Annotated in this window: 49 protein-coding genes (2 of these 49 only partly in view); 36 read left to right on the forward strand and 13 right to left on the reverse strand. The window is 44.3% G+C overall.

Annotated features, from left to right (window positions below; genetic code table 11):
• On the reverse strand, positions 1–726 hold the 5' end (the start) of the coding sequence (locus PN836_RS13550) for an alpha-galactosidase (protein WP_395339122.1). Its footprint begins 1,407 nt before the window's first position; the window shows 726 of its 2,133 coding nt (coding positions 1–726); it begins with the start codon at positions 724–726; the stop codon falls past the left edge of the window.
• A 166-nt stretch (positions 727–892) separates the two neighbouring features.
• Here PN836_RS13550 and PN836_RS13555 point away from each other — a divergent pair, with 166 nt between their 5' ends.
• From PN836_RS13555 to galK, 7 genes are all read left to right on the forward strand, one after another.
• On the forward strand, positions 893–2,869 hold the full coding sequence (locus tag PN836_RS13555; RefSeq protein WP_395339124.1) for a beta-galactosidase: 1,977 nt from the start codon (positions 893–895) through the stop codon (positions 2,867–2,869).
• 444 nt (positions 2,870–3,313) lie between these two features.
• Entirely contained in the window at positions 3,314–6,115 is a 2,802-nt protein-coding gene (locus PN836_RS13560) for a TonB-dependent receptor (protein ID WP_395339126.1), read from the forward strand.
• Positions 6,116–6,159: 44 nt separating this feature from the next.
• Positions 6,160–7,689: a tryptophan halogenase family protein gene (locus PN836_RS13565; RefSeq protein ID WP_395339128.1), complete on the forward strand. Its 1,530-nt coding sequence runs from the start codon at positions 6,160–6,162 to the stop codon at positions 7,687–7,689.
• Between the two features lie 36 nt (positions 7,690–7,725).
• Positions 7,726–8,514 (forward strand): SapC family protein, encoded by a 789-nt coding sequence (locus PN836_RS13570; RefSeq protein ID WP_395339130.1) that lies wholly within the window; start codon positions 7,726–7,728, stop codon positions 8,512–8,514.
• On the forward strand, positions 8,511–9,974 hold the full coding sequence (locus PN836_RS13575) for an SLC5 family protein (protein WP_395339132.1): 1,464 nt from the start codon (positions 8,511–8,513) through the stop codon (positions 9,972–9,974). The genes PN836_RS13570 and PN836_RS13575 overlap by 4 nt, the downstream gene beginning before the upstream one ends.
• Complete coding sequence (locus tag PN836_RS13580; RefSeq protein WP_395339134.1) at positions 9,975–11,027, forward strand: UDP-glucose--hexose-1-phosphate uridylyltransferase; 1,053 nt, start codon at positions 9,975–9,977, stop codon at positions 11,025–11,027. It abuts the gene before it with no gap.
• 9 nt (positions 11,028–11,036) lie between these two features.
• Positions 11,037–12,203 (forward strand): galactokinase, encoded by a 1,167-nt coding sequence (gene galK, locus PN836_RS13585; protein WP_395339135.1) that lies wholly within the window; start codon positions 11,037–11,039, stop codon positions 12,201–12,203.
• Here galK and PN836_RS13590 read toward each other — a convergent pair whose 3' ends face one another.
• From PN836_RS13590 to PN836_RS13600, 3 genes are all read right to left on the reverse strand, one after another.
• Positions 12,204–13,511, reverse strand: a complete 1,308-nt coding sequence (locus tag PN836_RS13590; protein ID WP_395339137.1) for an alpha/beta hydrolase family protein — start codon at positions 13,509–13,511, stop codon at positions 12,204–12,206.
• A 74-nt stretch (positions 13,512–13,585) separates the two neighbouring features.
• A complete protein-coding gene (locus PN836_RS13595; RefSeq protein WP_395339139.1) occupies positions 13,586–14,275 on the reverse strand; it encodes a FadR/GntR family transcriptional regulator in 690 nt (229 codons plus the stop codon).
• A gap of 71 nt (positions 14,276–14,346) precedes the next feature.
• Positions 14,347–14,985, reverse strand: a complete 639-nt coding sequence (locus tag PN836_RS13600; RefSeq protein WP_395339141.1) for a hypothetical protein — start codon at positions 14,983–14,985, stop codon at positions 14,347–14,349.
• Between the two features lie 374 nt (positions 14,986–15,359).
• On the opposite strand from PN836_RS13600, the gene PN836_RS13605 reads away from it, so the two are divergent.
• From PN836_RS13605 to PN836_RS13625, 5 genes are all read left to right on the forward strand, one after another.
• Positions 15,360–16,361, forward strand: coding sequence for a LacI family DNA-binding transcriptional regulator (locus PN836_RS13605; RefSeq protein WP_395339142.1), 1,002 nt, complete (start codon positions 15,360–15,362; stop codon positions 16,359–16,361).
• Positions 16,362–16,463: 102 nt separating this feature from the next.
• Positions 16,464–17,102, forward strand: a complete 639-nt coding sequence (locus PN836_RS13610) for an OmpA family protein (RefSeq protein ID WP_395339143.1) — start codon at positions 16,464–16,466, stop codon at positions 17,100–17,102.
• Positions 17,103–17,374: 272 nt separating this feature from the next.
• Positions 17,375–18,130, forward strand: coding sequence for a hypothetical protein (locus PN836_RS13615; protein ID WP_395339145.1), 756 nt, complete (start codon positions 17,375–17,377; stop codon positions 18,128–18,130).
• A gap of 130 nt (positions 18,131–18,260) precedes the next feature.
• Positions 18,261–20,585: a hypothetical protein gene (locus PN836_RS13620; RefSeq protein ID WP_395339147.1), complete on the forward strand. Its 2,325-nt coding sequence runs from the start codon at positions 18,261–18,263 to the stop codon at positions 20,583–20,585.
• A gap of 243 nt (positions 20,586–20,828) precedes the next feature.
• A complete protein-coding gene (locus tag PN836_RS13625; RefSeq protein WP_395339149.1) occupies positions 20,829–22,073 on the forward strand; it encodes a hypothetical protein in 1,245 nt (414 codons plus the stop codon).
• Between the two features lie 4 nt (positions 22,074–22,077).
• Here the strand turns inward: PN836_RS13625 and PN836_RS13630 are convergent, their stop codons facing one another.
• The 3 genes from PN836_RS13630 to PN836_RS13640 all read right to left on the reverse strand — a co-directional run bounded on the left by PN836_RS13630 (position 22,078) and on the right by PN836_RS13640 (position 29,936).
• Positions 22,078–23,820: a sulfatase gene (locus PN836_RS13630; protein ID WP_395339151.1), complete on the reverse strand. Its 1,743-nt coding sequence runs from the start codon at positions 23,818–23,820 to the stop codon at positions 22,078–22,080.
• Between the two features lie 97 nt (positions 23,821–23,917).
• Entirely contained in the window at positions 23,918–26,875 is a 2,958-nt protein-coding gene (locus tag PN836_RS13635) for a GH92 family glycosyl hydrolase (RefSeq protein WP_395339153.1), read from the reverse strand.
• A gap of 121 nt (positions 26,876–26,996) precedes the next feature.
• Positions 26,997–29,936: a TonB-dependent receptor gene (locus PN836_RS13640; protein ID WP_395339154.1), complete on the reverse strand. Its 2,940-nt coding sequence runs from the start codon at positions 29,934–29,936 to the stop codon at positions 26,997–26,999.
• Between the two features lie 496 nt (positions 29,937–30,432).
• Between PN836_RS13640 and PN836_RS13645 the strand changes: the two genes are divergently transcribed.
• From PN836_RS13645 to PN836_RS13685, 9 genes are all read left to right on the forward strand, one after another.
• A complete protein-coding gene (locus PN836_RS13645; RefSeq protein WP_395339156.1) occupies positions 30,433–31,437 on the forward strand; it encodes a LacI family DNA-binding transcriptional regulator in 1,005 nt (334 codons plus the stop codon).
• 189 nt (positions 31,438–31,626) lie between these two features.
• The gene (locus tag PN836_RS13650) at positions 31,627–32,790 is read left to right on the forward strand and encodes an MFS transporter (protein WP_395339158.1); all 1,164 of its coding nucleotides are present in this window, start codon (positions 31,627–31,629) and stop codon (positions 32,788–32,790) included.
• Positions 32,787–33,878 carry an ROK family protein gene (locus PN836_RS13655; protein ID WP_395339160.1) on the forward strand — a complete coding sequence of 364 codons (1,092 nt, stop codon included), beginning with the start codon at positions 32,787–32,789 and terminating at the stop codon, positions 33,876–33,878. The genes PN836_RS13650 and PN836_RS13655 overlap by 4 nt, the downstream gene beginning before the upstream one ends.
• A 2-nt stretch (positions 33,879–33,880) precedes the next feature.
• Positions 33,881–34,864, forward strand: coding sequence for a type I phosphomannose isomerase catalytic subunit (locus PN836_RS13660; protein ID WP_395339162.1), 984 nt, complete (start codon positions 33,881–33,883; stop codon positions 34,862–34,864).
• 253 nt (positions 34,865–35,117) lie between these two features.
• The gene (locus PN836_RS13665) at positions 35,118–35,294 is read left to right on the forward strand and encodes a DUF1328 family protein (protein ID WP_395339163.1); all 177 of its coding nucleotides are present in this window, start codon (positions 35,118–35,120) and stop codon (positions 35,292–35,294) included.
• 47 nt (positions 35,295–35,341) lie between these two features.
• On the forward strand, positions 35,342–35,539 hold the full coding sequence (locus tag PN836_RS13670; RefSeq protein WP_395339165.1) for a hypothetical protein: 198 nt from the start codon (positions 35,342–35,344) through the stop codon (positions 35,537–35,539).
• 69 nt (positions 35,540–35,608) lie between these two features.
• The gene (locus PN836_RS13675) at positions 35,609–36,589 is read left to right on the forward strand and encodes a mechanosensitive ion channel family protein (protein ID WP_395339167.1); all 981 of its coding nucleotides are present in this window, start codon (positions 35,609–35,611) and stop codon (positions 36,587–36,589) included.
• Positions 36,590–36,656: 67 nt separating this feature from the next.
• Positions 36,657–37,034: a hypothetical protein gene (locus PN836_RS13680; protein ID WP_395339168.1), complete on the forward strand. Its 378-nt coding sequence runs from the start codon at positions 36,657–36,659 to the stop codon at positions 37,032–37,034.
• Between the two features lie 2 nt (positions 37,035–37,036).
• Positions 37,037–38,410: a DUF2254 domain-containing protein gene (locus PN836_RS13685; protein WP_395339170.1), complete on the forward strand. Its 1,374-nt coding sequence runs from the start codon at positions 37,037–37,039 to the stop codon at positions 38,408–38,410.
• Here PN836_RS13685 and PN836_RS13690 read toward each other — a convergent pair.
• Complete coding sequence (locus PN836_RS13690) at positions 38,374–38,805, reverse strand: DUF2177 family protein (protein WP_395339172.1); 432 nt, start codon at positions 38,803–38,805, stop codon at positions 38,374–38,376. The genes PN836_RS13685 and PN836_RS13690 overlap by 37 nt on opposite strands.
• Before the next feature lie 250 nt (positions 38,806–39,055).
• Between PN836_RS13690 and PN836_RS13695 the strand changes: the two genes are divergently transcribed.
• From PN836_RS13695 to PN836_RS13725, 7 genes are all read left to right on the forward strand, one after another.
• Positions 39,056–40,444, forward strand: coding sequence for a sigma-54-dependent transcriptional regulator (locus tag PN836_RS13695; RefSeq protein ID WP_395339174.1), 1,389 nt, complete (start codon positions 39,056–39,058; stop codon positions 40,442–40,444).
• A gap of 82 nt (positions 40,445–40,526) precedes the next feature.
• Positions 40,527–40,727, forward strand: coding sequence for a histidine kinase (locus PN836_RS13700; protein ID WP_395339176.1), 201 nt, complete (start codon positions 40,527–40,529; stop codon positions 40,725–40,727).
• 12 nt (positions 40,728–40,739) lie between these two features.
• Positions 40,740–42,233: a sensor histidine kinase gene (locus PN836_RS13705; protein ID WP_395339178.1), complete on the forward strand. Its 1,494-nt coding sequence runs from the start codon at positions 40,740–40,742 to the stop codon at positions 42,231–42,233.
• A gap of 51 nt (positions 42,234–42,284) precedes the next feature.
• The gene (locus tag PN836_RS13710; protein ID WP_395339180.1) at positions 42,285–44,243 is read left to right on the forward strand and encodes a response regulator; all 1,959 of its coding nucleotides are present in this window, start codon (positions 42,285–42,287) and stop codon (positions 44,241–44,243) included.
• A 255-nt stretch (positions 44,244–44,498) separates the two neighbouring features.
• Positions 44,499–45,836 carry a Glu/Leu/Phe/Val dehydrogenase dimerization domain-containing protein gene (locus PN836_RS13715; protein WP_395339182.1) on the forward strand — a complete coding sequence of 446 codons (1,338 nt, stop codon included), beginning with the start codon at positions 44,499–44,501 and terminating at the stop codon, positions 45,834–45,836.
• Between the two features lie 28 nt (positions 45,837–45,864).
• On the forward strand, positions 45,865–46,293 hold the full coding sequence (locus PN836_RS13720; protein WP_395339184.1) for a hemerythrin domain-containing protein: 429 nt from the start codon (positions 45,865–45,867) through the stop codon (positions 46,291–46,293).
• A gap of 17 nt (positions 46,294–46,310) precedes the next feature.
• Positions 46,311–46,469 (forward strand): YqaE/Pmp3 family membrane protein, encoded by a 159-nt coding sequence (locus PN836_RS13725; protein ID WP_395339185.1) that lies wholly within the window; start codon positions 46,311–46,313, stop codon positions 46,467–46,469.
• A gap of 110 nt (positions 46,470–46,579) precedes the next feature.
• On the opposite strand, the gene PN836_RS13730 is transcribed toward PN836_RS13725, so the two are convergent.
• On the reverse strand, positions 46,580–48,370 hold the full coding sequence (locus tag PN836_RS13730; protein WP_395339187.1) for a cation:proton antiporter: 1,791 nt from the start codon (positions 48,368–48,370) through the stop codon (positions 46,580–46,582).
• A 334-nt stretch (positions 48,371–48,704) separates the two neighbouring features.
• Here PN836_RS13730 and PN836_RS13735 point away from each other — a divergent pair, with 334 nt between their 5' ends.
• From PN836_RS13735 to PN836_RS13750, 4 genes are all read left to right on the forward strand, one after another.
• Positions 48,705–49,226 (forward strand): hypothetical protein, encoded by a 522-nt coding sequence (locus PN836_RS13735; RefSeq protein ID WP_395339189.1) that lies wholly within the window; start codon positions 48,705–48,707, stop codon positions 49,224–49,226.
• 132 nt (positions 49,227–49,358) lie between these two features.
• Positions 49,359–50,144, forward strand: coding sequence for an XRE family transcriptional regulator (locus tag PN836_RS13740; RefSeq protein WP_395339190.1), 786 nt, complete (start codon positions 49,359–49,361; stop codon positions 50,142–50,144).
• Positions 50,145–50,249: 105 nt separating this feature from the next.
• Complete coding sequence (locus PN836_RS13745) at positions 50,250–50,465, forward strand: DUF2945 domain-containing protein (RefSeq protein WP_395339192.1); 216 nt, start codon at positions 50,250–50,252, stop codon at positions 50,463–50,465.
• A gap of 9 nt (positions 50,466–50,474) precedes the next feature.
• Positions 50,475–50,720: a DUF6482 family protein gene (locus PN836_RS13750; protein ID WP_395339194.1), complete on the forward strand. Its 246-nt coding sequence runs from the start codon at positions 50,475–50,477 to the stop codon at positions 50,718–50,720.
• Between the two features lie 46 nt (positions 50,721–50,766).
• Here PN836_RS13750 and PN836_RS13755 read toward each other — a convergent pair whose 3' ends face one another.
• Positions 50,767–51,213 carry a response regulator gene (locus PN836_RS13755; RefSeq protein WP_395339196.1) on the reverse strand — a complete coding sequence of 149 codons (447 nt, stop codon included), beginning with the start codon at positions 51,211–51,213 and terminating at the stop codon, positions 50,767–50,769.
• 279 nt (positions 51,214–51,492) lie between these two features.
• Between PN836_RS13755 and PN836_RS13760 the strand changes: the two genes are divergently transcribed.
• A complete protein-coding gene (locus PN836_RS13760) occupies positions 51,493–52,377 on the forward strand; it encodes a mechanosensitive ion channel family protein (RefSeq protein WP_395339198.1) in 885 nt (294 codons plus the stop codon).
• 97 nt (positions 52,378–52,474) lie between these two features.
• Here the strand turns inward: PN836_RS13760 and PN836_RS13765 are convergent, their stop codons facing one another.
• The 3 genes from PN836_RS13765 to PN836_RS13775 all read right to left on the reverse strand — a co-directional run bounded on the left by PN836_RS13765 (position 52,475) and on the right by PN836_RS13775 (position 55,468).
• Complete coding sequence (locus PN836_RS13765; protein WP_395339200.1) at positions 52,475–53,020, reverse strand: BON domain-containing protein; 546 nt, start codon at positions 53,018–53,020, stop codon at positions 52,475–52,477.
• Positions 53,021–53,176: 156 nt separating this feature from the next.
• Positions 53,177–54,829, reverse strand: coding sequence for a diacylglycerol kinase family protein (locus PN836_RS13770; protein ID WP_395339202.1), 1,653 nt, complete (start codon positions 54,827–54,829; stop codon positions 53,177–53,179).
• Positions 54,830–55,009: 180 nt separating this feature from the next.
• Complete coding sequence (locus PN836_RS13775) at positions 55,010–55,468, reverse strand: pyridoxamine 5'-phosphate oxidase family protein (protein WP_395339204.1); 459 nt, start codon at positions 55,466–55,468, stop codon at positions 55,010–55,012.
• 466 nt (positions 55,469–55,934) lie between these two features.
• Between PN836_RS13775 and PN836_RS13780 the strand changes: the two genes are divergently transcribed.
• From PN836_RS13780 to PN836_RS13790, 3 genes are all read left to right on the forward strand, one after another.
• A complete protein-coding gene (locus PN836_RS13780) occupies positions 55,935–56,450 on the forward strand; it encodes a hypothetical protein (protein ID WP_395339206.1) in 516 nt (171 codons plus the stop codon).
• A 2-nt stretch (positions 56,451–56,452) separates the two neighbouring features.
• Complete coding sequence (locus tag PN836_RS13785; protein WP_395339207.1) at positions 56,453–57,523, forward strand: mechanosensitive ion channel family protein; 1,071 nt, start codon at positions 56,453–56,455, stop codon at positions 57,521–57,523.
• A gap of 135 nt (positions 57,524–57,658) precedes the next feature.
• Positions 57,659–57,671, forward strand: the start of a protein-coding gene (locus PN836_RS13790) for a DNA topoisomerase IB (protein WP_395339209.1). The gene runs 938 nt beyond the window's last position; only the first 13 of its 951 coding nucleotides appear in the window; the start codon lies at positions 57,659–57,661; its stop codon lies beyond the right edge, outside the window.

The following is a 57,671-nucleotide window of genomic DNA, read 5'->3' on the forward strand; positions in this document are numbered from 1 at the left end:
ATAGGTACGCTGCTCTGGCAGCAGTTCAACCCGCGTGCGATGATTGCCGCTCCACCCAAGGTGAAATCCGTAGCACTCACCATGGTATTCATGAGTATGTTCGTCATGAACAATGACCCCCGGGAAATTATCATGCGAGGTTTTACCTTTGCGATTTTCTCGCACGTAGGCACCTAGGAATAAGTCGAGTGTTCGTGTTTGAAACTCGTGTGACCAGCGTCCCTCAAAAGCCATTATTCTATTTATATGATCGGGTAAGGCAATGGTGGGTGCAGCTAAATCAACTACTGTTACCAAGCGGCTGTTTAGATTTGTGATTATGCTTGAACAAGCTAGAACTTGGCTCTCATAATCCAGCTCAAGTTGATGCCGGATTTGAATATGTCGGTGAGCATCTATGGATGTAAAAACGACGCTTTGTTGAGAGCTTTGTTCCACCTCAATGAGTTTCGGGCTCACTGACCAAGCAATATCACCATCGTCTATTGTGATACCTGGGTGGCCAGTAAAGCCATCTCCTAAACAAGGGCTTAAGGAGATAGGTGGCTCATGCACTACTGCGCACTTTGCCTCTTGACGCGTACTTAAGTGGGCCAGCATATGTAGGCTCGTTGTATTGCTAAGCGCTTGTCCGTAGTAAATAATTTCTGGTGTGGCACTTTTACAGCGGATGATAATGGTGCAGTTTCTGGCGTTGAGCTGCACAAATTCTGGATAATTTGCCATGCTTGGCTTCCTTAATACGCTTGCTTTGGATCTTACAACTTATCGGCAAGTTGGTTTTATCATATAAATACGCTAAATTAAGCGGCATCTAAAGAACTTTCAACTTTTTAGCGTATATTCACTTGGCATACTTTGCCAACGGTATTCGTTATCTTTCAAGGAGAACATGATGCTAGGTGTGTGCTATTACCCGGAACATTGGCCAGAATCAATGTGGCAGCAAGATGCAAAGGAAATGCAAAGTTTAGGATTGAAGTACGTCCGCCTAGCTGAATTTGCCTGGTCTAAGATTGAACCGGTTGAGGGGGACTATCATTGGGAGTGGCTCGATAAAGCCATAGATGTGCTGAGCGCTTGCGAGTTGAGCGTTATTTTGTGCACGCCAACTGCTACGCCACCTAAATGGCTTATCGATAAATATCCAAGTATATTGCCGGTGGATATCAACACTGGAACAACGCGCGGTTTTGGGTCACGCAGACACTATGACTTTTCAAGTCCTGACTACCACCGCGAATCAATGCGCATCACCCGTGAAATTGCCAAGCGCTATGCCAATCATCCGGCTGTCGTTGGTTGGCAAACCGACAATGAACTGGCTTGTCATGACACTGCGCACAGTGGATCAGAACACGCTAAAGCTGCATTCCAAAAGTGGTTGAAGAAACGCTACGAAAGTATTGATGCACTTAATCGCGCGTGGGGCACGGTATTCTGGTCGATGGAATATCAGAATTTTGAGCAAATAGAGCTGCCTATTCTGGCGGTGACTGAAACCCATCCATCCCATCAGCTTGCCTACCGCCGATTTAGCTCTGATCAAGTTATTCGCTATCATAACGACATGATCACCGTGCTCCGAGAATGTTGTCCGAATCAATTTGTGACGCATAATTTTATCCCTATGGTCGATACGCAAACTGACAATTTCGCACTTGCAAAAGCGCTAGATTTTGTCAGTTATGACAACTACCCACTGGGAAGAACCGATCTATTTTTCGCCGATGCAGATGCAGAAGACTTTAAACGCTATATGCGCACCGGACATCCTGATTTTTCTAGTTGCTCGTTTGATCATATACGGGGAATAAGCAAGGCTCCTTTTTGGATCATGGAGCAGCAGCCCGGGCCAGTAAACTGGGGGCATCATAATCCACGACCCTTGCCGGGTATGGTGCGCTTTTGGTCATGGGAAGCGGTAGCACACGGTGCGCAAACCGTATGTTATTTTAGATGGCGACAGGCGGCGTTTGCACAGGAGCAGATGCATGCAGGAATAAAACGCGTTGATAACTCAAAATCGCCCGCATGGTATGAGGCTGAACGTTTCAATGACGAGCTCTTACAAAGCGGTATGGACTTGCAAGCACCGGTTGAATCAGAAGTTGCCATTGTCATGAGTACCGAAAATCAATGGGTGTGTGAAATCGAGCGCCAAGGTGATAGTTACAATCAGCAGCGCGTTGAATTTGAATACTACAGCGCGCTTCGTCAACTTGGGCTCAACGTTGATTTTATTGCAGCTGATTCAGATTTTAGCGGGTATAAATTGGTAGTGATGCCAACGCTTCCCATTGTACCTGATGGTTTCGTTCAACGAGCAAAAGCGAGTGATGCGCATTTTGTATTTGGCCCCCGTAGCGGCTCAAAAACAGAAGAGCTGACGCTTGCGCCTAACTTAGCGCCTGGCGTGTTACAAGCGCTCATAGCGGTAAAGATCTTAAGTGTTGAGACCTTGCGCGCAGATTGCGATGAACCACTGATGCTGCTACATCAAAACAACCAAGGCAAGCAATTTAGCTCAGTATGCTGGCGTGAAGAGCTTGAGGTAGCCAGTGATGTAAATGTGCTTGCAAAGTACGAAGACGGCTCGGCAGCGGCGGCAAGTAATGAAAAGGCTAGTTATATTGCAAGCTTGAGTGATGTCGCTTTTCTCAAAACATTATTTGCGGATCTTTCTCGTAAACTCGGTTTACAAACGCTTGAGCTACCTAAGGACGTGCGTCTCTCTAAACGCGGCCAGTTCAGTATATTGTTTAATTACTCTGGAACTAAACAGACCATTTTGGAACTCTCGAAGGCTCAATTCGTATTGGGTAGTCACGAGCTCAACCCCCATGATATAGCGATATTTACATCATGATTTTCCGAATTCGGGCATAAAAGGAGACCTAAACTTTGTGTTTGTCGTTTATTTATATTATAAATAGTACTAGTGCTGATTGCTTGATAGTGCTGCAAAGTGTGCCCCTTATATCTGCATTGCTTTCTTGTTCATTCAGCGCGCACTAATTTTTAAGCCAATGTTTTTAATCAATAAAATTTAATATTAAAGCCATTGGCTATAACAGTTACTCATAATTTGTTGGATGTTTTTTCTTGCAGCTACTGTATAGTTGTTTAATTTTTACACTATACTGGATGTTAACAACTTGTTGACATGACATATAAATACTACTTAGCATGGCAGGAAGATGAGTTAATTGCTTACAGCTTAGCTAGTGAAAGATTGATTTATTCGAAAAACGTCTAACAAAACACAACATAGCAAGTACACACTAACCTTTCAGGACAATGGGAGCTTCTAATGAAAAGAAGTTATCTTGGGACAGCAATCAAAGCTGCCTTACTTATACCAACCGCTGCACTTATTGCTTCTCCAAGCCTTGCTCAACAGGCCAGCGATGAAGAAACCTTTGAAGTCATTGAAGTACGCGGCCTCGTTAGTAGCCTTAAACGCTCTTTTGCAGATAAAAAAGAGGCATTGGTCGTTTCAGATGGCATCTCGGCAGAAGACTTAGGGAAGTTCCCGGATCAAAATGTCGCTGAATCGTTGCAACGGATTACAGGTGTTTCAATTGACCGAAATGCGGGGGAAGGGCAGTTAGTTTCCGTTCGAGGCTTTGGCCCCCAGTTTAACCTGGTAACGGTAAACGGGCGACAAATTGCCTCTGAGCGAGCGGGGCGAGAATTCAGTTTTGATACGCTAGCCGCAGAGCTGATTTCCGGTGCAAATATTTATAAATCTTCTATCGCTGAAAATCAAAGTGGTGGTATTGGCTCGGTAATCAATCTACAAACCGCTAAACCACTGGATTTGGATGGCTTCAAAGCCGTCGGAAGCGTTCAAGGTACCTACGACACCCTATCTGAAGAATATACGCCAGAGTTTTCTGGACTTGTGAGCAATACCTTCTTAGATAACCGCTTAGGCGTGCTGGCTTCACTATCGGTACAAGAGCGTGATGCACAAGTAAACCAAGCGGATACTCGAGGTTTCTATCGGGTTGATCGCATTGCGACAAATGATTTCAATGCAGAGACAGGTGCAGGCAAGGAAGCATTCAATGTCTATGTGCCTCGAAACCTAGATTTAACCTCAAACCAAGAAGAGCGAAAACGAACTAGCGGTACCTTGGTTGTACAGTATGCTGCAACTGATGAGTTAACTCTGGCATTTGATGGTTTGTATTCAAAATTTGAAGTGGACTCACAAGTCAGTAACTATGCCAACTGGTTTACGCCAGGTAATTTTAGAGATTTTCAAGTCGACCAGGCGACTGAAACGGTCGTTTTTTGGGATCATAACTCCGCGATTGATCCAAATGGCGGCGGTGCCGGCGCAACCGACTTCGTGCAACAAGGGCTTGATCGAAACGTAGAAATTCAAGCTTTTGGTTTCAACGCTGACTGGGATTTGTCTGACGCTTTCAATGCAAATATCGATATTTCGACGTCCACGGCAGAAGACTTAAGCGGTGACCAAAGTCGCGTATTTACTGTTATGGGTTATCCAAATGGGTATACGTATGACTTCACTGGCGGTGGTGAACTCCCAAGGTTTAGCAGTGATGGCATTTCTGGACCATTTACCGCTGCTGACGCGGGTCTACTGCGCTCTCACTATGTAGAGAGAGGCGGTGATGAGCGCGAAGATGAAATCACCGAAATGCGGGCGGATTTTACCTACACGCCTGACAGTGATACCTTCACTCGACTCAAATTTGGACTGTATTCACAAGATCGGACAAAGTCAGCGCGTATCTTCCAGTCCCCCCAATTCCCTAATTGTTTCTACTGCGGGTATGGTTCGGATGTGCCAGATGAGCTAGCGACGCTTATCACGCCTAACGATTGGTTCGAAGGCATTCCCAGTTCATTTTTTGGCTATGATGTGGATGCGTATCTCGCGTTTTTAGAGAGTCCAGAAGCGATTGCCGCTCAAACTGCGGTGCGTAACGCATTTGGTGCAGGCGAAACGGCTGAGGGCAATATTGCCGCATTTGCAGCGCTTAATGGCTATACGCCCGTAGAGCTTGGCACTAGCTTTGTGATTGATGAAGAAATCATTGCTGCATATGCCGACTTTGTGTTCCAAGGCGATTTAGGAGATGTACCGTGGACGGTAAATGTCGGCTTCCGCTATAGCGAAACAACCTCAACCGCGTCAGGTTTGCAGGATACTCTGATTGATATTCAGGATAATCCAACGGACGGCACTATTTTAGATCAAGTGTACATCGAGGATGCCAGCGGCCAACGCGTCTTATCGCCGATTTCGATTGAAAACACTTATACCAATCTTTTGCCTAGCTTAAACGCTAAGTTTGAAATCCAAGAAGACATGCTGTTGCGTTTCGCCTATTCCGAGACCTTGACTCGCCCAACTATGTCGAGCATGAGACCGGTAACCAATATCGGCACCACGCGGCCTGATATTCTCTTAGCAAGTGGTGGTAACCCAAATTTAGATCCCTTTGTATCGACTAACTGGGACGTGTCTTACGAGTGGTATTACGGCGACGCGAGCGCCGTTTCAATTGGACTTTTCAGCAAAGAAGTGGACGGATTTATCACTAATATCACTGCTGAAGAGGAGTTTTCACTGCAAAGCGGCGTATTTGTATTTGATGTTAACCGTCCAAGAAATGGCGAAACGGCTAATGTTGACGGGTTAGAACTTGCATGGACGCACACGCACGAAAGTGGGTTTGGTGTGCAGATCAATGCGACTATTGTGAATAGCGATGCTGAAATAGATACCGGTTCTACTGCTCAAACCTTCGCCCTTGAAGGACTGGGTGATTCACAAAACTTTATACTGTTTTATGAAAATCATGGCTTCCAAGCGCGGTTGGCGTATAACAACCGTGAGGCCTTCTTGCAAACCCTAAGCAACGGAGACACAGGTGAGCCTGAGTTTGTAGATACCTATGGTCAATGGGATGTCAGTGCAAGCTATGATATCAATGAGCACTTAGGTGTATACTTTGAAGGCATTAATCTTACAGACGAGTATACAGACAAATATGGCCGTATTCGTAGCCACTTCACTGAGCAAGTTCGTACAGGTTCCCGCTACGCTATTGGTTTGCGCGGTTCATTCTAATCTAGGGGCCGTGTGCCCCTTAATTCTTGACGTGGAGAGAAAGCGTGTCGCAAGTTACACGTGATGTGGTAATCGTTGGCGGCGGCACTGCCGGTTGGTTAGTAGCCGCATTGTTGGCTAAAAAGCACAGCCCTTCCATTAGCGTGACCTTGGTTGAGTCACCCGATATACCTACTGTTGGCGTAGGTGAAGGCACTTGGCCGTCCATGCGCACCACCTTACAAAAAATCGGCATTTCAGAGAGTGAGTTTATTGCCACATGTTCGGCGACCTTTAAGCAAGCAAGCCGTTTTGTGAATTGGACGCATAAAGAGAACGAAGAGTATTACCATCCTTTTACCCAACCAATTGGCTACGGCAAGCTAGACATGGCAGCGTATTGGCACGACATGCAGTCTCAGCAGCCAACTTTTTGCGATGCAGTGAGCTTTCAATCTGTACTGTGTAAAGAAGGAATTGCGCCTAAAAGTATCGCCAATAAAGAATACGAAACGGTAGCCAACTATGGTTATCATTTAGATGCGGGAAAATTCTCGGAGCTTTTGAAAAAACACAGCGTTAGCCAGCTGGGCGTGCGCCACATCCTCGCAAATGTAAAGTCCGTTGAGCAAGATTCGCTAGGCAATATTGCTTCGGTCTGCACCGATAGCCAAGGCAAAATAGAAGGGCAGTTTTTTGTTGATTGTAGTGGCTTTAGAGCCTTACTACTGGGCGAGACCTTGAAGGTGCCGTTTGTCAGCAAACAAGATGTGCTGCTTTCAGATACCGCACTTGCGATACAGGTCCCCTATGATAGTCCAGATGACCCCATTGCCTGTCAGACCATTTCAACGGCACAAGAAGCGGGTTGGATTTGGGATATTGGCTTGCAGCATCGCCGAGGGGTTGGATACGTATACTCAAGTCAGTTTTGTGATGAGCAGCGCGCAAACGAGACCTTGCGTCGTTATGTTGGGGCAAAAGCAAACGACCTGCCTATCCGTAAGATCCAATTTAAATCTGGTCATCGAGAAATATTTTGGAAAAATAACTGCGTTGCGGTTGGACTAGCCTCTGGATTTTTAGAGCCCTTGGAGGCATCTGCATTGATGTTGGTTGAAACATCCGCGAACTTTATCAGCGACCAACTGCCCTTAAACAGTCATGAAATGGCTCCCCTGGCTAAAAGATTTAATCAGGTGTTTCATGCCAAATGGCGCGGCGTGATTGACTTTTTAAAGTTGCATTACGTGTTAAGTCAACGAGATGAGCCCTTTTGGCAGGCAAACCAAGACCCAGATAGCATTCCAGCGTCTTTAAAAGAGCGCTTGGCATTGTGGCAGTATCGCACGCCGAGCGAGTATGACTTTATGCAAGATTATGAGGCTTTTACAGCCGCGAGCTACCAATATGTGCTTTACGGAGCAGGCTTTAAAACCGACACTTCATTGCTCTCTCATTTATACGAAGATAAAACGCGAGTAGAGCAACTTTTGAAAATGAAACAGCAACAAATGCAGCAACTGGCCTATCGCTTGCCTCGACACCGTGACTTGATTAAGCAAGTTGCCGAGCGCGGTTTTGCAAAAGTATAAGGCCTGTCAAACCGATGTAAGGGACCCGAATCCACAATGAATGACAACCGCAAGCAAGCTCGACCTTCTCCAGTACTGTTAAGTAGTGAGGCGCACAAAGCAACGAAAGTCGCTCAGCGTGAAGACTTTGCTGATTTTAGCGATGAAAATTTACTTTCCATTACTATTGATGAGTTTGCGCATGCAGCAAGTTCGTTTCCGCTTGTGTTTATCAAAAATGGCAATACGGGAGAGTTTCATAGCTGCGCATTAACGGGGTTTGAAGCGGGCAATAACGTTTATTGCGCCACAGACAATACTCAGTGGGAGGGCATTTACGTTCCAAAAGTGATAAGGCGAGTGCCCTTTTCCCTTGGCCTTGATCCAAATGCAGACAAGTCCCTGACGGTGTATGTAGACGAAAACAGTTCAGCCCTAAGCACTGAGCACGGCCAGGCGCTTTTTGACGAACAAGGTGAAGAAACAGCCTTCCTTAAAAGTGTGAAACAAGAACTTGTGCATTTTTACAATGCAGAGTTGGCTTCTCAAGCCTTCATTAAAACACTGCTTGATAACAAGCTGTTAAAAGAAATTGAAGTGATAATGCAATTTGATTCTTCTCGCAGCAAACGCATCAAAGGGTTATATACAATTGAAGAAGAGCAACTGGCTGCGCTGGATGAGTCGACCATTGCCTCATTTTTCAAACAGCAGTACTTTGCGCCAATCTACACCATGCTTGCTTCTATCACGCAACTAAATCGTATGCTTCGGCTGCATAATCAATGTATGCCTGAAAAAATTACCAGTTTAAACATGCGCGTAGCATCAAAGGATGATTTATGAACGAACATGTTTTGCAAATTTCTGTTTTTGTTGGCGTTTCCCTTGCAATAGCGTTGGTGACCTATCTGCACTGCCGAGGAAAAGGGCATAGAGCGGCCAACCAAACCAAAGAGTATTTTTTGGCCGGTGGCGGCTTAGCTTGGTATTTTGTCGCAGGTTCAATCACGCTCACGAATTTAAGCACCGATCAGTTGGTCGGGATGAATGGCAATCAAATGGCTTTACTGGCGCTTTGGGAGTTTTCAGCGGTGGTGGGTTTGATCATTTTAGCGAAAGTGTTTTTGCCTGTTTATTACAAATACAAGTGCACTACGACTACTGAGCTCCTTGAAAGACGATACCAAGACAAGAATATTCGCGCGGTTATAAGCATGATGTTCTTTTTAGGCAGCGCACTAATTTTTTGCCCGGCGGTTATCTATTCGGGTGCGCTGTTTATGCAAAGTATGTTCAATGTAGATATTCCGCTGATGTATATCGCCAGTGTCTTCGCTGCGGTGGGCGCTATGTACGCAATTTTTGGCGGTTTGCGAGCCGTTGCGGTTAGCGATACCTATTCGGGCGTGTTATTGCTTGGCATGGCGATCATCATTGTGTTGCTGGCGCTTGCAGCCATTGACTATGATTTCTCAGGTATTCCAGCAGAGCGTCTGACCCTCATTGGTGATAATGATTCCCCCATTCCTTGGCACACCTTATTAACGGGCATGATTTTTATCCAGATGTTTTATTGGGGTACAAACCAAGTGATCACGCAGCGAGCCATGGCTGCACCGAGCATCAAAGAAGCCCAAAAAGGCGTGTATGCTGCGGCTATTATTCGATTGATCATCGTCCCTGCAATCATTGTTGTGCCAGGTATTATCTCTTATAAACTGTATGGCGACATAGGTGATACCGCTTATGGTCGTATTGTTGGGGATGTCCTTCCTGCTTGGCTCTCAGGCGTTTTTGCGGCGGCCATGGCGGCCGCGGTACTGACCACTTACAATAGTAATTTAAACTCAGCGACTGCTCTTTACGTCTGCGATGTTCACGAATCGTATATTAACAAATCGCCTAACGTACCGGTTTTAGGCGCTTGGGTAACGCTAGGCTTAACCGCAGTTTCACTCATGTTAGTGCCTATTTATGCGCAGGCCGACAGCATCATAAATTTACTGCAGCAGCTTTATGGTTTATTGAGCATGCCCATTCTCTCGATTTTTATCGTTGGTTTGGCCTTTAAAAACGTTAATGCAAATGCGGGTATCTTTGCAGTACTCTTTGGAGTGTTGCTTTACGGTGCAATGTCTTTCGAATTCTCTCCTATGCATGCCCCTTTCGATTTGCATTACATCCACTTGATGTTTATTACCTTAATTTCTAGCGTAAGCGTTGCCTTGTTAATTAATCGCGTGGTCTTTAAACAGCGCGCAAGTTTCTCTTGGGCAAACAGTTCAATTGAGGCAAACGCTTAAATGGACAATACAGCGAGTTCATTTAGACGTAAAAACCCCTTAACCGACGAATGGGTGCTGGTATCGCCGCAGCGTAACAATCGACCGTGGCATGGGGCGACAGAAGCAATACAGAACGATGACCTGGCTCAGCATGATGCAAATTGTCCACTTTGCCCTGGCAATCAACGTGCAAACGGTGCTGTGAATCCGCATTTTGAAACGACTTTCGTGTTTAATAACGACTTTGCGGCGCTTGCGCAAACTCGAAGCGATGTCAGCAATCACAACGACTTATTTATCCAAGAATCCGCTGTGGGTGAGGCAAGGGTGATGTGCTTTTCACCCACACATAATCGCAGTTTGCCCCGCATGTCTGAAGACGCGTTGCATGCAGTGGTCAAAACGTGGTGTGCCCAATACAAAGAGCTTAGTCAGCGATACTGCTGCGTGCAAATATTCGAAAACAAAGGTGAAATCATGGGCTGCTCCCAGCCCCATCCTCATGGTCAAATCTGGGCGCATGAGCACCTTTCAACGGAAGTCGAAAAAGAAGATAGGGCGCAGGCTAATTATTTCAAGAAACACGGGTCGGCCATGCTCAGCGACTACGCTGCTCGAGAAGCGCTGAACGCGAAACGGGTGGTATTGCAAAATGCGCATTGGCTGGTTGTCGTGCCGTATTGGGCTAAGTGGCCTTTTGAAACCATGCTGATCAGTCTCGACAATGCACCCGATTTCACGCATCTCACGAGCGCCTCCACGCTTGCATTGGCTAAAACCATTAAACAGTTAACCAGCAAGTATGACAATTTATTCAAATGCAGTTTTCCATATTCTATGGGATGGCACAATGCGCCATCGCAACGTACGCAACTATCCCATTGGGTTATGCACGCGCATTTTTACCCACCTCTGTTACGCAGTGCAAGTGTGAAAAAGCATATGGTGGGCTATGAGATGCTAGGCGAAAGCCAGCGAGACTTAACGCCGGAGTTGGCTGCGCAAATACTCAGAGACTGTCCTGAACAACACTATCTTGACAATACTAGCATTTCAAAATGTGGCGAATAAGGCGGGAACATGATTGATGCGGATTTAGTTTCATTTTTTACGCAAAAATTCAAAAGCCACCCGGAATTTGAAAGTAGTGCGCCAGGGCGTGTGAATATCATTGGCGAACATACTGACTACAACGAAGGCTTTGTTTTACCATGTGCGCTCCACTACAAAACCGAGGTGGTTGGTAGCAAAAGAGAAGACACTATAGTGAATGCTTACTCACTACAATACCCAGATCAATCCGAGTCTTTTGATCTAACAAAGCCAATCGAACACAGTGAATGGGCATGGGGTGATTATCTTCGAGGCGTGTTGATTGAGTTACTCAATTTGGGCAGTGATTTACGCGGAATGGATTTAGTCATTACCAGCGATGTGCCCCAAGGCAGCGGTTTATCTAGCTCCGCTGCGCTGGAGGTGGCAATTATCGGTTTGTTTAATTTCGCCTACGGTTTACAGCTTTCAAATAAACAAATCGCGCGGCTGGGTCAACTGGCAGAAAACAACTTTATTGATTGTCAGTGTGGCATTATGGATCAGCTGATTTCCGCTGACGCTCAAGCACATTCGGCATTACTGATTGATTGTAAAGACTTATCGACCCAAGCTGTGCATATACCCGAACATTTAGCGTTACTGGTGATCAATTCAAACTACCCGCGTAAACTTGCCGACAGCGAATACAATCAACGACGAGATGCGTGTGAGCGCGTTGCATCAACCTTAGGTCTAAAAACGCTACGTGAAGCCTCAATGGCTGATTTACGGCGAATAGCTGGCGTTGTATCTGAAGAAGATTTTAGAAGAGCTAAACACGTTATTACTGAAAACCTGCGCGTTTTGGACGCTGCCGACGCATTAGAGAGTAACGACGTAAAGCGGTTTTTCACTCTCATGTACGAAGCTCATCTCTCCTTAAAAAATGATTTTGAAATCACCGTGGATGCAACTGATGGAATAGTTGACATTGTAATGACTGCGCTCAATGGAAATGGCGCATGTCGGCAAACGGGCGGTGGCTTTGGTGGTGCAGTGGTATGTTTATGTGATGAGCGCGACGTAAATAGTGTAATTGAGGCAGTTCAGAATCAATATCACAAGCAATTTGGGCTAAGTGCAGATATATTGATATGCGAGCCTGCGCGCGGCCTATCTGCGCAGGCCCGAATCAATTCTGTCGGTTCTTAGTTAGTCGTCGTTAGACTTTTTGCTTTCGAAGATCATGCCGGTGGCATAGCGGTCATCAAAGCCTTTCCATATTTCTTGCTTCTCACCGTCAACAACTTCTTGATTTGGTGTGCCGCTAATTGCAAGATATTCGCACTGCGCTTGCAGCTCTTTTAAGTAGCAATCCATCATCGCAAGCGAAAAATGCTTGTTCATAATATTAAAGGTTTCAACATCCCAGACTGGATCGCGGTAGTGACCTAAGTCGAACTCGTTTGATAGCGCCTCTTTTGGAGCAGGGTGCGGCGCAATGTTATGACGGGCGTTTTCATAAGTGAGTAAAAATGTGTCAGCTGATTGATGTTGTTCGTACATCCATCGAATACCTTGGTAGCTCGAAATATCATCTAAATCACCCGCAATATATAAGGAGGGTACTGAAATTTTGTGCATCGACTCTGGCGAAAATACGGGTAATGCGCCGCCCCATGGAGCAAGGAGTACAGATGCTTTCCAACTTGAGTCGGTTTCTGACCGGCCAGCAGAGCAAGTATTAATTGCGCCTTGCATGCCAGCAATCACTGCTTCATCGGTCACCCCTGAGATGGCGGTGATGTTTTGCGCCGAAAAATCATAACATCCACCGATGGTGCTGACTACGCCGTAGCCTCCCATTGAATAGCCAATTACGCCAGCATGACTTTGGGAAACGTGATCAGCATATGCCGATGCGTTTTTGACCCAATCCAAGGCAAATTGCTGGTCTCGTGAACGGTTAAGTAGCGTACTTAAAAAGCCTGAACCTGCATCCTTTTCAAAATCCACGTCTTTATTGGTGGAATCAGTATGGTCAATGCTAATAACCACATAGCCATGAGACGCTAAATGCTCACCCATGTAAAACATAATGCTGCGATAACCGGTATAGCCGTGCGATAGCACTACCACCGGATACTTGCCAGCTTCGCTTTTTATAATGGGAAGATCACGATAGGCCGTAGCTTGAATCTTAAAGGCATTTTTGTTGCGTGTAACATCTTCATAAAAGGTGACGTTCTCACCCTTGCTCTGTACAGGATACCAGACTTCTACCGTTAAATTACGAGGCGCAAGCTCACCTGTCAGTGGATTGCGATAGTTTTCATTTGTAATTGAATGAGTTGCTACACCAATGGGCAACTCACCTTCAATACTTAAATCAGGTAATACTTCATGTGGAAGGTCTTGATAAAGTGCTTGCGCCTTATGTGAGTGAGCGTGTGAAATGCCTATTAACATGGCGAAAAGCGTGATTAGCTTGAACAAGGTAAAAACGGGCTTCAGCATCATTGCGTATCCTTTTCAATTATTGTAGATGAGTGGAACGGATAACAAAAAAGCAGACGCTGGCAACATATCGCTAGTTATTCTACGAGCACTGCTTTGGTCATGTCATCCAACATCGTTTTAACCAGCGAATATGCAGCCATTGAATTTCCTTGCACAATTGCATCCAGTATGGCTTCGTAAATGGCAACATTGTTTAGCTTAATACCATGCATCCTGCTGGTGTAGCGCTGAGATACTCTCAGCGCGGTGCTAACAAATTCAATTAGCTGTAAAAAAAATCGATTGTGAGTCGCTTCGAATATCGCAGTGAAAAACGCAATGTCGGCTTCTAATGTGTCGTCAAGCCCAACATCTGCATCGCGCATACGCTGCACCGCATGCTCTATGCTTGTGAGATCTTCATCACTTGCATGCTTTGCCGCCAAACTCGCTGCTTGCGCATCGGTAACAATGCGCATTTCAAAAAATTCACGTAACAAGCCTAAGGTCGGTTTGCTGACCAAGGTCCATTTCAGCACGTCAGTGTCGAACATATTCCAATGACGCTCTTCTTGAATTCTTATGCCCTGCTTGGGTCGAGACCGAATTAGGCCTTTCGCCGAAAGCATCTTAACAGCTTCACGCGTTGCACTTCGACTGACACTGTAACGCTCGCATAAATCAGCTTCTGAGGGTAAGGATACCGTGAAGTCCCCTCGCACTATTGCGACACCAAGCGTGTGCGTGAGATTTTGCGTAATATTGAGTTGAGGACTTTGGTACATAATAGGTACAGAACTTTTGCTACTTATATGACAAATAGCATAAATCATTTCTATTAGCTTTGACTACGTATTTATGCGTAAAGCACGTCCTTAAAATGGATATCCGACAAATTTGCGATATGCTGCATGAACTGTTCATGTGTTAGGCAGACGCCTTTTAGTGCTGTTAAACCTTTAGGCTGATAGCGAGCAAATATACTTGGGGTGGTTTCATCCTTTGTCCAAACTAACCTACAGCCTAATGCACTCATGAACAGATTGTCGTAGCGCGTTGCCAGTTTGACCAGTATTTGTTCAAGCGAGGCTTGTTGCTTGCGGCTAAGATTATTGAGCAAATTTGTGGGCTGCTTTGGCGCAATAACTGTTTCAAACTCGCTAAGTGAGGTGGCGGGAACGATGACTTGCCAATCTTTATTCTCAAGCACAGGTGACGGTGCTAAAGCATGAGCAGGCGGGGTTTGCTGAGAGCTAGAATAGTGAAACTCTACGGCATCCTTTTTAGCGTCGTGTCCATGTTGAGAAAAAGCTAATTTGGCACAAGACCAAGCCTTAATCAGCTTCATTCGTTGCTGATGAGACAAGTCAACCAGATAGGATTGCGAACTACAGTGGTCTTTTGCATTGAAACGCTGGGGCATTGATTCAGCGATTTTGTATTTCAATAGCGCTACTGCATTGTCGTTAGCACTTAGTTCGTGTGAATGAGGCATATGGCACTCCTGGATACTTGGCGAATCAGCGGCTATAAATATGAAATTTCATAATAGGGTATACGCTTTCCCTTTATCGGTCAAACACCTTGATTACTTTTTTTTAACATTAAATTTATAAATCCATGGTTATCTTGTCTATTACGCGCCACACTTGTTAATGCCTAAATTAATTACGATTTTTGTTCAACGAATGTGAAGATGATTCATTTTATGAATCGGAAGGAAAGCTGCACCAAAAGGAAAGGGTATTCCCTAATGGTCATTTTACAGGCAAGATATAAATACTGTCATTTAGGTAATGAAAACAGCAATTGCATCAATAAGCTAAGTGCTATAACAATACCCATTAGCTTGATGAAAGGTAAAGGTTCATGGCAACTATGAAAGAGATTGCCGATGCAGCGGGTGTTTCCCAAGCAACGGTATCAAGAGTCCTAAATAAAGGCCCAAAAGTGGGAAACGCTACACGTGAACGCGTGCAACGCATCATTGAAGAGTTGAATTATCGACCAAATGCCAGTGCGCGTGCCTTAGCAACTAATCGCAGAAACGAAATAGGCGTTGTGTTAGCTGACTTATATGAACCATTTTTTGCCGCGCTCGCCCATGGGGTAGACTTGGTAGCGCGTAAGAACAACTCTCAATTGCTTATCAGCAGCAGTTCCGTCGGTTTAGAAGCAGAGCAAAAGGCCATCGAAACCTTATTAGAACATCGCTGTGACTCAATGGTGGTGCATAGCAAGACGCTCTCTGATAGCTACTTACTAAACCTAGCGCAAAGCATTCCCGGTTTGGTGTTAATCAATCGGCATATTCCTGTTATTTCAAATCGCTGTGTTTGGTTAGACAATGTGGCGGGTGGGAAGCTAATGGCAGAGTATATGCTTCGCCAAGGTCACCGGAAATTTGCTTTTATCTCAAGCGACTTTTCAATTGACGATCCTGTTGATCGAAGTAAAGGGATCCGCCAAGCTTTAAATGAAGCTGGAGTAAGCTTACAAGAAACTAATATCGAGTGCGGACAACCCAATCCAGAAGGAGGTGAACAAGCGGTACAAAACTTACTCGCCCGAGGTGCCGATTTTACCGCGATTTTAGCGTACAACGACGCGATGGCTTCAGGCGCGATCACCACATTGCTCGATCATGGGATAAGTGTACCCGGCGACGTATCGGTCATCGGTTACGACGACATCTTGCTTGCCAAGTACTGTCGCCCAAAATTAACTACCTTGCGCTACCCTATCGAAATAATGGCGAGTAAAGCCAGTGAACTTGCGGTGGCATATGGGCGCGGCGAAACACCCAATCCAGAGGCCTCATTCAAATACAATCCCACTATTGTGAGACGTGACTCTGTCAGAAGCATCTAGGTCAATTGATACACTTTTCTTAGCTTTTCATATCTTGGAACGGTTCTTGAACTGTTATCTCATATTACTGGGTGAAAATTTTTGAGATGACAGGAGAAAAACGTGAAGAAAATGCTTGGTTTGTTGATGATATCTACCTTATTCATTTCTGCGTGCGCTAACCAGCAATATTCAAATACGCAAAAAGGCGCAGCGATAGGTACGGTGGTAGGTGCACTTGTTGGAAAAGGCACAGGTGACAACGATAAAAATCGTTATTTATGGGGCGGAATTGTTGGCGGGTTAGCGGGCGCTGCTGTGGGTAATTACATGGACCAGCAAGAGCAACAAATGCGTGAAGAGCTCTCCGGAACCGGCGTAGATGTGTATCGTGAAGGCGACAATCTAAAGTTGGTGATGCCCGCCAGCATCACCTTCGATACTGACAAAGCTGAGCTGGACCCTTCGTTTTACCCAATCTTAAGTGATGTCTCGAAAGTGATACAGCAATATGACAAGACCACACTGAAAATCATAGGCCATACCGACAGCACCGGCAGCGAACAATACAATCGGAATTTGTCCATTGAGCGCGCACAAAGTGTCAATGTGTTTTTAAACAATAACGGTGTAGACAATCGTCGAACCCTTATTCAGGGGCAAGGTGAAGATTCACCTATCGCTTCTAATCAAACTGCGCAGGGTAGAGAGCAAAACAGGCGAGTCGAACTAACCATTGAGCCACTTAGGCAAGATAGTTAACTCTTCTTCCTTTTCGGCCGCCTCATTTGAGGCGGCTTTTTTCGTTTGTAATTGATGTAAAAACCGGATTAGGATCAAAATTCTGGTTACGAGGATATAGCGTCAACGACAGATGCAGTGTTCATTACCTAAATAACCAAAACACAAGTGAACCAATCATAGGTATATCCACTTCAGAATGTTAGTATTTCAACATTGGCTTTTCTCTTTTTCTCGGTATTTTGCCTGTGTCAAATACTTACTTTCGATTATTGATGCTTATATCCGCACTGATGTTTTTATTCATCCTTCCTTTGGGACAAGCCTTCTCTATTGGGCTAAGCGAAGCACAAAAACAAGATATAGCACACCAAATATACTTAAATGAGACAGGCGGAAAAGCAGAGTTTTTGATTGCTTGGAACGAAGGTGAACAGTTTCTATCCCTTGGAATTGGTCATTTCATTTGGTTTCCAGAAGGCTTAAATAGCCCATTCACCGAGACGTTTCCGGACTTACTTCACTTTCTTGAGCAAAATGGTGTGGCGCTTCCAGAGTGGTTGAACAACGTCAAAGATTGTCCTTGGCAAACTAAAGCGCAGTTTCTGGCAGCGCAAAACGAAGCGCAATACATTGAGCTTCGTCATCTCGTGGAAAACACCTTTTCACTCCAGCTTGAGTTTATCCTCAATCGCCAGCGGGCTGCCTTGCCGCAGATGCTCGCAGAGCTTAATGATGAAGCGCAAAAACAAGTAATAAGATCAAGGTTTAATGATTTATCGACTACCGCGAAAGGCTTATATGCGTTAATTGATTATGTTAATTTTAAGGGTGAGGGCATATCTGAAACAGAGCGATACAAAGGCGAAGGCTGGGGATTATTGCAAGTACTCAGCAGCATGAACACTGAGCGCTATAACCTCCATCAAGCCTTTACTCAAGCCTGCATTGACGTGCTTTCAAGAAGAATTAAGAACTCCCCCCAACAAGAGATAGAACAAGCTTGGCTTGCTGGCTGGACAAAACGTTGTCAGACCTATTCAATCTGATTTGGAGCTGAACAAAATTTAAACAGCTATAAATTTCAGTTACTTGTAAAAAATTCGTTAAAAACACTTGAAATGGAAAATGTTACCGATTACATTTTTAGTCTGCGAAGACAAACTCAAGGGTTAAATAATGCGAACTGTTAAAATAAGCTTATTGATTTTACTAGGATTATTTTCTTTTTCGGTACTCTCACAGGCGACATGTGAGCCACAGAGCGAGGCGCCGGAACCAATTGGGGTAGATGGACATTTTCCTGGTATTTACGTCGCTTCCTCCAATCTACCCGCTAATTTACCGCCAGAAGGTGAGCCGCGCCGAGCAGTAGTTCAAAGCTGTACTTGGTCTGATGCGCGCGTCTACGGTGGTAACATTATTGTACCTTGGGCGAAATTTGATCGTGGTCCTGATCGCCCGGCAGGCATCCCTCGCTACGACTACACATGGGTAGAAGAGCAAATTAATTTATGGGCCAATGCGCCTTACAACAAGAAAGTGAACTTACTTGTTTGGTCATCGGCTCAGCAAACTCTGCAGCAGTTTGGTGAAGATAATAGCGAGTCTATGACGCCTCAATGGCTGTTTGATTTAGGCGTGCCAACGGTAACATGCGATCCAGATGGTGAAGATGGGCCGCGCGAGGCATTTCCTACCATTGCGGTGCACAACAACGGCGTTGTGCGCAATCAATTCAGAAATGCGCTGCGTGCAATTTATAATCGATATAAAGACGATGAACGGATCAATTATGTACGTTTTGGCGCAGGCGTTGGCTCTGAAAATTACCCCATTAACGCAAGTATTCAAACAAATGGCGCATGTCGCGATGAGTGGTCCCAAGTTGGCGGCGGGCCCAATGCATGGCGCAATCATGTGGAGATTATGGTGAGGTTTTTCGGCGAACTTCAAAACGAAAGTGCCAGTTATCAAACGCTCAATGTAGACGATCCCGATTTGCGTACATCTAGCGCAATAGATAATGCCCCCATTGTGGTGTCGCTTAACGACTTCGATGGCACTACAGATGGACTCAGTGCGCCCCAAGCAGCATTTGAAGCGGCTCGAACTCGTCATCTAGGTATTGGTACTCAAGGCCCGACCGACCGACATCGTCGAGCCTTCGAGCTAGGAAATACGTCTGCGTGTACGGCAGATTGGTGTAATATCTTTGAGCAAGCAAAAGCTGACCCACGAATTGCCATACTGGAGATACAAACGCCAAATGCGTCAGGTCCCTTGGGCTTATCACCTGATGATGGCAGCGGCCCGGGTTTCACCAATACCGGTCCTTTAGATTCATTGGCTGAGTTCCTCATTGCTCGAGGCGTAACAAGCTTTGAGCTATATCCAGCAGAATTTAGAATTGCGAACGATTCGACAGGTAATCTTTTTTATGATGACTTTAACGAAATCTACGACGCCACGTTCGACCGGATAATAGAAGGGGCTGTAGAAAATGCGCAAAGTGAAGGGGGAGATATAGCGCCCGAAGTTGACCCAATAACGCCACCTTTTGGCTATGCCCGATTGGACGAGCTTGTGCTGGAAAACGGGATTTTCACCCAAAGTTACCGGCGCTCAGATAGCGGCGCACGCGGCACCGGTTTGCGTTTAACTTCCTTTGGCCGAGTGTTTAACGACGATGGAGAAAGCATTGCTACCGTTTTTCGAATTAGAAATACCAACAACGAAGATATTAATGCGGTGTTAGAGGCTGTTGGCGCAAGCGAGTTCAATCAAAACCTAGTGTTGGCTGCAAGATCAGAAACCTATGTTGTGAGTGAATTGTCCGCTGGTGCGGCAACGCACAAACTTGTTGTGAACGGCGCACAAATAGATGTAAAAGCCGCAAGCGGCAGCGAATATTCAGACTCACGATTAGCCATTAGTGCTGAGCAATCCAAAGTGGGCGCAGGCAATATCAGCAGTGCGTCAGTTTTTGAAAATGGTGGAAACTATATTCGTTTAGTCGGTTCAGGAAAGGGTGTGGATATTTCGCAGCAAAGCGCTGGCTTTTTAAGAGAAACTGTTAGTAGCAATGGTCTTTTACTGTCGAGAATACACAAGCTAAATTCTGGCGCGAATGCCAGCGGTGGTTTGATGTTCAGAGCGGGTGGCTCAGGTACAGGTCCTGGGGTTAAGTACGTTGCGCTAAGCTTTGACAGTGTTAACGGAGTGCAGCTCATCGCACGGGACGTTGCTCAAGCGACGCCAACAGTGGTTGCTAGTAATAGTGATTTTGCGTCAGCGGATGAAGTGTCTTTGAGGCTTCAGCGCAATGGCAACGAATACCTTGCCTACGCGCGTGTATCAGATGAAGAGCGCTATACGTTTATTGGTTCGATAAGCGGTGCATTTCCTGGCGGCAATATCAATACGGGCTTATTTGCTAGCTCCGGGGATGATGAATCCGTAGCGTCGTACTGGTTTACCAATCCTGCGTTCGTGCCGTTTTAGATGGCCATTTAAATGGAAAATTAACCTCAACTCGGGATAAGCGATAGTGCAAATGTTTGTTTTAACGACGTATTTAATAAATTGTCACCAAGTAGTGATAAAAACGTGAAGTGCAAGGCGCAAAAGAGACGTAATAGTTATTCTATTGCTCGCTTTTGCAACGCAGTAATTCGCGTTTTTAGCGCTGCTTGGCGCTGTCGCTTATCCCGAGTTGAGGTTAATTACTTTACAAGATTTGCGCTGATGTACGTCAGCGCTTCTGTTTTTATGGTTACGGTATTTAGTGCCATCATGCTCCCTATGGCATATGCGAAATCTAATTCCGAATTACACTGCGAGATGCCGCGCGAAGATTTTGGGTTTCAGAAGATAAACGGCCATTTTCCAGGTATTTATTTGGCGTCAGCAAATTTACCACGAGTAGTTAATCAAGACGCTAAGCAAAAGTGCGTGGTGAATGATCCTCGAACCGCGGGTGCAAATATTGTTATTCCTTGGTCTAAAATCGATAGAGGTCAATTAGATGCGCGCGGGGAGCGGATTTACGATTGGTCATATGTAGACCAAAGCACACAAGCGTGGCGAGCGCGTGGACAGAAGGTAAATCTTCTTCTATGGGGCGCTGCACAGCGGACTTTTCAACACATTGATGGCGAGCGTGCAACACCCGAATATGTGCTGGAGAACGCGCCGGTGGTGCGGTGTTTGCGCTTTGAAGACGAGCATGGGCATCCAAAACACGATCCACTCGATGTGGATGTGCCGATTCATTATCACCCTGAGTATTTGAAACACTATAAACCTATGATAGAAGCTTTTATTCGTCGCTTTGAGAATGAGCCATGGGTTAACTACATGCGTGTGGGCATTGGTGTTGGTGCCGAAAGCTATCCAGCTAATGGCGCCAACGGCATAAATGGTCCGTGTCGCGATGAATGGGAAGCGGCTGGTTTTACAGCGCAAATATGGCGAGCGCATGTATTGGCGATGATAGACTTTATTGGAACATTATCGCCAAAAAAGGCCTTTGTGATCACGCTCAATGATATTGCGCCCGATTTGGAAATGGCTTCGCTTGCAGCTAAAAAGGCAGTCGAAGAGTATGGTTTTGGCATCGGTACACAAGGGGCGACCGCTAGAGCCATTTTGCAATATGAGCAAGGCCTTCACGGCGGGCGTTGTTACGCCAATTGGTGTCATTTATTTGAGAAATACAAAGATAAAGGCGTTGTGCTGGAAATTCAAACCCCCAATCAGTCTTACCCCATAGGTTGGGAGAATACCGGCGTAAATACACAAGGACATACTGGCCCCTTGCCTCAAGTATTAGCATTTGCACTTGAGAGAGGCGTTACCAGCGTTGAAATTTATCCCTTTGAGTGGCAAGTCGCCAATGGCAATGAAGCGTATTGGGCGCCATATAAATCGGACTACAATAAAGCGTTAACACGAAGCGCCTTGTATCTGCAAAAGCCAAAGCAGAAATAAATCCCTATAAGTCCTTTATTTCCTCTAGCTGTTGATTATCTTGAAGATTGCGCAGGCGTCTGCGCTCATCAATGCGAGCTTGGCGTCTTTCTTTATCAAGTGCCAGCAGTTCTTTTGCCAACTCTGGAGAGTCTCCATAGCTGCTTCTGAGTGCCGCTAGCTTGCTGCCCAACTCAGAAACAATTTGCGCATATTCTGGCTTTCCAATCAGGTTATTGAGCTCTTGCGGATCGTTCTGCAAGTCGTAGAGCTCCCATTCATCAACATCATGATAAAAATGAATGAGCTTATATCGCTCTGTGCGTATGCCGTAATGACGTTTTACCGCGTGAATCCCGGGGTATTCATAGTAGTGGTAAAAAATTGCAGTTCGCCAGTCCGCTGGAGTGTCGTGTTCAAATAAGGGAATCAAACTTCTGCCTTGCATATCATTCGGTGCATCTACCCCAGCTGCCTGTAAAAAGGTTTGTGCAAAGTCCAAGTTTTGGACTAAATCATTATTTATCGAGCCTGGGCTGACTGTGTTCGGCCAGCGCACTATCAGAGGCGTTCTTAATGATTCCTCATACATAAAACGCTTATCAAACCAGCCGTGTTCACCTAAATAGAAGCCTTGATCAGAGGTGTACACCACCATCGTGTTATCTGATAACTGATTATCATCGAGGTAGTCGAGTATGCGACCCACGTTTTTATCAACCGAATCTATTGATGCTAAGTAGTCTTGCATATAGCGTTGATACTTCCAGCGAATCAAATCATCACCCCGAGGATTCGATTGCTCAAACGCTTCCATAATTGGGCCATACACTGCGTCCCAATTGGCGCGTTCTTCAGCTGTTAAGCGTACAAGATTATTGTTGTAAGCTCGCTCATACCATTTGGCAAAATCCTCTAGCCCCATGCGTTTAACTTGCTCAGGTGGCACTTTGGTATCGTTGGTAAAGCCCATGTGATCTGAAATGCGCATTTCTGCTTCTTTTGCTGCACTGCCTCGCGTGGCGTAGTCGTCGAACAAGGTGTCAGGCTCTGCAATGTGTGCATCTTTGTAGGCGGTCAAATATTCTTGCGCAGGCATCCATTCGCGATGCGGCGCTTTATGCTGATACATGAGCATAAAGGGCTTGTCTTTGTCCCGTAGATTATCCAACCAATCGATTGCCATATCGGTAATGACGTCTGTAACGTAACCCTGTTTGGTGATTTTGCCATCCGGCGTATTAAATTCAGGCATATAATAATCGCCTTGCCCAGGGAGCGTTCGCCAATAGTCGAAACCCGTGGGTGCCGATTCTAAATGCCACTTGCCGACTATTGCCGTTGCATAGCCATTGGCTTGCAGCAGCTTGGGGAAGGTGTTTTGGCTGCCATCAAAACCGCCGTGGTGATTGTCGCGAACGCCGTTTAGGTGACTGTGTTTTCCGGTCAAAATCACCGCTCTACTAGGCGCGCAAATTGAGTTAGTGACAAAGGCGCGATCAAAGCGCATGCCCTGTGCTGCTAGTTGGTCAATGTTTGGGGTTTGATTACGATTTGAGCCATAGGCGCTGATGGCTTGATAAGCATGATCGTCGGTCATAATGAAGACAATATTTGGGCGCTTAGACTGCTCATCAGTATTCATATTTGCCAGTACTGTTTCATCCTTACTTGAAACAGATTTGGGCTCGATACTGCAGGCACCTAACAACACGCTAGCGCTTGCGATAAATCCAACTACACAGAGTGATTTTGTCAGAGTGTTCATTTTTTGTATCCTTTAAAAATGCATACCATCAACAAGAACACAGGCAATCTCGCTGATGGTATGCGGGCACACCTTACCAGTTTGCTTTTATTTTCGGCTAGTTCAGTACTATTTCGTCAGCACTTACCCAGAAATTGCTGGGTTTATCGGGCGTGCGAGAACCATAATTGTGCATTTTGATGCGCACTGCATTTACAACATCGTTTTGCAGAGGTATGCGAATCGGTAAAAGTTGATGCGCCCAAGCGCTAAGTTCAGTTTCTAGCTCCCACATACCCAGAGAAAACTCATTGCCTTGCTCATCGCTGCCAAACACCTCTATTTTGGCCGGTGCTTGGTACTGCCTTGGTACATCAATTAGTGTGCTAAGCGATAGGTATTCGAAGCTTGTGTGTTCACCTAACACCATCTCAATGATTAAGTCACTGCCTCGAACGGCAGTCCACCTCCCATCTCTTGCATGTTTTGTCGCAAACTCGCCATCGATTAAAAAGCGCCCTTTTTTATCGCCAAAACGAGTCGGTTCAGGACGTAGGGTAATCTCTGGATACCCTTGAGACAATCCTGCAAGCGCGCTTTTTACATAGGTGCGTGTTAACACTTTGCTAGGTGCAAGTTGCTCGTGAAAGGCAATAGTTTTCAGCGTTGTTGTGTCATCAATTGAAAAGGCACCCGTGTATGGGATACTTTGCTGGCTTGGCTCGCTGCCATCCAGAGTGTAAAACATGCTTGCGCCTTGTGTGTTGGTATTGAGCGAAATTTCACGCGAGGTAACAAACATCTTGTCTACATCAGCATCAAAGGGCGATAGCGCATGCTTGATACTGGGCGGTGTGCGAGGCTCATTAAGCCTTACTGGCCAGTTTTCGGATGAGGCCGCCCATTGCTTGTTTGGGGTGTCGTTTACGTAAAAGACTAGCTCACCACCTGCAAGAATGGTTTCGTGTGTGATATATGCTTGAGCGTAATCCTTACCATTAAGCGTGACTCGCTCAATGTAGGGATTCGACATAGGATCTTTATCCGTCGTGATCGTAAAGCGCTTTCCATCTTCTAAGTTCAAGCTAGCATAACTGTGAAGCGGACTCGTTAAGATGTATTGTTTCGCACTTGGGTCTACTGGATAGATGCCAAGTGCGGCCATGATGTACCAAGCTGACATTTGACCCATATCTTCGTTGTTGTCGAGCCCATTTTCATCATCGCCATAAAAACTCGTTAGTATTTGCCTCACGCGTTCTTGGGTTTTGTAGCCTTGGCCAATGTAGTTGTATAGAAATGCCATGTGGTGCGCCGGTTCATCGCCATGGCTGTAGCGTCCTATAAAACCTGATATATCGACATGTTGTTTACCACCAATGGGCGTGGTCTCGTTAAATATTCGATCCAGTTTGTCACCGAATGCCTCGGCACCGCCATGTAGATTCACTAACTCTGGCATTGCGTGCGGAGCAAAGGTGCTATAGGCCCAGATGTTGCCAGAAATGTAGTGGCGGTTGAGCGAATCCCAATTATCAAGCTGCATTTGCGCCCATTCGCCGCTCGACTCTCTTGGCCACAAAAAACCGGTTTCAGTCTCAAACATGTGCATAAAACTTAGGCTTCTTGACTCAAACATCGCGGCATCTTCATCTTTAGCTAAGCGTTTAGCCACTTGTGCAATCACGCCATCGTAATAGTTGTATTCTGGCATTTTAGCCAGGGAGCTCCCCACAGATGCATCAATGTAGCCAAAGTCTAAATATTCATCCATACCGTTGTCACGACCATAGTTGGGGCTATGGCGGTCGCGGCCAAACGCCGCGTGACGAATGGCCTGATAGGCGGCTTCATTGTCAATACCAGGCATGCCTTTGAGTACGGCATCTGCTATTACCGGCACCATGGAATATCCCGGCATACAGCGATTGTCATGACCGTTCATTTCCCACTTGGGTAACTCAAGCTTTGAAACAGCATGTCGAGAAATCATCGATTGCACGAGTGCTTTATTTTGTGATTGCTCAATCAAAGAATACATAGGATGTAAAGTACGGAAGGTATCCCACGTCGAGTAGTTACTATATTGAGGATAGTCGGTATTGAATGACTGGTTTTGGACGCGGAAATCTCCATTTACATCGGAAATTAAGTTAGGCGCAATAAAACTATGGTACATCCCAGTGTAAAAAATGACTTTCTGTGAATGAGTACCGCTGATGTCTATTTTTGAAAGCTTTTCAGCCCACTGTTTTCGAGCACTTACTAGCGCACCATCAAATGATTGGTCTCTTGCCTCTGTCTCGAAATTCTCTTTTGCACCATCTGCGCTTGCAAAAGAAAGCGCGAGTTTAAGCTCTACTGTGTCGCCCGCCCCTAGATCAAAATCCAGCAGTGCTTTGGTGCTTCGGCTGATATGACTTTGGGCTTCGATGGCGTTGTCGGCGTCAAACAAGCGAGCCCGAAATGGCGTTGAGAATTCAGCATAGAAATAAGCAGTGCGGGGACCTGCTTGTCCATCGCCTCTTATACTGCGTCGATACCCGCGAATGGTAGTATCGGATAAGACTTCAATATGGGTTTCATGACTTGGTTGTGCAATAAAATGGCTTGGGTCAATCACCACACGATTATCGCCATTTCGATTAAAGGTATAGCGATGAAAACCAACACGAGCAGCTGCGGTAAGCTCAACATCAATATCATAGTCGAGCAATTTTACGCTGTAGTAGCCGGGTGAAGCACTTTCTTGGTCATGGCTAAATGCTGAGCGATAACCTGAGCGCAAATCGTCATCGCTACCAGCGTCCACGCTATCAAAGTTATGCGTTGGCATGACTAATATATCGCCCAGTCCGCCTATCCCTGTGCCGCTCAAGTGAGTATGAGCAAAGCCTTTAATTCCGGTGTCGGAGTAGTGATAACCCGACACCCAGTCCCAGCCGCGGCTTTTGTTTGATGGAGAGAGCTGAATCATGCCGAATGGAACCGTTGCGCCAGGGAAAGTATGTCCGTGGCCGCCAGTGCCAATAAAGGGATTGACGTAATCAAGACGAGCCTCCCCAAGCGCAGCCACTCCGCTTTCACTTACATTAGACTTGTGAGAGTTGTTCGTGTGTAAATCGCTACACCCTGTAACACAGAACGCGACGAAACAAATCGAGAATACTCTATATTTGAAGCTCTGAATCATCACATTACATCCGATAAATGACGCCAAGGGTGTAAGTGCGTCCAAACTGCGTAAAGCGATTGGTGCTTGCTTCGCTATTGCTACCCCATGGGTCTTGCCAAAAGACGCGAGCAGGTTCATCTGTTACATTAGTTACACCCGCAAGTAGCCTGAAGTGCTTGTTGATTGCGTAACTGGCGGAAAAGTCAATGAAGGTCTCGCCTTGCTGAATTCGCGGAAAGTTCAGGTTCTCACCTTGCCTTGTTTGATCATCTTTATAGCGCACGGCAATTCTGAAGTTAGCGGGGCCCTTGTTGTAATAGAAAACGCCATTGAAGGTTTGCTTGGCAAAATTATTTGGGTCTTGGGTGAACTCGCTACAAATTCGCCCTGAAGCTGCGGTATCTGGCGCTAAGCAGCCAGCGCCATTTGGAGTTGCATTGTTGCCGTCTACATAACTGTTCAAAAAGTTAGACTCGATGTCAGTATCAAGTAGTGAGTAATTTAGCGACATACCAAGTCCATCGAAGGGCGCAGGTAAGCCAGTAAATGCATGGTTATAACCTATTTCAAGACCCGATATGTAGCCACTTTCATCGTCATTAACCGGCTGATCAACGATGACGCTCACCGGTAATCCGTTTTGGTCGGACAGCGTACTTTCGCGCTGGTCGTTTATAACAAATCCTTCTACATCTTTGTAAAATAGGCCAACAGTTAGGGCAATATCATCACTGGCGTACCATTCAAAGCTTGCATCATATTGCCAAGCAGTAAAAGCATCTAAGTTTGGGTTGCCAGCTGTGCCGGTAATAGCAATGTCTTCATCAGGATTTTCTGGTGTAGTTAAGCCCTGTAGCTCCAAAGTGCTTCCCAAGAGTTGGAAAACGGGCCGCGACATGGTTTTGGCGACAGCGGTTCTAAGCAGTAAATCGTCATGCAGCTCGAATACGACATTGAGGTTAGGCAATACTTCAGTATAGCTATTTTCAAAAGATACAATATTTGGGCTGTCTACATCAATCGGGTCAATCGTAACTTCGGTAATGACGCCGTTTTCATCGGTCTGGGCTGAAAATGTCGGCGTAATCACGTTCGAAGTGGTCTCTGTTCTTACCACGCGCACACCCGCATTACCCCATACCATCACATCACCAATCTCGCTTTCAAAATCGACGCGTCCATATGCGCTGGAATAGCGCTCGTCAACATCAAAATTATTGATGGTTAAGTCACGTGTATCCAAACCTAAATTAGGCTCACCTCGAAGTGCTAGTAGCGCATTGGGGTCGAGGTAAAAGAAGCCGCTGGGAGAGGTAGCATTCGCGCCAGATAAAAAGTCATCAAATGGGAAGTTTTGCAGCACGGTTTGCGCGTTTGCCAAGCTATCGTTAATATCGGTGCTTGAGGCAAAAGGACTGGTGTTAAACCCTTGCCCATCAAAATCGCGCCCGCGGGTTTTCGTTCTATCTGCATAGCGCGCTCCGAATGACACCTGTGTGAATGTATCGGAACTCAATTCGCGAGTAAAATCGATTCGCGTGGTGAGTAGCTCATCGTTTATTGTGTCATTATTTAAGGCAAAAAGCTCAGGCCGAAAACCCTGATTTTGGTTTTGTGCAAGCGTAGGGTTTTCCAAATCAACACTAAAATTCGTCAAGGATGGAAAGTCACCGCCGTTGCGTGCAAAAGAAAAACCGACTTCATTATGCTGCATAGTGGTTTCAATGTTGGTGCGATCAAACTCTGCTTCTGAATAACCAATGTCAGCGCTTACCGACCAGTCATTATTAAGTTGATGCTGTAGGTTAGCGCCAAATGCACTAAAAGTGCTTTCTAGCTCTCGGTCAAAGGAATCTACTCGAACTCGTGCTCGTGTTGCATCAAAGCTTTCAACAAGGGCGCCGTTGACCACTTCACCTGAGAGTGTTTGAGCGCTGCCAATGTCCGCATCGGTGCTGACAAGATTGGTAAAACGAGTGCGATTATTCATGATCACGCGCAGTCTCGATGCACCGCCTTCGGTTTTGCTTTTGGTGTACATCGCGTCAAAGTTAAGCTCGGTTTTATCCGAGGGTCGCCACTGCAGACCAAAAATACCGCCGCTGTTGTTTGCCTCTAGCGCTTCGCCCTGCAAGATGTTTACACGAGGAAAGAAGTCAACTAAACCATCTGCATCCACATCACCGAAACCTCTGGGCGTGTTACCATCCCATTGGAAACGCGGTAAGGGTTGCTCCTCACCACCGCCAACGTACTGATTTGTGATTACTGGATTGCGATTGAACGCCAGCCCTAAAGAAATGCCCACAGTGTTATCAGAAAATTGGTCGATGTAACTCAAATTTGTTCTAAAACCATTGTTGCTGGCAAGCTCAGTGTCTGGCATATCGGACTGTACGCCGCTCACTCTGACCGCAAAAATCTGTTTGCCGAAGTCCAATCCGCGCGCTGAGCGCAAATCAACTGTTCCCGCAACGCCGCCTTCAATGGCATCTGCGGTAGGCGATTTAATCACACGCGCCTGCTGAATAATATCTGAGGGAATGAGTCCTAGCTGAATTTCTCGTCCATCTTGCTGCGAGGCAAGTTCTCTACCATTGAGTGTGGTCAATGTTAAATCCGGCCCTAATCCCCGAATAATAAGCTGTGTAGGGCGCCCACGGTCTTCGTTGGACGTGACCCCGGTAACCCGCTCTAACGACCCCGCAATGGATGTGTCGGGTAGCTGTCCAATGTCTTCGATTGTTACCGCCTCAACGATGCTGTCGGCCGTGCGCTTAATTGCCAACGACTCTTTGATTGAGCTGCGCGTTCCTATTACTTCGATAACTTCCGTCGTTTCGGCGCTATCGTTGCTTGTGACCCTAGGCAATTCTTGAGCGCTTGCTTGGAAGCTTGCAATGATGCAGGCTGGAAGAAAGGCACAATTAAAAATGCGAGACAAAGTTTGAGTGTGTGTCATAAAAGCTCCCAAGGCATTAAGTCATTCCTGAACTGCCAAAAGTGTGGTGTCTATTGCGAATAAAGGTATGATTTCATTCGCCTTTACTTATCTTAGATTGCCTGGCAAAACCGCTTGAGTGGGTCGGCTGACTTGCGACTTCAGTTATACGCGGCAAATTGCAACAAATTTGCAACATTATGAAATGTAAATGTTATCGATTACATTTTCAAGAAAAGATTTATTCTTTTGTTCATTATTGTAGATAAAAATAACAATATTTCTGAACAGGCCGATCATAATTAGCCTTGCAGAGCGCGGTTAAACGTCTGAAATGACGGTAATAACTAAGGTTTTTCTTTATCATGTCGTCTATTGCGTCGACTCGAGAGTGATTAACGACTGGCGCTCTCGCTCGGCCAGCCAGAGCAATGAAACTCTCTATTGGAGTAAAAATCTTGTTATCGTTTTCAACTTTTGTTACAACCTTGTCTTATACTCTCTATCAGACGCATTAATGAGCAATATAAAGAAAGTGAGCGAGCTAGCTGGCGTATCCACAGCAACAGTGACTCGTACGCTAAAATCGCCCGAATTAGTAAAACCGAAAACACGTGAAAAGGTGTTGCGCGCGGTGCGCGAGTCGGGATACCGACCAAATGCTATGGCTACGGTGTTCAAACGCGGTCGGGCAAACTCTATCGTTGTTTTAGTCCCCAAGCTGGTGAATCCCTTCTTTATGAATGTGATTGAGGGCGTGCAAACTGGCGCAAAAAAACATGGTTACACGGTATTGCTTGGTGACACGAAGGGTAAAAGCGAATTAGAAAATCAATATGCAAGCATGGTGCTAAATGGCCGCGCTGACGGTCTTATTCAATTAGACTATACCTTTCCATTCTCTAAAGACGATACGGAGCTGGGCCAAAACGCTGCGATTGTCAGTGTGTGTGACCGAATTGGCGGTTACAAATTCCCTTTTGTTGAGCTGGATAACTTCGGCGCAGCCCGTGCATTGACTCACTATCTAATAGAGTTAGAACATACGCGAATCGGCATCATTTCCGGTCAACGCGCGTCACAAATATACTTCGACCGCTTTAGCGGGATAGCGAGAGCTTTGGCCGAAGATAACATCGTGTTTGAAGATGAGCTAATGGTGGGTGATCACGCTTCCTTTGAGAACGGCCGTGAGGGAATAAAAACGCTAATGGCGCTAGATTCTCCGCCGACTGCTGTCATTTGTTTTAGCGACGACATTGCTATTGGTGCGATGTTTGGCGCAAAAGAACTTGGCTTGTCTATCCCGAAAGACATCTCCATTACCGGATTTGACGATAACCCGGTGTCTCAATATTTTGATCCATCGCTTACAACCATAAAGCAACCTGCTGCTGAGATGGGTGAGCGTGCGGTTAATATGCTTATCCAAATCATTGATGGTAACCCCCCTACTCGGCTCAGAGAAGTATTACCATTTGAACTTGTAATCAGAGACAGCACGGGTCCTGCGGCCCATTAGATCGGCGCGTAATCACGCTTGGTAATTACTTAGCAGCACATTTGCATCAATTTTTATGTTGACTAAATGTTAAATCTTGACTATTTTGCACTTAATGTTAACGATAACATTTTAATATGCAGATGTATTATTAAGGCAAAAATTCGCCTATATATCGCCGTTTAGTCGTACCGAGGATATGAAAACAAGATGCAAAAACACACTTCTTACCCCATTTTTCTTGCATTTTTGTGCATGGGCTTCGGTGACGTGGTTGGGCCACTAACGAGCCAGCTTCAAAATGACTACCAGCTTTCCAATCTGGCGGCAGGTTTGGTTACATTTATGGGCTTCATTATGTTTGGTCTGCTGTCGGTGCCTATGAGTATTTACCAAGCCCGTACGAGCAAAAAGCATGTTTTGCAGCTAGGTTTGCTCGCTGCGTTATTGGGAATGATCATCCCTATGGTATCCGGATTTAATTCTTTCGCGCTTGTATTAACAGGCTTGTTGCTTCTTGGCACAGGCGCGACGCTTTTGCAAGTTGCGGGTAATCCGATAATGCGCGATATATCAACAGAGGGTCGCTACTCAAGCAATCTATCATTTGGCCAATTTATCAAAGCGATTGGTTCTTTGTCAGGCGCATTAATTCCGATTTTGGCAGCCAAAATGTTTGGATTAGACTGGAAAATCCTGTTTCCGATTTACAGTGCGTTTATTCTACTCGTCGTTGTGTACTTATATTTCACGCACATCGAGGAACAAGCCCCACCCGCAGACGAAAAACCGGCCAGTTTCTCATCATGTTTGAGTTTGTTAAAAGACTCGCGGGTCGCACCCATGGTGTTTGGCATTTTTTTATACGTTGGAGCAGAAGTGTCCATGAGTTCAAAGCTGCCCAATTATTTGCAGACAGCTTTTGATTTTGACATCAAGCAAACGGGACTGTTTGGCACGCTATTTTTCTTTTTTTCCTTGATGGTAGGACGTTTCTTAGGCGGTTTTATTTTGCGTACAATGGCGCCTCAGCGATTTCTACAGATCTCGATATTAGCCTCGCTGGCAGGCACGCTGGGCTTGTTTGCTGCCCCTAACTATACGCTTGGATTCGCGTGTATTGGCCTTATTGGTTTAGGGTTTGCAAACGTGTTTCCGCTGATATTTTCTATCACCATCGACCGCATGCCTCACAAGAGCAATGAAATATCCGGTCTTATGGTAACCGCCATCATCGGCGGGGCTATCGTGCCAGTCTTATTCGGATGGGTGGCCGACACTTTTGGTTTGCTAAGCGGCTTTGTTGTGACCATCATAAGCTTTGTCTATTTGTTTATGATTGCCATTAAGCGCGAAAAGAAGGAAGCGGTATGAGCATTTTATTTGATAAACGCGTGGTAATGACCTTAGACGCGGGCGGCACTAATTTCGTGTTTAGTGCGATGCGTGGCGGCAGAGAAATTGTCGAGCCGATTGTGATAGATGCCAATGCTGACAATTTACAAAAGTGCTTAGATGGCATCACAAATGGCTTCAAGACGGTTAAAGACCATTTAAACGCCTCGCCAGACGCCATTAGTTTTGCATTTCCAGGCCCTTCAGATTATGAAAACGGCATCATTGGCGATTTGGGCAACTTACCTGGCTTTCGCGGCGGTATTCCACTTGGACCAATGCTCAATGATATTTTTCAAGTACCGGTGTTTATTAGAAACGACGGAGATCTCTTTGCTTTAGGGGAGGCGGTGGGTGGTGTATTGAGTGACATTAACAACGCCATGGAAATCAAAGGTGCAAGCAAGCGTTATCGCAACCTTGTGGGTATTACCCTAGGAACTGGGTTTGGTGCAGGTGTGGTGCACAAGGGTGAAGTGCTAAGCGGTGACAATAATCTTGCCGCAGAAATTTGGAATACTTCAAACGCCATTTCCAGTGAACGCAACATTGAAGATGGAGTCAGTACACGCGCCATTATCAATGAATTTGAACAGGCTGCTGGTGTAAAAGAAACGGGATTCATGCCGGCAGATATTCACCGTATAGCCATGACAGAAGACCATGCACAGCGCAACGCCGCCCAGTTTGCATTTGAGCGCTTCGGACTGCACTTGGGAGATGCAATTTGCAATTTGATCTCCTTGTTTGACAGTTCAGTGGTCATGGGCGGCGGCATCACTAACGCAGCTCCTCTATTTATGCCCAAAGTCATGGAAGTATTAAACGGGAGCTTTGAAAACGGACATAAAAGACTCATCCACACTGCCAGCTACCTTGATAGCAATGACGCTTTTGACGAGTTTCTTAAACACAGCTCGCGACAGGTCAAAGTGCCAGGTTCAGGACGACTGGTTGAATACCATGAGCAAATCAAGGTCTTCGTGGCCAAAAGTAAGTTGGGTTGCTCAAAAGCAGTTGCCATAGGCGCTTATGCATATGCTCTGAATCGACTGACGGAAAACTAACTATGTACCCTTTAGTATTCACCCCAATTTTGAAAGAAAAATTATGGGGCGGGAAGAACTTGCCAAAGTTTTACCGTGATATTGAGCACAACACAGATGCGCCAATTGGTGAAGCGTATTTAATTTCTGGTCTGGAGACAGATACCTCGGTTGTGCAAAATGGATTTTGGGCAGGCTTGAGCCTGAATCAACTAATACAGCAATACCAAGGTCAGTTCGTTGGGCAAAAAGTTTTTAAGCGTTTTTTCCATCGATTTCCGCTTCTAATCAAAATCATTGACGCGGCTGATGATTTGAGTCTCCAAGTGCATCCAAACGATGAAGTAGCCAAAAAGCACGGAGAGAAAAATGGTAAAACTGAGATGTGGTATGTGGCTGGAACGACACGCGAAAAGTCGTCAATTATCGCTGGATTCAAAGAGCCCATAACGCAATCTCAACTTTTTGAAACACTTTGTAATGGCGTCGTCAGTAAATACCTCCAAAAGATCCCCGTTCAAAAGGGAGACGTGTTTCAAATAGACGCGGGTAAGGTGCACTCGATTGGTGGTGGATGTCTAATGGCTGAAATACAACAAACGTCCGATCTCACTTACCGTATTCACGATTTCGACCGCAAAGACAGTAAGGGTGTTAAGCGTGCGCTTCATTTAGACGAAGCAAAAGATGCCATCAATTATGGCGATGCCAGCAGTGGGAAAGTTCAATATGAGCAGGACAGGCAAGGTGCACAGACCATTGTTGATTGTCCTTACTATACGAGTAATCTGCTTCATTGTTCTGATGCTTTATCGCGTGATTACAGGCGCTTAGATTCGTTTGTTGTTTTATTAGGTGTTGAAGGCATGTGTCACGTGCTTGCCAATGGAGCAAAGGTAGGTCTTGACAACTTAAACGCGGTGCTGATGCCAGCTAATGTCAATCAGCTCCAGATTAAGCCTTTAGGCAAAAGTTGTAAAGTGCTCGAAATATTCATCAGTGGATAACCATCTTATATTTTAAAAAAACGATGCACGGCAGCTGCGTATTTAACGATTTCTCCTTTTCATTCACAGCTTCACGCTCCTCATAAACATCCCACCAACATGTAATTTTGACTTTACACCTGTGTAAGAACTTCCAAGCATATTTCGTGAGTGTATATTTTTTGTATTAAAAACAATGGTTTATTTTCGGCACGATTTGCGCATTCGGATAAGTCGAACAAGCTGTTACTACATCTTAAATTAAGGAGTTCTCATGTTAGGTTGGGCAATTACATTTTTCATTATCGCGATCATCGCAGCTGTTTTTGGATTTGGCGGCATCGCTGGAGCAGCGACAGGGATAGCACAAATTTTATTCTTCGTTTTTGTGGTTTTATTAGTGCTTTCTTTAGTCGTCAATGCCCTGAAGGGCAAAAAGCCAAAGGTATAAGCAGTCATTTATAAACAATCATTTTTACAATTTCACGGGAGAGTATCATGAATACATTAATTAATAATTTAGCGAAACTATCAGCAGTAACTTTATTTGTGTTCACACTAGCTGCTTGCGGCGATAGTGACGCTGAAGACGCAGGTGAGGCAATTGACGAAGTTGTTACTGATGCAGGAAATGCAGTGGAAGATGCATGTGAAGATGTTAAAGAAACGGCTAATGCCGAAGATAAAGATTGCTAATTAAGCAGCGCCGAAGCTCCCCTAACGAGAGGGGAGCTTTCTGTTTCTAAAGCACCTTAGGAGTACGGTTTGGAGTTAGATGCACTCAACAATTTCTGGACGCTGATTTACGACAAAGTAAATTCTTGGGTTGAGTCGGGAATAAAGCTACTGCCAAATATGGTGGTTGCGTTAATCATTGCGATTGTATTTGCGATTATTGCACGGATTGCCGGACGCTTGATGTCGTCTGTGTTGCATAAAATGTTCGAATCCAAGCAAATTGCAGATTTACTTGCGGCGATTTTCAGAGTAATCGTATTTATTGCCGGTATTTTTATTGCGCTTGAGTTCTTGGGCCTTACGGGGACGGTCACATCACTGCTAGCAGGTGCAGGTATTGTAGGTTTGGCAATTGGATTTGCCTTCCAAGACATGACAGAAAACTTAATTGCGGGCATCGCTATGGGGATACGCAAGCCGTTTCAAATTGATGATGTGATTGAAGCTGAGGGGGTATTTGGCACCGTCAAAGCGATTAACTTGCGCAATACGCTAGTTGAAACCTTCTTTGGACAACTTGAAGTTATTCCAAATAAAATTCTATTTCGCAACATCGTAACCAACTATACCCACGAAGGTTATCGCCGCATCGAGATTCCCGTAGGTATTTCTTATGCAGACGACATTGATGAAGCAGCGCATCTCATCGAATCAAAGCTTAAGGAACAAGACTGGATCATCAACAAAGACGACGTCAATGTGTTCGCGGAAGGCTTTGGCGACAGTAGTGTCAACCTTCTAGTTTGGTTTTGGATAGATTATCCAGGGGAGCCTGGCTACATGCTAGCGAGGCACAGAGGGGTGTCGCTTGTCCACAAAACACTTGCAGAAAATAACATCCTTATCCCATTCCCAATTCGCACTTTAGATTTTGGGATTAAAGGCGGTGAAAAGCTAAATGCAATGTTGCAAGAACAACAGAAAACCTCAGCAAATCAATATGACTGTGAGCACTCTCGCGAGAAACGCGATTCTGTAGATAGGTCAAATCGTGACAAAAGTCAGTAAATTGCGCTACCGGTAGTTAGAGTATTGTCAATTTCAATTAATTAAATAGTGTTCAAGGAGATTAAAAATGACGAACAAAAGTATTCGCAGTAATATCACTAACAAAATAGCCGCCTTAGTGGCAATGTCGCTATTTCTATGCACAAGCGCATATGCCGCGCCACAAGTGGATGAAAATACGTCTGACGCGACTTTATTAAAGGGTAAAGATTTAAGCGTTATGTTTGAAGCGCCCACGCCTATCGCGCGCATGACTTTCACTGTAGAAGGAGTGAGCTCACCTGTCGAAGTTACGTATAAAGACAATACCGCGTTATTACATGTAAGTGCCTTGAGTGACGAAGAGCGGATGAAGGTAAAGTCTGCGTACCGCGCTTTTTCGGGCTCAGATGCAGTAATTGTATTTAATGGCACTAAAGATGAGCCTAACCATGATCAACGATAATCATGTCTAAAAATTGGAGTAAAGTGCTAAAACGCGCGGCTCCATCTAATGTATTTTTAGTTTTGGCTAAGCGCCTGATGGTGCTTAGCCGTAGTTTTTGGGCATTACCAACCTTTTTGATTATCATATCCAGCGCGTTAGTACTTTTTCTTGTACAACTTGACCAAGACTTACAGTACTCCAATCACTCACTGCTTGTCCTTTTAAATGACTTACAGCCTAACGCGGCCTTAAGTCTTATGCAGGTAGTGGCAGGTTCAATCATCACTATCACCAGTATTGCTTTCTCAATGACTTTAGTTGTACTGACTATGGCGTCGCAGCAGTTTGGTCCACGCCTAATTGGTAATTTCATTGAAGATAGAAGAACGCAGTGGGTTTTGGGCATACTAACCGCTACCTTTGTGTATTGCCTGCTTGCAATGCGGGCGGTTAACACTCAAATGGGCGAGGCTTTTATGCCGGGCTTAACTGTATCGATGGGTTTGGTGCTTGCGATAGTCTGTGTTTTCACGCTTATCTATTTCATTCATCATGTCGCGATATCTATTCAGGCAGACAATGTTATTAAAAAGGTATCGCAGCAACTGGGCACTGATTTTGAGACTTTGATCACCCAAAACTGCAACAAGTTCAATCAGGGTATCCATTTATTCGAGCCCGATAAATGCGCCTATAATCAAGAGGTGACGAGTGAGTATGCAGGCTATATCCAAGGCATCAACTATGAAGGAATGGCTGCCTACGCGAAAGACTTAAGTGGCGTTATCCAACTTCAGGTGCGCACAGGACATCATGTTTTATGTGGTATTGCCTTGGCCAAAATCCATAGCGATGTTCAACTCTCGTCGAGCGAAATTGATTTGCAGCGCTTTTTCATTATGGGCCATGAACGAACGCCCATGCAAGATCCAGAGTTTAGAATCAATCAACTTGTGGAGATGGCTTTACGTGCATTATCACCAGGGATAAACGACCCTTACACGGCTATTCATTGCATCGACAGTCTTGCGCTTCGTCTAAGTCAATTATCAAATATGGATTTATCACAAGCCTTAGTGCTAGATGAAGAGGATCATCTGCGTGTAATTACACGTCAGCCCACCTTTGCTGGCTTATTAAATTGTGCATTTGACCAGATACGTCAACATGCCCTTGATCATGTTGCCGTTGTGGTGCGTTTATTGGAAGTTTTTGCGCAATTGTTGGAATTATCAAAAAAACAGAGCGCGAATCATGAGGCGATAATGGCGCAAGTTCAGCTTATAGAAACCGCGTGCGCCAATCTAAATATGTCCGAAAGTGAGCGACAGGCTGTTAGCTGTCGCTTGAATGCATGTTACGAATCACAGTCTGAGGCAATGAAACGGGAATGAATAATTGAAGCAAGATAGCCAATAATGGCTGACATTGTCGTCACGCATGTGCCCCACGCCCAGTCTTTGAACGTTATGCCCAAAGGCCAGTCGGCGATAATTGCGTAGTTTGTCAGGTTATAAGCGCCGTAACTTGCTACACCAAGCACAAAAGCGTTTAGGCCTACGCTGATAATGTTGGGCTTCGCACCATTGAAAATTGTTAAGCGAAGTATACAAGCACTGTAAATAAGATAAAAAGCGGCCCAAGGCCAGATTGGATAAATATTGCGCATCATATCGCCAATGCTGGAGGTGTAATCTGACTTAGCGACAATGCCCAGCCATATAAAGTCAGCGATAAGGTAAGTAATTAAGATCGCCAGATAGGGTATAAGATATCGTTTAACCTGCATGTAACATTCCTATATGTATGTGTTGATTGATTTCTTACAGTTGACAGCGTTCAGCGGGTAAACTGAACCTACTGCGACTAAGAGCAGATATTGAGCCATCTATAGGTTTCTTCGTATCTAGCTGTTCTTTATAAAAAAATTCGGTATTTGATTCGAATGCATTAGACAATGTGTGTAAGTTTTACATACCCAACTATAGAAGGTACGCCGTATGTGTGCCGCCGACAATGTGCCTAAATGAGGAATATGAGTGAAATCTATTTTACTAATTGATGATGACACTGAATTTACCCAAGTGTTTAGTAACATCATTGAGCATCTTGGTCACCACGTATCGATATCTGATTCGGTCAAAGACGCAAAGGATTGGTTAAGCCTGAATGAGTTTGACCATCTTCTTATTGACTTTATGCTGCCGGATGGCAGTGGCCTGCATGTATATGAGCATCTCCAAAAAATTAAGAAAATGCCTAAGGTAACCTTTATAACAGGTAATCCGGATATTAAAAATGCGATTTCGCACATTGCAGGCCCCTCAGTGAATTATTTAATGAAGCCTATTCAACGCGAAGATATTGAAGCTGTTCTAAATCCAAAACGGGCAATGTCAAACCACTTATCAAGAAGCGATGCAAATTCACGATTGGCAGAAAAAGCTAATAATGTAAAATATGCGCCAAAAATCCAGAATGAAGTGCAGTCTCATTTTGAATGCTTAATTGGCGAGTCTGACGCAATGAAGAAGCTTTATGTAATGATTGAGCGAGTGGCTCGCTCAGACGCCAACGTCATGCTTATGGGGGAGAGCGGCGTAGGTAAAGAATTAGTAGCACAAGCCATACATAATGCAAGCTCTCCGCCGGGAGACCTCATTGCAACAAACTGTGGCGGGTTTTCAAAAGAACTAATTGGTAGCGAACTATTTGGGCACGAAAAAGGTGCATTTACCGGCGCATCAATGCAAAAACCTGGCGTGTTCGAACGCGCACATAAAGGCACTTTATTTTTGGATGAAGTGACCGAAATGCCGCTTGATATGCAGCCTAATTTATTACGTGTACTCGAAACTAAGCGCGTTGCGCGTGTCGGCGGAACGCGTGAGTTCCCTATTGAATGCCGAGTCATCAGCGCGACGAATCGCACTATTGAACAGATTGCGCAGGAAAACATTTTGCGCGAAGACATCTATTTTCGTTTAGCTGTCTTTCCGATTACGATCCCAAGCTTGAGAGAGCGCAAAGAAGACATTCCTTTATTGAGTCGAGCTTTTTTACAGCAGCTCAATCAAGAACATGGTGAAACATTTTCATTTAGTGATGCTCAAATTAATCAACTCGAACAACACGACTGGCCGGGTAATGTGAGAGAGTTGCGTCATGCAATTCACCGAGCTTTTATTATGAGTGACCCGGGGGGTAAGAAGGTCGAACTGCCTAAGCATTTTGATTCACCTTTTTCACAAAAAAATCAGAATATGGGCACGGCGAGCGTGGGTAAAACAATCGATGAGATTGAACGCGAGCTTATATATGCCACGCTTGCGAAGGTTGACAACAACAAAACCTCTGCGGCTGAGATGCTTGGAATTAGTACAAAAACACTATACAACCGTCTTCACGCTTATGGGGATGAACTTTAACGTTCATTCTATGCCAAACGGGCCTCGAGAATGATTAAAAATGCACACACGAATCTAATTAGAGAGAATCAGAGGAGCAAGCATGGCTAATATGGATAAATTTGCGCAGCAAATACATGACGCTCGCCGTCCTCTCAATAATATTTCCATGCAGGCAGAACTTATTAAGATGCTTGCAGAATCGAATGAGCAAGCGACTGATATACTCGCCGCAGCTGATAAAATCATTCAGTATTGTCAGCAATGTAGTGAGCAACTGCAAACGATGCAAAAACATCGATAGAGGCTTTAACAGATGTCGAATGTAAAAAGCACCTCTATGCATACTTGGTCAATTATCTGTATCTTGTTCATAATTCTAATTGGAGCAAATACCTATATATCCAGTAGTACTGTAAATGAGCTGCGAGCCTTGCAGCAAGATGTGCGCAACACGGGAGACATACGAGCAGTCTTAAGTAGACTCTATATTGACTTTTTAACCGTTGAAACGAGAGAAAATGGCTACCTGTTAGAAATGAGTCAAGGCGCATTGCGGGAATTTAACAGCGCATTGGATAAAGCGCAGAACAGTTTAAAAAAGCTCACAGACATTCAGTCAGACTTAAATAACCAAAAAATACTCATTGACCAAGTTGCAAAGTTGATAAACAACGAGCTTAATGCCTTGCAAGGGTCTATTGATAAAGCACAAGCGTCTGAGCAGCAAGATGACGAAATGGGAAAGAACTTGCTTGGACGACTGCCTAATCAACATCAGCGTTACGCGAAAATTCGAGAGCTGTTTGAAACAATAAGTGCAAACGAAGAAGCCTATAGAACCCAATTATCTACTGAACTTCAAAAGGTTGTGGCTGAATCACGAACGACGCTTATCATCTCCCTAATTACTAGCATTTTACTAGTTGTCGGAATTTTCTTTTTAGCGCGCATGAACATTCAATTTCAACGCAAACGAGAGCGAGAAATTGAAGAGCAGAACGCCGATTTATTTTTTGCTGTGGAGGAACGTACTCGCGAGCTATCTATTTATTCAGAAGAGCTCAAGCGCAGTAACAGAGAATTAGAAGATTTTGCGTTTGTAGCATCACACGACTTGCAAGAGCCACTTCGAAAGATTCAAACCTTTGGTGACCGACTGCAAACCCAATTTAAGGAACAGTTAGGGGATAAAGGGAGTGATTATCTTAAGCGTATGCAAAAAGCGGCAATACGCATGAGCAAACTCATCAATGATTTATTAGAGTTTTCGCGCGTGAGCAGTCGTGGAAAGGCATTTACCAAAACCGACTTGAATTCGATCGTAAAAGATTGCCAGGAAGATTTAAGTCTCGTCATTGAGGAAAAACAGGCAAAGCTTGACTACGAATGCCTACCTGAAGTTGATGCAGACCCACTGCAGATGCAACAGCTTTTTTACAATCTGGTAGCCAACGCACTTAAGTTTTCGCATGCTGAGCGAAACCCAATTATCGAAATTACGGTAAAAGCGGGTGCCCAGCCCGCAGATATTAATCAGCGAAATTTAGAAAATTGGGTACGAATTATTGTCAAAGATAACGGTATTGGTTTCGAGCAAAATTATGCTGACAAAATATTTGCCCCCTTTCAGCGCTTACATTCTCGCAATGAGTATGAAGGCACCGGTATTGGCCTATCAGTATGTCGGCGTATTGTTGAGCGGCATAACGGACGAATTACTGCGCAAAGTGAGGCCGGCGAGGGGAGCGAGTTCATCATTGACTTGCCTTGCTCAAATCAACTGCTCAGCATTGGAGATAAGGCATGACGACGGTATGTAAAATGCTTAACGGGATGGTGTTTTCGTGGGTATCAAGCCATGCATGAGCAGAAGCCTAGGCCGATAAAGCGTGTTTTACTTATCGAAGATGACGAAGATGACGTGCTTATTGCCTCAGACCGTCTACGCGAAATAGGCGGTGCGGATGTCGACGTCACAGTAAGTTTTGACAAATCACAAGCGGTATCCTATTTATGCTCCAACACTTTCGATTTATGTCTTCTGGATCATTTTCTTGGATCGTTTTCAGGCTTAGAGGTGCTAGACGCATTGGGGGATGAGTCTATTAAAACCCCAATCGTAATGTTAACGGGGCAAAACGATGAAGTGGTGGAGCGAAAAGCGATTAACAAAGGCGCGCAAGACTACATTATGAAAGCGGCTATTGAAACCGCTGAATTTGAAAAATCGGTGTTTTATGCGATATCGCGAAAGGAGTTAGAAATTTCGCGCATCACAAATGAGCGCATCCGTTCTGAAAATCAAGCTAAAGATAAGTTTATTGCCCATTTAAGCCACGAGCTTCGTACTCCGCTCACGTCAATCCTTGGCTATACCTCATTGCTACTCGAAAACGACATGGCCGCACCTTTACAAAAAGAGCTACAGATCATTGGCAATAACGGCAAACATTTGCTTAATTTGTTGAACGATGTGCTTGACTTATCGAAAATATCCGCGGGCAAATTTGAACTACAAAACCGAAAAACGGCCCTTCATCAGCTGTTTGTTGAAGTGTATTCCTTGTCATCAGTGAATGCCTTAGACAAAGGTCTTGAGCTAATATGTCGCTCAAGCACTGAGATACCACATCATGTAATGCTAGATGAGATTCGCTTTAAGCAAGTGTTAATCAACTTGCTTGGCAATGCTATCAAATTTACCGACAGCGGAACGGTTTCCCTTTGTATATCTGAGACCTACTGTGAAAAGCCAGAGCTTTGTGTCGAAGTAAAAGACACTGGAATTGGCATGGAGCAGAGCCAAATCGACTCGATTTTCCAGCCCTTCAGACAAATCGAAGATGTGGCAAATAGGAAAGCGGGTGGTGCCGGTCTAGGATTATCTATAACGGCTGAAATCATTCATAGAATGGGCGGGCGAATAGATGTTGAGTCGTCGCTCGATAAGGGGTCAACATTTACCTTACTTATGCCGCTCGTTCGATGCCCCGACACAGACAGCTCGCATGTAAATATTAATTTGCTAGAGCCTAACGAAGTCATAAGCGCCAAAAAACGACTTCGTGGCAAAGTACTAATTGTTGATGATGTGTTTGAAATTCGTCAACTTGTAGGCCATTACGTTAAGCAAAGCGGTTGCAGCATTGAATTTGCTCGCAATGGGCAGTTAGCCGTTGAAGCGGTTGACGATGCTCATCAGCAAAATGTCCCATTTGATTTGGTGCTAATGGATTTACATATGCCTGTTATGACGGGAGTAGAAGCGATGACGCAAATAAAGCGCCACTTTCCTCATTTGCCTGTTATTGCAATGACTGCAGCGATACAAAAAGGTACAAAAACCACCACCGATGACGCGGGCTTTTCCGATTTGCTGGCTAAACCAATTGAACCAGATAGCTTGCTTACATCCTTAGCTAGATATTTAGGAATGTATTCAGAATCAGAAAAAACAGAGTCGCTTGAGCCCAAAGAGAGAGTCTGCCTAGTGGAGGATGATGAGGATACTGCAAGCATAATGAAGATTTTGCTGACTCGATTAGGCTATGACGTAAACCACGTATCTAATGGTCAAGCATGCATAAATTTTATTAAGCGAAACGAAGCAGAGATATTTTTGATTGATATGGGGTTACCAGATATGACTGGCGAGAGCCTACTTGATGCGGTTCGTGTTAGGGCTCAAAATGCGGTCATTCATATACTTAGCGGCTCTGAAATTGACGCAAAAACCCAGAAAAATTATGGCGTAACTAGCCATATGCTCAAGCCTGTGTCATTGGATACCCTAAAGCATCATTTAGAAATGAAGTAAGGCGGTGATTCGCGCCTCGCACGCTAATCGCTTGCTATTACCCACCCATGTAAAGTTTTCTCTCGTGCATGAATTTGTTGCGCTTTAGATCTTGGCGTAATTTCAAATCTCAAAATTTTTTATATTATAATCAGCAACTTATAAATACGTTTTTTGCTGGTATGTATCTTGATGCTGATGCGATATTGAATAACGATTTTGATTTATTTGCTCAACTTTAATGTAAGTAAATAATCAATTAGGAGGTGAGCAGCCTTGTCATTACTTGATGAAACAATTGATTGGTTAGAAAAGCAATCACATGGCCAGAATGAATATTTACAAAGCGCCCGCGATTTATGCCGCGACACAATTCCTATTGTTAACGCAAACGCTAGATATAAAGAGCATAACGTGCTCAGGCGAATCTTAATACCAAACAAAATTCACCATTTTAAGATTGAGTGGGAGGATGATAATCATAACTGCAGGGTCAACACGGGTTGGAGAGTACAGCACAATAACGCATTGGGGCCGTACAAAGGTGGAACGCGGTTTACTCCGAGTTGCTCAGAATCCGTTTTGAAATTTTTGGCGCTAGAACAAAGCTTCAAAAATTCGCTTACCGGTTTAAACTTGGGCGCAGGCAAAGGCGGCGCAAACGCAAACGTAAAGCAAATGTCTAAGTCTGAACTTAGGCGATTCAGCAAAGCTTACATGCAATCGCTTCACGCGTATATCGGCGATATGGTGGACGTGCCAGCAGGTGATATCAACGTTGGACCAGAACAGATTGCATGGATGTTTGGTGAATATTTAAAACAAACAAATTCTTATGAAGGTGCTTTGTCTGGAAAACCGGTAGATCTGGCTGGTAGTCAGCTTCGCAAGCAAGCAACCGGCTTTGGTGTTATATATTTTTTGCGTGAAGTATTACAAGAGCTTCAACAAGAACTCAGTGACACAAGTATAGCAATATCAGGGGCAGGAAATGTCGCGCTGCATACAGCACTAAAGGCAAGTCAGCTAGGTGCAAGCGTTAAAACGCTTTCGAGTAGCTCAGGTGCTTACATTGATGAATCGGGAATCAGTGAATCCGACATCAAGTGGCTAATCAATAATAAAGACAATCATTCAATGATTCTTAAAGATTTAGCTGAGCGTTCGTCGGGTACTTTTCTAGAAGATGAGCACCCGTGGAGTGTGAAGGTGGACGTTGTCATACCGTGCGCTACTCAAAATGAAATACACAAGGATTTGGCACAAACAATTTGTAAAAACGAAACTAAGGTAGTGATCGAAGGGGCAAACATGCCCTGTTCGAGTGGGGCTGGTGAAGTTTTTAAAGAATCAAATGTACTTTGGGTGCCAGGCAAAGCGGCGAATGCAGGCGGCGTTATCCTTTCAGGGTTTGAAATGCAGCAAAATGCGGCGCTCAGCTACAGGAATAAAGAGACATTAGACGAGCAATTACAAAGTGCAATAAGCAAGATCCACAAGCGCTGTATCGATGAAAGCAAAATACATGATGACAATAAAATCGATTATCAAAGGAGTGCTAACGTTGCTGCTTTTCGACGACTTGCAGACGCAGTCATTGCGCTGGGATATTAATTCCAATTTTAGACAATAGGAGTAAAGCATGAAAATTTTCGAAGCCTTAAGACAAGATCACGATAAACAACGGGCATTGATGAAGGCACTCGTTGAAACGTCTGGAGAATCGATATTGCGTGAAGAGTTTTACAAGCAACTTAAGAACGAGCTAAATAAACATTCAGTTGCTGAGGAACGTCATTTTTATTCACCTCTTATCCAGTATGACAACACCGTTGAGCTGTCTAGGCACGGCATTGCAGAGCATCACCAAATAGACAAACTTATAGAAAAGCTCGATGCGACTGATATGAGCTCATCAGCTTGGTTAACGTCAATGAAACAGCTCAAAGACAAGGTAGAACATCATTTGACGGAAGAAGAGACTGAATTCTTTAAGATTGCTGGTAAAGCACTTAACAGTGAGCAAAAAGAAAGCTTGGCAGATGAATACCTTGATGAAATGCAAAATTAATAAATTCGGAGAAAACAATGGATATTTTAAGAGTGATATTGTCAATTTTGTTGCCACCACTTGGCGTCTTCTTGCAAGTAGGTCTAAAAGGGCATTTTTGGCTTAATATCTTACTGACTATTTTAGGCTACCTGCCAGGCATTATCCACGCGGTCTGGATTATCGCAAGACGATAGAAGAATAAATCCCAATGTTTTTTATGAACACTCTGTGAAAAAGGCCAATACAATGATTAGTATTGGCCTTTTTGAGCGCTTACTATTGAATTGATGCAGTCAAAGTAAGCCTAGGTTTCATCGGTCAAAATTAAGCTGAGCACCTTGCAACCCGCTTGAATGTTGAGTGTATTATCAGCGGTAAACACGCCCACACTTTTGTCGTTGATATATAACAAGGGCACCAAATTATTTTTGTATTGCTGAACGTATTGCTCGAACGTAAACGTTTCGGTAATAGCCGTTGTCTTTAGTTGAGCACCTTTACTCATCGCGTTGGCCAGGTACGCATAAGTGACAAAGCTGTCAAAGAGGGTAAGCTTTTTTGCATATGCTTTTGAGACTTGATGACGTTCTGTTTCATCACTGTTGTTTTGTGCCAAACTCAAAACCGTCGCATCTTTGCCCAGTTGGTCTTCAAAATGAACCTGTATTAGTGGGTTAATTTGTCGATAAGGTGACAGTACTAATACACTTGCAACGCTTGATAAATCGAGCTCACGCTGAGCGTGTTCCGACATTGGGTTGCCAAAATAGGTGTCAGTATTTGCCATACGAGCTGCGCTAATTGTGTCCCAGTTTGTATCTGCAAGGATCACTGGTATTTCATTTTTTTTCAATTCTTGAGCTAGTTCTCGTGCAAATTGGCTGCCCCCGAATAGCAAAAAGCCGTTGGCGGCCGGTAGGCGTAAATTGAGCGCTTTCGCAATTTTAGCGGCAGTTAAGCTTTGCAGAACAACCGTGGAGATAATGATGATAAACACCATAGGTACCAACACATCTGCTTGAGGATAGTTTGTTGATTCTAGTTTAAGTGCAAACAAGGCACTGACCGCTGCCGCAACAATTCCGCGTGGGGCAATCCAGCTGAGTAATAGCTTTTCTTTAACTGTGATGTCTACCCCTACCCCAGAGATAAAAACCGACAAGGGGCGCGCAATGAAAATAACAATCAGGACAATCAGAACCGCACCCATGCCTACTGACATCACCGCATCTACGTTCATACGTGTTGCTAAGAGGATAAACAAACCTGAAATTAGCAGCACGCTTAAGGTTTCTTTGAAGTCTAGGATGTCTGACACATCCACATTTTTCATATTTGCGAGAATCATCCCTGCGACCGTTACTGTGAGTAAACCAGATTCGTGTGCAAGAAAGTTAGAGACAGCAAAGGCGGCTAAAATGACAGTTAGGACAGCAGTGTTTTGTAAATAGTGCGGGACTATGCTGTGCCGCAACGCTAAACCTAGCAGATATCCGCTTATCGCACCGAGTGCAAACCCCGATAGAAGCGTTTTTCCAAACGCGAAAATGGTGTGGGAGACAGCGTTTTGCTGGGTTAAGATAAATTCAAACACCAATACAGCAAAGAGCGCTCCCACCGGATCAATAATAATGCCTTCCCAACGCAAGATGTTGCCAATTTTAGCGGTGGGTCTGACGGTTCGCAGCATTGGAACAATAACGGTGGGGCCTGTTACGGTTACTATGGCTCCAAGTAAAGCAGCAAGCCCCAGCGGAATGTCAAGAATAAAGTACGCAGCAGGCGTCACTACAAGCCAGGTGACAAGTACGCCGACAGAGCAAAGATTCCTAACCATTTTGCCATGTCCGCTGATATCGTTAATTTTGAGCGTAAGAGCGCCTTCAAACAAAATGATTGCAACTGCAAGAGATACGATTGGAAAGAGTAAGTCGCCAAATAGATCGTCTGCCGTAAAGGTGTTTGTAATAGGCCCAAGTAATATACCCGCAAGCAGTAAAAATAAAATGGCCGGCAATCTGACTTTATGCGCGAGAAACTGGCAAGCTATGGACACAATTCCTACTAATACCAAGATAAGAGTGGGGTCTATCAATGAATTTCTCCTGTGATGCTTGCTCGACAGCATGCTTTTTTAAGGCAGTCCCAATTATTTATGAACATAGTTTGGACCTGCCTTTCAAGGAGAGAATGACCAGTGGGCAAGCTTTTTACACAACTACGAATTATTTTCACAGACTACTCGGATACTGGAGGCTAAGTGCAATATAACTGTCTGTTTTCATGAGACTTTGAGCAGTATGGTTCAATGGAATAGGTATTGCAAATATGAAATGAGTTTCCAATTGATTCAGCAAGTGTTGCATGCGCGGTATCGGTTGAAAACCTAATACAACTATTCATTTTGACACAACTAAGGGAGTTGTTTCATGACTTCATCAACATGGAGCCTGGCTGACAATCGCATTGCAGCCATTTACCCCAATCAGAAAGCAGTGCTTAACGCTAAAACAATTATTGAGCGAGAAATTCCTCAAACTAATGGTGCAGTAAAAGTGATAGCGCCAAAGTCTGATACAGCAACGGTTACCACGAAGGTGAAATCGGAGAAGATAGCTGGCAATATCATGTTTCTTCACTTTGCGTATGGCTCTATAGGCCTAGCTATCGGACTTTTGTTAGGTGCAATTTTAGTTAACTTCGGGCCCCAGTTCACACAGTTAAATCCCACATTTACATACATTGCTATGCTAAGCCCAGGATTATTTATAGGACTCTTTCTATCGGGATTGTTATCGCTGAAACCGCAAAAGGACGCTGTAAACATGGGAGTGGCAAATGCTGCTAAGAATAAACAGTGGGCGTTATACTTAGAATTAGCGGACGTGGAAAACGATAAAAAAGAAATTGTCGACGTGTTAGAGCAAACCAAACCGAAAAAAATCATTTAGGTGAATCAAACATCTTTAATTGAACTGAGTCAGTTCCTATTATCGTAGTAACAGTGCATTGTTTTTCTTAAGTTGATATGAAGAATAAGCTTGCTTATTTATGTTTTAAACAAATTAGAATGCTAATATACTATGAATTATGACAATCAATCTGCATCGCGTCTTTCGCAATTAAGAGAGCAGCTTAAGCTTTCCCAGAAGGAGTTCGCTAACAAAATTGGCATCACTCAAGGAGCGCTCTCTCAATTAGAGTCGGCTAAATCAACTCTTTCATTACTCACAATTGCCAAAATCAGTAGAAGTCTTAACGTTGATTGTAACTGGTTAATTACGGGAACGGGACCCGTATTTACGCCAGTCAAGGATGCGGAAAAATCAAAAAAGATCGACGATTCTAATATACATATGCAAGCAAAATTAAAACAGTTATCAGCGCATGAATTTATACCGCTTATCAGCGAAGAGGCTCACGCAGGATACATAAAGCAATGTCAAAACCCTGATTATATAGACGCTCTTGATGTATATAAAATCCCGGGCTTTGAAAATGGCAACTATCGTATGTTCGAAATAGAAGGCGATAGTATGACGCCAACGATACTTCCCAGAGAGATAGTTGTGACGGAAGCAGTCGAGAATACGGTAGAAAATGGAACGCTATGCGTGGTGGTGACCGAAGACGGCATAGTCGCAAAGCGAGTGTACACCTACAAAGAGGAGCCTGATGCATTAATTTTAAAGAGCGACAATCCAAGTTATAAGAGCTACTCAATTCAACGAAATGATGCTTCCGAAATATGGGAAATTAAGGCAAAAATTACTAACGTCCTAAATGCTGAATCACACTTAAGCGCGAAGCGTCTCAGTTCGATTGAAGCGGACATCCAGCAGTTAAAAGAACAGTTAAGCCGCCAATGAGAATACGGTAACAGTGATGGGCCTGATATTTAGACTTACATAACTATGTAAGCTTGTGCTGGCGTTAATTTAACGTCAATCAATAAACTTTTTTAAGGAGTTAAGATGAAAGGTTTTGCAATCAATACGAAAGTTAAATGGAACTGGGGTTCAGGTGAAGCGACTGGAAAAATAACGAGTCGGTTTACAGAGGATGTAAGTAAGACAATCAAAGGCACTGAAGTAAAGCGAGAGGCGACTGAAAGTCAACCCGCATATCTTATAGAACAAGAGGATGGGGATGAAGTGTTAAAGTCACATTCAGAGGTAGAAAAGGCATAAGGATTATTGATGAAACTATACATTGAGTCAATTGAGGGCGGAACCTTTATTGCTAAAATTGTGAATAAAAGCAGTGAACAAATACTGACCAATAATACTCGCAAAACGCAACAATTTGAGTCAATTAAGGAAATCAAAGATCAAGTTGTCAACGAATCTTTCGATTCGGTCTGGTTGAAGCAAGCGACTCCTTACGATGAAATGTGCGGGCTGGCGCATTCTCCCGAAAAGTTATTATTAAAGCTTGATTGGTAAAATCATACATTTTTTATCAATAAACAGTAAACCCGTTGTTATTGTTTTATCCGTCTATAAGTGTTGCATGGGTGAACCAATAAGACGTAAGCGCCTCCATCGATTCGAGTAACTCAGAGTAAAGCCTTGGTTTAGTAATATAAGTATTACTGCCCAAGGCATAGCACTCTTTAATGTCTGTGTCAGAGTCCGAGGTACTAAGCATTACGATGGGAATTAATCGCAACTTTGAATTGCTTCGTATTTCATTGAGTACTTCTTTTCCGCCCTTTCTTGGCATGTTAAGGTCCAACAAAATGAGATCCGGAAGTTTGCTAGCATGCTCGAGCGCGGAAATGAGTTCCTCTCCGTCAAGCACAAATTTAATCTTGTCTTCACTATGACCACACTCGATTAAAGCATCCCTTATCAAGACTTGATCATCTAAATCGTCATCAGCAATAAGCACGTAATTAATGAACCGCAGATGGTCTGCGTCTTTGGTGCGAAGCATTTTAATTCCCTTCTATTTGCCGAGATTAGTAGGCTCATAAACAAACTACCTATATCGGTGTTCAATTTTCGTACTGCTGTTTGTTGAACAGATGAATATTAACAAGCTTATGTCAAAGTGGCAATATAAGTATGCTTATTATTTCTGCCTTAACATATCATTTAATCTTTGATAAAAGAGAGATATGCGCGGCGAAACGACTCGCGCTAAAAATCTATGGCTACTCTTGATACGTATTAACGAATCAATTCGTTTTAAGAATGTATGGCTTGTAAAAATATGGATGAATATTTTGATTCAATATTGAGTGCAATTTCTCATTCACTTAGCTTTGTGCTTTTAGCAACTGAAAAGTATCAGCTCACCGTTGGCGATGTGCTTATCGTGCCGGTATATGTAATTGTCAGTTTTATCATTATACGCTGGGTGGCAGGTTTTATCGCAAGGCGCTTGACTGCGCATAAGGTAAAGCCTGATATTATACACCTAGTGAAACGACTGTTTTATATTGTCGCCATCATCGTCGTTGTACTGACTACTCTGACGATGCTGAATATCCCTCTAACTGCATTTGCTTTTGTTTCGGGTGCAGTTGCCATAGGTGTTGGCTTTGGCGCTCAAAACATTATCAATAATTTTATTAGCGGGTGGATACTGATGTGGGAGCGCCCAATCCGTATCAATGATTTTCTCGAAATTGACAAGGTTGCCAAGGGCAAAGTTGAGTCTATCAATACACGCTCTACGCGCATAAGGCGCGTCGATGGCGTACATATGTTGATACCTAATAGTAAATTACTTGAAAATACGGTAGTAAATTGGACGCTTGTTGATAACCGCATCCGTACCTCAGTCAAGGTTGGAGTAGCCTATGGTTCAGACGTAAAATTAGTCGCAGCACTGATTGAACAAGCAGTGAAGCAGCAGCCGCATGTTTTATCTGAGCCCCTTCCAGTTGTAATATTTGATGACTTTGGTGACAATTCTCTTGTATTTGAAGTGTATTTTTGGGTAAGCGCCACAATGGAACGTGACTTGCGCGTCATTCGTTCCGAAGTGCGCTTCAATATCGACAGTTTATTTAATGATAATAATGTTGTTATAGCCTTCCCCCAGCGTGACGTGCACGTGGACGGGACTATTCAACTGAGCAGAGATAAATAACGAGTCATGCCTCAATGCAATTTATTGATACAGTTGAAAATAAAAAAACCGGAGCGACTTGCCCCGGCTTATATCTTACGCTAACTAAATTACCTTATTAGCTGTCTGACTCTATTGTTAGTCGACTTGTCACTCCCTCTACATCGTCTGCGTTTTGAGCAATTGTTACTGCCAAATCTTTCTCCGCTTCAGATTCGACCCTTCCGTTCAGAGTAACCATTTTATTTTCCACATCTACATCAATATCCGTTCCCGCTATGTCTGAATCAAACAACAATCGCGACTTTATCACTGTGCTAATTTTAGCATCAATGAAACTGGTATCCCTATCCTTATTTTCATCATAGACACTTAAGTCGTTCTCAATTTCCCGAACGCCTTCTATTCCCTTGATTAATTCAGCCGCTAATTGTTTCTCAACCTGCGTGTCAACTTTCCCTGTGAGCGTCACCAGTCCATTTTGGACGTCCGTATTGATATCAAATGAATCAAGGTTCCCATTAAACAATAATGTAGCTTCCGCTTTACCATCTATCCAAGCGTCCAATGCGGCATCCGTCCAGTTATTTTTATTGTGATCTGAAGCATACGCTGAGGTGTTTAACGCGGCTGCTGCAACTACTGCTAAAATTGAATATTTCATACATCTCTCCTTATTATGAGTTCATAAATCGTAAAGCGAGATGCGTGCCATAGGTAACCATATGAAAAATAATAATTTTAATGATTTTCGTGTCATTTGCTCTGTAAAAACTACATCTTATTTTGCAGTTTTTTCGTTTTGCCGTAGCAAAAGGTTTTACACGGTCTCAAACCTTTGTATTGTTGAAGCAGCGGCAAACAGTTTTAGTGCTTTTGGAATAACCGAAATTTTGACTGTTTGTGCCGTTCTAAGCTCACCATCAATCACATAATCGATAGGAGACTCGTCCGCTAGCCTGATAGTTACATTTTCCGCCCTCATATAACGCATAGCATTGCTTTGGCCTACTTGAGCATTGCCGCCACTAACGCTTTGCGTCAGCACTTTTGCTACTGGCTCAGAGACAGATTGTTCCAAGTTTAATATCGTGACATCTAATTGACCGACAAAGGGATCTACTTTACCGCTACCCTGCGCCAAAATTGTAGTTGCTGGTGCTGCGTTGGCGACTACGATGCTATTAGCTAAAACGATATCCGGTGCCATTGAGTTGATGCTGAGTTTGTAGGCTTTTTCGGTGCTGTCCGTAAACGCCAAGCGCAAGGCATCTAAATATGCGAGTTCACCACGCTCAGATTTGCGTTGTTTGTCAGCGCCTGCAATCATGTCTCGCTCAACACCTATTCCTGCTACTAAAAGTAGGATTTCGTTATTACATTTGGCAACGTCCATGGTAACTTGATGCTGCTGATTAATAACTTCAAGCGCAGTGCTCACTGGCGCTATTTTGCTGCGTTTTCCATACAGCACATGGCATAAAGCATTAGTTGTCCCTAAAGGAATTATCCCCAAAACAGTATCTGATTCTTTTACCAATTGTGCCACCTCATTAACCGTGCCGTCGCCTCCACAAGCAAATACAGCATCAAATTTGGTAATCTTCTCTCGCGAGCAACGCTCTTCTACTGGCTGGTTTTGTTGAGTCAGCAAGACATCAACTTGATAACGTTGCTGCAAGGTTTGAAGAATTTGGTCTTGAACATCATCCCAAGTCTGGCGTCCCGAACTAGGATTAGCCACCAACAGCGCGCGCGACTTAATCGAAAGCAAGCCTTCTTTGTGCATAGCGTCAAGTTTTCGATGTTGATATTTGTTAAGCCGAGCTGTGCCTCTAATTCCATTAATCAATTTGATTGCAGCATCAACAGACTCAGAGTAGTTTGTGGCAATTAGATATGCAGCGACAATGAGAACAGAGCGTCCGCGCCCCAACGCACAATGAACAACCACTGATTTGTTGTCACGAATATGATTGTGTATCCAGTTTATTGCTTTTTCGATGTCTTGCTTGTGCGGTGCTTTGTGGTCAAGGATAGGGACATTCAGGTAGTCTAAGTCCTCATCTTGCGCGCTCCAAATTAAGCCTGAAAACTCCGCTGTTGCATCAAGAATAGCGCTTACATTTTCTTTTCTTAAGATCTCTATATCTGAAGGGAATAGTCTGCACGCTAAGAATATACCTGGCTTTATTTCCTGAAGTGGAGGAACGGAGTCAGTCTTTCTTTGCCAGCTATTATACATTTGAACGCCGAGAAGAAAGGGAATGAAAACCCATTGAATGTACAAGGGAATATCGCCTCGGTCGTTTTTTCTAAAAATCCACGGTGAGTCTGTGATATAGGCCATTGACACAGCAAATAGAGATAACGATACCCACGCTAAAATTACGGTGAAATACCAACTTGGTGAAAATACTGCTGCAAGTAGCGACAATACACTTATCAATAAATAATATTTTACAATAAACATTACTGACTCCACGTGTGAAAGCTTTGTGAATTAAACGGCACACACTTCCATCATTTCTAATCATCCATTTACTTAAAAAGTTCAATGGTCGCATAATGACCATTGAACTTTCGTGAGTTGAACTAATGGGAAAGGCTTGATGCACCAGTTTTGAATGTAGCTAGTGCAACCTTCATCCATCTATAACAGAGCGTGCTGACCCATATCGTCTTCACTGACTTTCGCACCGATTGCCATTTTAAGCCTTGCAGCCGCGGATGGATCCTTCTCCCAAATTTCGGTGTTCTCAATGTCGAATCTCAACACTTCCATTGTAGGATCCGTGAATCCATCTTTGTACCAAGCACTTACTGTCAAAGAAAAATGATCCTGAATCGTCGACTTATCTGTTTCTCGTACTAAATGTCCAGAGAAGCATGCAAATAGCTTATGATCATCACTGACGAATTGCGCCATGGCTTTACCACCTCCTGCGATGCGATTGTCTTTGCGCGTGAAAATCCAGAATGCATCAGTATTTTCAGCTTCGAGGCATATATGCATGGGTTCACTTCGGTCGGCATTTCGATTTAAACCAACCATCATTGTTGGTGTCGATTTTATACGGTCGAACAACTCGGTGTGTAATGCGTTTGACATTATGATTCTCCGGTTTTTTCTGAACGGGTGAATGAAAAAACACCCTTAACAAATTGCTGTACTGCAATCACGGACTCTGGCATTTTTAATTCGCTAATAAATGCTTAATCAAAAGGGTGTACGTGAACGAGTACTTCAATTGGCATGCCAAATCGCTCTCAGAGCGTGAAATGCGTAGGCCATCGCATCTGCACCCAAATGGCTTGCAAGCTTAACATTGGCGTCAACAAGTAAAGTTTACCTGCCGCTGTGCAATAAATACCGAAGTGGCCTACCGATGTGAAAGCTAACGCGGGCTCAGACAATGGCGTAAATGGCAACAGTGAGTGGCTGTCGTGTGACTATATACATGTGCGGCATTCCTTATTTAAATGGCATCTATTGTGCAATTGCTAATTTCTATAACATCGCACTCAATGCTGTGGTGTCTCATACAAATCTTAGCCTATGCAATTGGAGAACAGTTATGTCAAACCAAGATTTCAATATTTGTTATTCATGTTCAAGCGTTGAGGATGCCAGTGACATTGTAAAGTTTCTTCGCATGCAAAAGGTGGATGATGACAATATAGCCACATTGAGCAGAGACAGTGATATCCAGATTGCTGATTTACCGGAAGCAGACCTGTCTGAATCGTCTCAGTTACCTGACGCTTTGAAGCGGGGGGCGTTGCTGGGTTCCGGTTCCGGTTTGATGGCTGGCTTAGTATTAACGGCTTTTCCAGCGGCCGGCTTGGCGGTGGGCGGCGCAGCGATTGCAGCTATGACCGCAGGCGGCGCAGCTTTTGGCACGTGGGTGGCAGGTATGATCGGCGTCAGTGAAAACAGCAACATGGTTAAGGACTTCGAAAAACAGCTGGATTCAGGAAAAACACTGATTTTTGCCAAAGCGTCTGCTGTCCAACAAAATCATATACGTTCCGACATTGAGCAATTGCCAATTCACGCTAGAATCAACATATATGACAATCTTAAGGACTAATAATGACTGATGAACGCGCCCAATCGACGTTGGCCCCGATTTTAACCGACATGTCTACATTAGCAGACATTTTGGGCGCAAAACTGCCGTTTATTCTGATAGGGTTAACGTGTTTCATCGTCGCATTTATTCTGTCAGGCCCGATTTCCCGTTTACTAGTAAAACCTGTTAAGCATTTTAACAAGAGCGAACTCGTTGCCTTGGTCACAAAGAGGCTAATAAGTTTGCTCATTGTGCTGTTAGGTGCATACGTATTACTACGCTTGTCAGGACTCACCGAGTTTGCAATCGCAGTCGCCAGCGGCACTGGATTAGCGGGCTTAATTGTCGGATTCGCGTTTAAAGATATCGCTGAAAACTTTATATCGAGTCTACTATTAAGCGTGCAAAAACCGTTCAAGATTGGTGATGTGGTTGATGTTGCAAGTAACACAGGCGTCATCAGCCGCGTTACCTCGCGCGCGACTACTTTGGTTGATTTTGACGGTAACCATATTCAAATCCCCAATGCTGTCATTTATAAAAGCATTATCAAAAATTATACAGCCAACCCTAAAATGCGTTCTCACTTTGTAATTGGAATAGGGTATGACGCTTCGGCATCTGGTGCTCAACAGCTTGCGCTCGATATCCTATTGGAACACAGTGCAATATTAGATAAGCCAAAGCCTCAAGTGCTAGTTGATTCACTAGGTTCATCAACGCTTAATTTGAAAGTGTATTTTTGGATCGATAGCGATAAGAACTCCATTCTTAAAGTTCGCTCAGTTATTCAGCGAAGTATACTTGAAGCCTTCGAAACCGCTGGCATCCCTATGCCCGATGACGCGCGAGAACGCATCATTAAATACGCCCAAGACGATGATGTCGCCAGTCTTGAGTCCAAGTCGTCTCATCTATCATCGAAGGAAAAAGACGCAAATTCTGTATCGAAGACAAGAACAAGCGGTAGCCAAAACCTCGCAAGTCGAGAGCAACACGTCAAAGAAGATGATCTTGAAAGTGAAGTATCCGAAATCAAAGAACAAGCTCAGCAATCTCGTTCGCCAGAGCAAGGAGACAACATTTTATGAAGCGGGCAAGGATTGACTGTGGAGCTATGTATGCGCAGTGATGTAGATGCAATGTGCACCATAACTCGGCTAAAGCGGGGTCGAGGCTTTGAATACTTTTATTGCAGTGGTCGAAAGCTCAGGTGCAAGCGCACTTTGAAACAAATTC

The sequence above is a fragment of the Ningiella algicola genome (assembly GCF_028401415.2).
GTDB lineage: Bacteria > Pseudomonadota > Gammaproteobacteria > Enterobacterales > Alteromonadaceae > Glaciecola.

Excerpts from the sequence above, each read along its gene's own strand:
- PN836_RS13645 (WP_395339156.1), top strand. The coding sequence starts at position 30,433 with ATGAGCAATATAAAGAAAGTGAGCGAGCTAGCTGGCGTATCCACAGCA.
- PN836_RS13710 (WP_395339180.1), top strand. The coding sequence starts at position 42,285 with ATGCATGAGCAGAAGCCTAGGCCGATAAAGCGTGTTTTACTTATCGAA.
- PN836_RS13560 (WP_395339126.1), top strand. The coding sequence starts at position 3,314 with ATGAAAAGAAGTTATCTTGGGACAGCAATCAAAGCTGCCTTACTTATA.
- PN836_RS13590 (WP_395339137.1), bottom strand. The coding sequence starts at position 13,511 with ATGATGCTGAAGCCCGTTTTTACCTTGTTCAAGCTAATCACGCTTTTC.
- PN836_RS13775 (WP_395339204.1), bottom strand. The coding sequence starts at position 55,468 with ATGTCAAACGCATTACACACCGAGTTGTTCGACCGTATAAAATCGACA.
- PN836_RS13680 (WP_395339168.1), top strand. The coding sequence starts at position 36,657 with ATGACGAACAAAAGTATTCGCAGTAATATCACTAACAAAATAGCCGCC.
- PN836_RS13750 (WP_395339194.1), top strand. The coding sequence starts at position 50,475 with ATGAAACTATACATTGAGTCAATTGAGGGCGGAACCTTTATTGCTAAA.
- PN836_RS13780 (WP_395339206.1), top strand. The coding sequence starts at position 55,935 with ATGTCAAACCAAGATTTCAATATTTGTTATTCATGTTCAAGCGTTGAG.
- galK (WP_395339135.1), top strand. The coding sequence starts at position 11,037 with ATGATTGATGCGGATTTAGTTTCATTTTTTACGCAAAAATTCAAAAGC.
- PN836_RS13700 (WP_395339176.1), top strand. The coding sequence starts at position 40,527 with ATGGCTAATATGGATAAATTTGCGCAGCAAATACATGACGCTCGCCGT.
- PN836_RS13605 (WP_395339142.1), top strand. The coding sequence starts at position 15,360 with ATGGCAACTATGAAAGAGATTGCCGATGCAGCGGGTGTTTCCCAAGCA.
- PN836_RS13580 (WP_395339134.1), top strand. The coding sequence starts at position 9,975 with ATGGACAATACAGCGAGTTCATTTAGACGTAAAAACCCCTTAACCGAC.
- PN836_RS13660 (WP_395339162.1), top strand. The coding sequence starts at position 33,881 with ATGTACCCTTTAGTATTCACCCCAATTTTGAAAGAAAAATTATGGGGC.
- PN836_RS13600 (WP_395339141.1), bottom strand. The coding sequence starts at position 14,985 with ATGCCTCATTCACACGAACTAAGTGCTAACGACAATGCAGTAGCGCTA.
- PN836_RS13625 (WP_395339149.1), top strand. The coding sequence starts at position 20,829 with ATGTACGTCAGCGCTTCTGTTTTTATGGTTACGGTATTTAGTGCCATC.
- PN836_RS13555 (WP_395339124.1), top strand. The coding sequence starts at position 893 with ATGATGCTAGGTGTGTGCTATTACCCGGAACATTGGCCAGAATCAATG.
- PN836_RS13630 (WP_395339151.1), bottom strand. The coding sequence starts at position 23,820 with ATGAACACTCTGACAAAATCACTCTGTGTAGTTGGATTTATCGCAAGC.
- PN836_RS13720 (WP_395339184.1), top strand. The coding sequence starts at position 45,865 with ATGAAAATTTTCGAAGCCTTAAGACAAGATCACGATAAACAACGGGCA.
- PN836_RS13705 (WP_395339178.1), top strand. The coding sequence starts at position 40,740 with ATGTCGAATGTAAAAAGCACCTCTATGCATACTTGGTCAATTATCTGT.
- PN836_RS13785 (WP_395339207.1), top strand. The coding sequence starts at position 56,453 with ATGACTGATGAACGCGCCCAATCGACGTTGGCCCCGATTTTAACCGAC.
- PN836_RS13745 (WP_395339192.1), top strand. The coding sequence starts at position 50,250 with ATGAAAGGTTTTGCAATCAATACGAAAGTTAAATGGAACTGGGGTTCA.
- PN836_RS13640 (WP_395339154.1), bottom strand. The coding sequence starts at position 29,936 with ATGACACACACTCAAACTTTGTCTCGCATTTTTAATTGTGCCTTTCTT.
- PN836_RS13665 (WP_395339163.1), top strand. The coding sequence starts at position 35,118 with ATGTTAGGTTGGGCAATTACATTTTTCATTATCGCGATCATCGCAGCT.
- PN836_RS13595 (WP_395339139.1), bottom strand. The coding sequence starts at position 14,275 with ATGTACCAAAGTCCTCAACTCAATATTACGCAAAATCTCACGCACACG.
- PN836_RS13575 (WP_395339132.1), top strand. The coding sequence starts at position 8,511 with ATGAACGAACATGTTTTGCAAATTTCTGTTTTTGTTGGCGTTTCCCTT.
- PN836_RS13765 (WP_395339200.1), bottom strand. The coding sequence starts at position 53,020 with ATGAAATATTCAATTTTAGCAGTAGTTGCAGCAGCCGCGTTAAACACC.
- PN836_RS13615 (WP_395339145.1), top strand. The coding sequence starts at position 17,375 with ATGTTTTTATTCATCCTTCCTTTGGGACAAGCCTTCTCTATTGGGCTA.
- PN836_RS13735 (WP_395339189.1), top strand. The coding sequence starts at position 48,705 with ATGACTTCATCAACATGGAGCCTGGCTGACAATCGCATTGCAGCCATT.
- PN836_RS13685 (WP_395339170.1), top strand. The coding sequence starts at position 37,037 with ATGTCTAAAAATTGGAGTAAAGTGCTAAAACGCGCGGCTCCATCTAAT.
- PN836_RS13770 (WP_395339202.1), bottom strand. The coding sequence starts at position 54,829 with ATGTTTATTGTAAAATATTATTTATTGATAAGTGTATTGTCGCTACTT.
- PN836_RS13670 (WP_395339165.1), top strand. The coding sequence starts at position 35,342 with ATGAATACATTAATTAATAATTTAGCGAAACTATCAGCAGTAACTTTA.
- PN836_RS13570 (WP_395339130.1), top strand. The coding sequence starts at position 7,726 with ATGAATGACAACCGCAAGCAAGCTCGACCTTCTCCAGTACTGTTAAGT.
- PN836_RS13755 (WP_395339196.1), bottom strand. The coding sequence starts at position 51,213 with ATGCTTCGCACCAAAGACGCAGACCATCTGCGGTTCATTAATTACGTG.
- PN836_RS13760 (WP_395339198.1), top strand. The coding sequence starts at position 51,493 with ATGGATGAATATTTTGATTCAATATTGAGTGCAATTTCTCATTCACTT.
- PN836_RS13690 (WP_395339172.1), bottom strand. The coding sequence starts at position 38,805 with ATGCAGGTTAAACGATATCTTATACCCTATCTGGCGATCTTAATTACT.
- PN836_RS13650 (WP_395339158.1), top strand. The coding sequence starts at position 31,627 with ATGCAAAAACACACTTCTTACCCCATTTTTCTTGCATTTTTGTGCATG.
- PN836_RS13620 (WP_395339147.1), top strand. The coding sequence starts at position 18,261 with ATGCGAACTGTTAAAATAAGCTTATTGATTTTACTAGGATTATTTTCT.
- PN836_RS13655 (WP_395339160.1), top strand. The coding sequence starts at position 32,787 with ATGAGCATTTTATTTGATAAACGCGTGGTAATGACCTTAGACGCGGGC.
- PN836_RS13740 (WP_395339190.1), top strand. The coding sequence starts at position 49,359 with ATGAATTATGACAATCAATCTGCATCGCGTCTTTCGCAATTAAGAGAG.
- PN836_RS13725 (WP_395339185.1), top strand. The coding sequence starts at position 46,311 with ATGGATATTTTAAGAGTGATATTGTCAATTTTGTTGCCACCACTTGGC.